The organism is Silvimonas amylolytica, from assembly GCF_014645555.1.
Classification (GTDB): Bacteria; Pseudomonadota; Gammaproteobacteria; order Burkholderiales; family Chitinibacteraceae; genus Silvimonas; species Silvimonas amylolytica.
Genome location: NZ_BMLY01000002.1, coordinates 427,109 through 483,710, shown reverse-complemented (window position 1 = coordinate 483,710; position 56,602 = coordinate 427,109). Strand labels below are relative to the sequence as shown.

Below are 56,602 nucleotides of genomic sequence, written 5' to 3'. Positions count from 1 at the left end.
AACGCGACCGTCGCCGTCCTGGATAGCCCAGCCGGCCTGCACGGCAAGAAACTGGAAGGCGCACTCAAGGCGGTCAGTCGGGTGTTAGTGCCAGTTGCGCCGTCGTCATTTGATATGTGGGCGCTCGAAGGTTTCTTTGCGCAGCTGGCCGAAGAAAAAGCCGTACGCAAAAAACAGGTGGATATCGGTATCGTCGGCATGCGGGTAGACCCGCGTACTCACGCCGCACAACAGCTTGAGCATTTCCTCGCCGGATACGGATTTCCGGTGCTCAGCTGGCTGCGCAACACGCAGCTGTATGTGCAACTTCAACCCAAAGGGCTCACGCTGTTCGACCTGCCTGGCCGGCGGTTCGAGCGTGACCTGGAACAATGGCAGGCAATCCTCAAGTGGCTTCGCAACCCCGCATCCCCGTCAATCTGATCACCGGTTTCCTGGGGGTCGGCAAAACTACGGCTATCTCTCACTTGCTGGCCAGCAAGCCAGCTAGCGAATTCTGGGCTGTTGTGGTCAATGAATTTGGCGAAGTCGGCATTGATGGCGCGACGCTGTCCTCAGCCGGCGAAGGTCTGCAAGTGGCCGAAGTACCGGGTGGCTGCATCTGCTGCACCACCAGCCCCATGCTGCGCGTAAACCTGAACAAGCTGGTGCAAGGCAAGCGGCCCGACCGCATTCTGATCGAACCTTCTGGTCTTGGGCACCCTGCCGGGATCATCGACCTGCTGCGCGATCCGTTCATGAGTGCCACCTTTGAAGTACGCGGTGTGGTCACCCTGATGGACGCTCGCCACCTGGAAGACGCCCGCTATACCCGTAACGAAACCTGGCGCGATCAGATCGAACTGGCCGACGTGCTGGTCATCAACAAAACCGACCTGGCTGACGCGGCTCAACTGGATGCGGCACTGGCTATGGCACGCGCGGCTTTCCCGCCCAAGCTGGCCATCATGCAAGTTCAAAACGGCCTGTTTGACGCTGATTTGCTGGACGCCCCACTGAACGCAGACCGGTGGCAAGAAGCCCCGCACGCCACAGGCACCCATAACCCGCTAGCGCCACGCCGCAAGCCAGAAGCTGCGCCAGCCATCGTCACCCCGCAAGGTAGCGAGCCTGTACGCAAAGCCCAATCGAGCCTGGGCTCACACGCCTGTGGCTGGATCTTCAGTCCTGAAACCTTGTTTGACAGCGGCGCAGTCGCCGATCTGTTTCAGGCATTCCAGCAACCGGAAACGCTGGGCGTGAAAGGTCTCTCACGTGCCAAGGGCGTCTTTCACACGGAACGGGATTGGTACCGCTTTGACTGGGTGGATTTTTACCCGAGCGCCAATATCTCGGCCTACCGGCGCGACAGCCGTTTTGAAATCATTGTGGAAGGGGATGCACCACCGGACTGGTCCGCGCTGGAAGCACGTTTGCTGGCCACCCGCATTGCGCCTGGCAGCCAGCAAAACTGAACATCTGGTATCAGCGCACGACCGTGCGGATCTGCGCCAGGTAGGTCTGCGCGGCACTCTCCATGCCGCGTGTCTTCATGACCTGCAGATAACGACCGATGCAGCGCTCAATATCGGCCACCGAGACGAGATGCTCCATCTCGCCGATCATGTCATCCAGCTCACCTGACAGATGATTCTGGTTGGTCATGTGCAAAATGGAGCGAATACGCGCTACTTGCCCTGCGCTGATCCGAACCACATTCAAACCCAGGGTGAACCCGCCTGGCGCTGCAACGGCAGCCGTCGCAGCCGCGGTGCTTGGTGCTGGTGCCGGCACTGCTGCATTTTTGGGTGGCAATGAGCCAGCGCGCTCAATCAAGCCATCCCATTCCAGTTCCAGCAGTTTGTGAACCAGATCTTTTTCCGGCATCGCCATGGGCAGAGCGTGTGCCGGGGTCTTGCCATCAATCATGATCAGCAATTGACGTTGCTTGAGCGAAAGACCGCTGGCGCGCGTCTGAATTTCAGTCAGCCCAGCCTGGGTCTTGCGATAAATGACATCGAGCATGGTTGCGCTCCCCCTGATTTATATGTCCACGCCATGCGAATCCGGCACTTCTTGGATGAGGCCGTAATTCATGAAACGCTGATGTAACAGCAATAGCAAACACGGTTTTTACTGCAATCAAGCTGTCACGGAAAGGCGCATGCGACATTTATGATTTGAATGAGACACGCAGCCGCTACACGGCAATCTTTCTGTTGCGGGCAGAATCCGTTAGCTGTACGCAAGCTGACCCCATAAAAAAAGGCGGATCAACTGACCCGCCCTTATGCTTTGATTTGCCTCAATTGCCCTGTTACAAGCCGCCGTAGGAGTGCAGACCAGAGAGAAACATGTTCACACCAAGAAACGCGAAGGTGGTCACGGCAAGGCCAATAACCGACCACCAGGCCAGCACTTCACCACGCCAGCCTTTGACCAGCCGCACATGCAACCAGGCCGCGTAATTCAGCCAGACGATGAGCGCCCAGGTTTCCTTCGGGTCCCAACTCCAGTACCCACCCCAGGCATCAGCAGCCCAGGCGGCCCCCAGAATGGTGGCAATGGTGAAGAACAAAAATCCGACAGACACAGCGCGGTAAGACACTTCCTCCAGGACCTGGGGTGACGGCAAGCTTTTGGCCATCACACCCGGCCAGGCCGCAATGACCAGCAGCACGGCACCGCACAGCACACCGCCCATGGTCAGTTGTGCCGCAGCGCCGGAGATGTCAAACCAGCTGGCACCATAAATACCGATAGCCAGTGCCAGTACGACGCTGGCGAGCGCCAATGCATGCAAGGTATTACGGGTTGCCGGTTTACGCTCTATGGGTGAAGCCAGCATCCAGGCCACACCCAGCATGGCAGACAGTGAAAACGCGCCATAACCAATGAAATTGGCCGGCACGTGAATCTTCATCCACCAGGATTGCAATGCTGGAATCAACGGCTGGATCTCATGCGCCTGGCGATCCAGCGAGTACCACAAGATAAAACCCACTGCCGCACTGATCACCAGCAACACAAAAGCGCCCATCGTGCGGGCCTTGAAGCGTGCCTCGTAATACAGGTACATCAGCGTGGTAATCAGGCAGAACAGAATGAACACTTCATACAGGTTGGATACCGGGATGTGCCCGACGTCCGGCCCGATCAGATAGCTTTCGTACCAGCGCACCAGCATAGCGGTCAGCGCCGCCAGCGCGGCTGTCCAGGTCAGACCAGAGGCGATCGACAATACCGTATTGGCCCGCCGCACCAGGCCCACCCAATACACCACGGTGGCAATGAAATACAGCACGCACATCCACATCACGGCGGACTGGCTGGCCAGAAAATACTTGAGGATGAACGAGTGCTGCGCAGTAGCCAGATCACCGTGGTAACTGCTGGTGCCCAACAGCGCCAGCACCGCCGCACCCGGCAAGAAGTAACGCATTGCGGGCCAGAACCAGCCAAACCAGACGAGTGCCAGTGTCGCACCCAGCAAGATACCGTGTTCGTAGTAATCCATGTACTGGCCGTAGCGGGCAAAAGCATAACCGCCGGCGGCCAGCATCAATACGGCGAAGACGAAGTCCAGCGGCGTGCGCCGGGCCAGGGGAAGCGTCATCATCATGTCGCGATCTCTTCTTTGGATGTGGCTGGCAACAATGCGGCGCGGTGCCGTTCAAATGCGGATTCCAGATCGGCGGAACGGCGGTTACCAGTCAACGCCAGCACGGTCTTGCCGTTTTCGCTACGAAGCCAGATGCGCTCTTCGCGCAGATAGAACATGCAGAATATGCCAATGACCAGCAGGATGGAACCCAGATAAACCACGCGTTTTCCCGGCGAACGGGTGAGCTGGAAGCCCGAAGACTTCACTTCGGTAAACCCACTTGGCTGAAGATACACGGGCGAACCATATTCAAAGAAACCACTCGTGGCCACGAGGCTGTCCATCAAGAAACGGTACTGTGTATCGCTCATGGCAACAGCTTGCAGACCGGCCCGTTGCTGCGCGATATCCATGGCATCAACCGTGGCTCCTTGCAGAATCTTCAGATACGTCTGCGCTACAGATGGTCGTTTGTCTTCGGGGACTTTCTCCCGGATGAAGGCATCAATCCGCGGGAAGCCGCCCTGCGCAAACTGCTTGAGGATCATCTCGGTGACAGCCGCAAACTCTGCACGTTTGGTCTCGGTAAAGCCGCCGCCCTGGAAGGCTTTGTCCGTGGTGCGTTTGGCGATCTCTGCCCAGGCCGACGAATCAAGCATGACATCGCGCAGCCGCATGAAAGTATCTACCTTCATGTCGTCATCCAGCGGAATGCGGACATACTGGAATGGCGCGTTGATCTCTTTGCGCACACCCGTCATCAAGTACAACGCGCCGTCATCCAGAAACGGCGACATATAGTTCTGGTATTCCACGGCCTGGCCAGAGGAATCACGCAGTTTGAACTGGATCATCGGGCCCAGATTGCGCATGGTGCTGGTCGATTTCACCGATTGCGACGATGCCAGCGCTTGCTCCAGCTTGTTTACTGCCACTGCAGAAGTTTGATCTGGCGTGTTTTTGCCCATGTTCTCGACGTTGGTCACGCGCAGGTCGCCGAACTCTAGCGTATACGCCTTGCCGTCCAGATCAATGCTTTGCGTGCTGCGTGAACGCGCTTCAAATTTTTGCGAAACCGGGCGATTCAGGTGCCAGCCCGTCAGTTGCAACGGCGAGCCGCCATCACCAAAGCTGGCCTGGTAAATGGCAATGCCGTCATACAGCAAAGGTTTATTGACCTCCACGACACCGCTCTTCACGACCTTGCCGGTTTGCGGATCAAGCACGTCAATGCTTGAGGCAAAGCGTTTGGGCATGCCCGTGCTGTAGTAGTCCACCTGAAACTGCTTGAGACGCAATGCGAAGGGTAAATCCTGAACGAAAAAGCCCTCTCCGGAGTTCAGAAACACCACATCTGCGACCGCGCCTTCTGGCAAGGTGACATTGCCACGGAACGAGAGGTTGTCCGGCGAAAGCCGGCTTTGCGCGGGGACTTTGCTTTGCGGCAGATCGCGGGTTTCAGGCACTTTATTGCCAACAAGCTCGCGCAGCTTGAGCGGCAAATTGCCATCCATCAAACCGCCAATACAGATCACTACAATGGCGGCATGCGCAAAGAAATAACCCAAGCGCTGGCCCACGCCTTTCTTGGCCGCCAGCGTCCACACGCCATCTTTATCAAGGATGCGCCAGCGGTAGCCCGCCTGGCGCAAATACGCTTGCGCTGCAGTGCGATCGACTTCACCGTCGGCTTCGGCGTTATGCGCCATCAAACGCAAAGAGTTGCGCGTGGCGTTTTCACGGTAACCCCGGATATCCCGCAGCATGCCTGGCGCGTGACGCCAGATGCACAACGTCGTGGAAAGGACCAGAAAACCCAGAATCAGCAAAAACCAGCTGGTGTGATAGACATCGAACAATCCAACGGGTTTGAAGATGGCAAACCAGAATTCTCCAAACTCGATCCGGTAATCGACATATTGCTCACCTTGCTTGAGCACGGTGCCGATGACGGAGGCAATGGCCAGTACCGTCAGCAGGCTGACGGCAAAGCGCATTGAGGAAAGAAGATCGTACAAAGCCCGAGTGAACGGGACGGCACGAGGCGGGCGGAGGGATATGTTCTGGTTCATAAAGCAAAAGAGGGGCGTATAGCCGCCCCCCTAGAATATGCTGCCAAGGTTAAGGTTGCATGGCACAGGCCATAAAACCGCAAAAAGCTCAGTGCAAGGACTGGATGTACTCGGCAACCGCTTTAATTTCCTGATCCGAGAGGCGGGCTGCGATGTCGTTCATCATCGGGCCATTGGCTCGTTCGCCAGAGCGGAACAGGTTCAGTTCGCCGATCACATATGCAGAATGCTGACCCGCCAAACGTGGGTACTGTACCGGAATGCCTGCGCCACTGGGGCCATGACAGGCCATACAGGCTGGCACGTTCTTGGCTGCAACGCCACCCCGGTAGATTTTCTCACCCGCTGCAATCAGCACTTTGTCTGATGCGCCGCCTTCCTTGGCCTTTTGCGAAGCGAAATAAGCCGCCACATTGTGCATATCCGCGTCTGACAAAGTCGCCGCCATGCCCAGCATCACCGGGTTTTTGCGCTTTTGCGACTTGAATTCAGTGAGCTGTTTGTAGATGTATTCGGAATGCTGGCCGGCAAGGCTGGGGTTGGCCGGAATGACGCTGTTACCGTCGGCACCATGACAGGCGGCACAGACTTTATCAACGATTTCCTTGCCTTTGGCTGGATCAGCTTTGGTGGTAGCGGCAAAGCCGCCGGTGCTCATCAACGTCAGTGCAGCAAGCAAGGCTGCGACAGGCGCTCTGCGCATAACTTGGCTCCCTTCCCTAATTGATATTTCGTTTTTGAGTATCGCCAGGCGTCAGGAACGGCTGACGTATCAAATCCTGATACTATATCAAGACTATATCTAGACCATATACCAGACCAGGCACCATGTCGCTGTTTCGCGGGCTCAAATTTCTAACCACCGTCAATGATTTGCGAACTCTTCCCCATGAAGGGCGAGAAGTCGCATTTGCCGGGCGGTCCAACGCGGGTAAATCCAGCGCGATCAATACCCTTGCCAACCACACTCGCCTGGCTTATGTCTCCAAGACGCCAGGCCGCACCCAGCATATCAATTATTTTACGTTTGGCAGCGATGAGCTCAAGCGACTGGTTGATTTGCCAGGCTATGGCTATGCCGAAGTCCCCGCTGCTGTCCGCGCGCATTGGGAAACCTTGCTGGGCCGCTATCTGAAAGAACGGGATAACCTGATTGGCCTCGTGCTGATCATGGATTCACGCCGGCCACTCACGGAGCTGGATCGTCGCATGCTTGACTGGTTTTTGCCCACCGGCAAGCCCGTGCATTGTCTGCTGACCAAGTCCGACAAACTCTCTAATCAAGAACGCACGCAAGCGCTCAGGGGCGTGCAAAAAGAGTTCGCCGATAACCCTCAAGTCACCGTTCAGTTGTTCTCCAGCCTTAAAAAACAAGGGGTTGAAGAGACAGAGAAAGTTGTCGGCGCCTGGTTTACCCAGACAGAGCCTGACGACGTCGAATTGACGAACGGCGAATAGTATTCCTTGAACTTTGCGCGAACCTTTCTACCCTGAAATCTGGGTGCGCCCCTGCACCTCCCGCTTTTCCTCCCTGAGCGGGTGCCTTGGCCAAATGCCAAGGCGTATTACACCCCGGTCATTCTCCCCTTGGGCCGGGGTTTCTTTTTTCCAGATTCCGGAGAGAGCCGGTTATGGCCCGTCTTCGCGCGATCCGCGCCGATATCACTCAGCTTGACGTCGACTGCATTGTGAATGCGGCCAACACCTCTTTGTTGGGTGGCGGCGGGGTGGATGGCGCGATCCATCGTGCCGCCGGCCCGGATTTGCTGGCAGAGTGCCGCACGTTGGGTGGATGCCATACGGGCGAGGCGCGTATCACGCAGGGTTATCGTCTACTTGCCCGATATGTGATCCATACCCCGGGCCCGGTCTGGCACGGCGGTCAGCAGAAAGAAGCCGAACTCCTGGCATCGTGCTATCGCGAGTCCATGCGCCTGGCTGCAAAACGCGGGCTACATTCGATTGCATTCCCCGCCATCAGCACGGGCGTCTATGGTTATCCGCTGGCAGAAGCAACGCGCATCGCAATCGACACTGTGCGCAAAGAAACACTGGCACACCCTGGCCCACTGCAAGAGGTGGTGTTTTGCTGTTTTTCTGAGCATGACCTCTCTGTATACGAGGCTGCACTGGCCAGTTAGTCCGGCACACCGTGCGCGGTGAGGATGTAGTCATAACGCGCTGGCAAAAGCTGTTCAGCCACATAGGGCTGCAGCCGCTCAGCGCGTGCGGCATCCAGCATGTAGGACAGCTTCATTTCAGGGTCTGGCCGATCTTGCTCATGGGCAAACAGTCCAAGCAAGAACGGCGTAGTCACGGTTGAGGCCACCGGCAAATGACCGACAAAGCGGCCATCCATGCCTTTCTCCCAAACTTCCAGTAATCGGATGATCTTCATAAGACGTTCAATCCGGCGAGCGCAGGGCCAGGCCGGGTAACCATTCAACAAGAATTAGACACATGGCAGCGGGCGTTTTTACACGGCGCCGACCGCCTTGCCGCCAGCAATGACCTGCAACTCTGGCCGGTTCTTGCGGTTACGGCTCGCTACCAGATCGGCATCGGCCGCCAGCATCAAGTCTTCAATGGTGTCGGCCTCGCTGCGCAATTGTGCCAGACCCCATTCCAGCGAGAAATTGATCACGTGGGCATCCGGTAACGTCACCATTTGTGCCGGCTTGCGGTTCACCAGCCGGTTCGCCACCACGTGCGCGCCAGGCAGGTCGATGTCCATGAGTACAAGTGCGACTTCGCTGGGAGAAAACCGTCCCACAATATCGAAGTCACGCACATTGGTGCGACACAGTGTTGCCAGTTGCCGCAACACCAGGTCCCGCGCCAGCGGGCCGTGACTTTGTTCGATGGTTTCCAGTTTCTCAACGCAGACCAGCAAAACACAGATCGAGGCGTGTGTACGTTGCGCGCGGTTGATGGACGCACCGGCTTCGGTGAGAAAGCGATCGCGGGAGCTCAGGCCGGTCTGCACATCCAGCCCCGCGCGGCGTGCCTGTTTAACAATGAGGGTCTTGTGGCGCAAGCGCTCCAGGTTCCAGGCAGCAATAGCCAGTACGGCCACCACCCAGCCTGAAGCGGCGAGAAACCAGACAAATGAAACGGGCACAGTTGGCATGGGCTGCTTCCCCAATATCCATTATGAATAACTCTAACCAGTGTAGCCTGCGCCCGGCCATACGCCAGTGCCGACAGCCTGCTAGAATGCCGCCCATGTCGAAAATTCTGCTTGTACGCCTGTCTTCCATGGGCGACATCATCAACGCCATGCCGGCTGTGACCGATATGGCGCAGGCCATGCCTGGCTTGAAGCTGGACTGGGTGGTGGAAGACAGCTTCCAGACCCTGCCACGGCTGCATCCGGCCGTAGACCGCATCATTCCGGTCGCATTGCGTCGCTGGCGCAAATCGCCTTTGTCGGGCACAAGCTGGCGAGAATTCGGCGCCGCTCGCAACGCACTGGCACAAGAACCCTATGACCTGATCCTGGATGTCCAGGGGCTGCTCAAAAGCGTGTTCTTTGCGCGGATGGCCCGTGGCCCCATTGCCGGGCCGGATCGCCACAGCGCACGCGAAGGTCTGGCCGCGCTGGCCTACCAGAAAAGCTACCCCATCGTCTGGCATCAACATGCGATCCAGCGTGTACGCAAACTGGCTGCACAAGCTTTTGATTACCCACTGCCGGTCAATATCAATTATGGTCTTGCCCGGCCAGATATCACCCTGTCATGGCTGCCAGCTTCGTCCTATGCTGTGCTGCTCACCGCGACCAGCCGTCCGGAAAAAGAATGGCCAGAAGCGCGCTGGATCAGTCTGGGTCAACACTTTGCCGCACAGGGTCTGGCGTGCGTGCTGCCTTGGGGCAACGCGCAGGAACAAGCGCGTGCCGAGCGGGTGGCCAAGGGTATTCCAAACGCAGTCGTTGCCCCGAAAATGGCGCTTGATGCCGCAGCCACCTTGTTGGCAGACGCTCGCATCGTGGTCGGCGTAGACACGGGTCTGGCGCATCTGGCGGCGGCCATGGCCACACCGGTTGTAGCTGTATTTCTCGCCTCTGACCCCGTCGAGAACGGGGTACTGGCCTCGACTTACGCCGTCAACGTGGGCCACAACGGGGCTTCACCGGAAGTCCACGAGGTCTGGCAAGCCGTTGTCGCGGGCATGCGCGCATGATCCGCGCTCTTTACTCCGTGCTGTTATGGTTAATGACGCCGCTGGTCATGCTCTATTTGTGGCGTCGTTCGCTCAAGCAACCGGACTATCGCAAACACTGGAACGAACGCTGGGGTTTCTACGGCAAGCGCACGCGCAGCGACCAACGCACGATCTGGCTCCACGCTGTATCGGTGGGTGAGGTCCGTGCTGCCGCACCACTGATCAAATCACTGAAAGACGCGTGGCCCGACCACCGCATCCTCTTGACCTGCATGACGCCAACAGGTCGTGCCACCGCGCAAGAGTTGCTGGGTGACGCGGTGATGATCGCCTATCTGCCTTATGACTATGCAGGTGCCACCCGCCGCTTTATCCGCCAGTTCAAGCCGGTGTTCGGCTTGCTGATGGAAACCGAAATCTGGCCAAACCTGGTCGCTGTGTGCCGTGCCCGCGGCGTACCACTGTTTCTGGTCAACGCCCGGCTGTCGGCCAAATCTGCTGCGGGTTACCAGCGCTGGCATTGGCTGGCCAACCCAGCTTTTGCCGGTTTAACCACGACGTTTGCCCAAAGCGATGCCGACGCCGCTCGCATTGCCGCGCTGGGTGCGCAATCCGTTCTGGTCACCGGCAACGTCAAATTCGATTTTGATCCGCCCACCGCCAAGGTGAGTCTGGGTAAAGAGTGGCGCAACGCACTCGGCCCGCGCCCCGTATTACTGTTTGCATCCAGTCGTGAAGGTGAAGAAACCCTGTTGCTGGATGCACTCTCGCACAACACCTTACCCGCCGATACCCTGCTGGTCATCGTGCCCCGTCACCCCCAGCGGTTTGACGAAGTCGCCGCACTGATCAGCGCTCGCGGTATGCGTTGTTTGCGTCGTAGCGAATGGAATGGCCAGGACGCAGGCGATGCGCAGGTGCTGCTGGGTGACAGTATGGGTGAACTGACGGCCTGGTACACATTGGCCGATGTTGCCATCATTGGCGGCTCGTTACTGCCTTTTGGTAGCCAGAATCTCATTGAGTCCTGCGCAGTCGGCACACCCGTGGTAATGGGCCCATCTACCTTCAATTTTGCGGAAGCCGCGCGCATGGCGGTTGAAGCCGGAGCCGCGCTACAGGGTGCGGATACTGCGCAAGTGGCACAACTTGCGATTGGGCTTTTGCAAAACGATGCGGCTCGCCACACAGCCAGTGTGGCCGCCCTGCACTTTGCCAGCGCACACCGCGGCGCAACCGAGCGGGTACTGAGTGAACTGGCGCAGCAACTGGCCCGTACCGCGCCACCGACAGGCAGCACACCACCAGCGCACTGAGCGGCGTACAATAGGCGCATTTCATATGCAAGTTATGGGTATGCGCATGCTCAATCGATTCTCTGACCGGCATGCCGGGTTTGACGACCCGGTGTCACTGCTGCTGGCTTGTCACGAACGGGTGCGCCACTATCTCAGCCTGCTGCAAAAGCTCACCACCCACCACGCCAGTCATGGCAGCGACGAACAAGCGCAAGACGCGGCACGCGCGGTGCTACGGTATTTCGACGTGGCCGCGCCATTGCACCATCAGGACGAAGACGATCATTTATTCGCCCTGTTAAAAACGCGTGCTGACGCCACCTTGAGTGCAGAAATCAACGCTCTGGCCGCAGAACATCCACATCTACACGCCCAATGGGCACAGTTGCGTGTAACGCTGATGGCCATCGGCCAGGGGGAGTCTGCGATATTGAACGAAGCAGAAGTCGACGGCTTTGTAGCGCTCTACACGCAACACGCAGCACGCGAAGAAAATGCGGTTTATCCCTATGCACAAACTTTACTAAGCGATGCTGAGCGTGAGGATATGGGCCGGCAGATGGCGGCCCGGCGCGGCGTGAGTGCCGGCACGCCTTAAGCCGGAAGATCAGCCCTGCCCGGTAGGAGCAAACTGCCACGGATGAGCGGCCAGAAATTCCCCGGCCAACCCGCTGGCGCCATCCCAGAGGATCTGGGCGCCCAGGCAGAGCAAAATAAATGCGGACAAGCGCAGGAACACTACCGTACCTGTCGAACCAATCAGCCTCAGCATGCGATCGCCATAGCGATAACACACATAGATGATGCCAGAGAGCGCTGCGGCACCGAAGGCGCTGCCCAGCGGGATCGCCAGTTGGTGGGCATCCTGGCCGTGAATACCCACACCCAGCGTAATGGCCACGGTAATCGAGCCGGGCCCAACGGTGAACGGGAATGCCAACGGGTAAAACGCCCGCTGCCGCAATTCCGCCGCACGCCGGGCGTGATCCGCCGCACTACCAATAGGTTCGCTGGCCCCACCCGTGTTCTCAGGGCTATTGAGCAGTTTCCAGCCCGCCGCTGCCACCAGCAAACCGCCACATACCCGCACAATCGGGATGGATACCCCGAAAAACGCCAACACGTAGGTGCCAATGAACATGCTGAATAACAGCAAACAAAAACTGTAGACCGACACGCGCCGCGCCAGCAGCGCACGCTCTTCCGAGCTATAGCTGGTCGTCAGCGACAAAAAGATCGGTGTGGCACCCAGCGGGTTCAGAATGGGGATCAGACCGGCAATCGCCACAAGGAACTTGCTGAAAAAGAGGGCGAAAAAATCCTGCATGACGTGAGAGTAAAGCACCTGAAATCAATGTCCGGATTGTAGTGGACAGATCGGCATTGCGCGTAGCTACCATGCGGCCCGACGGTGGGAATACGTCACGTTTTACCGGATTGGCCCAAAAAATAACGCGCCAAAGCTCTTGCATCGGCAAGTATCGGCACCAATTGCAAGGCGAAGGCTGCCGATATGCGGCTACAATCATCAGATAGCCACCCCGATCCGGTGGCTCTCACTTTTTATGGACCAGGAGTAACCAACATGGCGATCACCGTCAACGGCGTAGAAATTACCGACGCCATGATCCAGGCAGAACTGCCGCACCACGACGACGCACCGCACGCGGTCGATGGCGCTGTGCAAGAACTGATTCTGCGCGAACTCTTGCTGCAGGCCGCCAAGGCCAAGGGCCTGGATGCTTCCAAGCCGGAAGAAGCCATCGGCACCCTGCTGCAAAACGAAGTCCAGTCCGAAGACGCCACTGAAGAAGAATGCCAGGCTTTCTACGCTGAAAACCCGCAAGCCTTCGTGCGTGGCGAACAAGCTGAAGCTAGCCATATTCTGTTCACCGCAGACAACCCGACCGAAGCCGCGCTGGTTCGCGCCAAGGCCGAAGGCATCCTGAACGAGCTCAAAGAACAGCCGTTCAAGTTTGAAGCCCTGGCCCGTGAACACTCGGCATGCCCGTCGGGCAAGCAAGGCGGCGCGCTGGGCCAGTTTGGCCGCGGCCAGATGGTGCCGGAATTCGATCAAGCCGTGTTCAGCATGGGCGAAAACGAACTTCTGCCAACCCTGGTAGAAACCCAGTTTGGCCTGCATATCATCCGCACTGGCAAGAAGACCTCGGGCGACACCGTCTCTTATGACGAAGTCAAAGACCGCCTGGGCGAGTTCCTGACAGAGACCAAGTCTCGTCGTGCAATGCATGAATACCTGCAAACGCTGGTCCAAGCTGCCGACATTCAGGGCTACGAACTCAAGCCTGCGGCCTGATTCGCCGCGCAAGCCAGATCAAACGCCGCACCTTCGGGATGCGGCGTTTTTTATTGCCAGCGCCATCTATGACTGGCACAGGCTGGAATCGACAGCAATACCCACAATGGTTGCCTTTTTCCGGTCTGGCCGGGCGCGTATTATGGATGTTATCCAAACGACATGACCGAACACGCATGCTCTCTGTAGACCAGGCTCTCGACCAGTTACTGTCGCTGGCCCGCCCGCTGACTGAAACCCGCACTCTGCCCCTGACCGCAGCCCACGGCCACTACCTTGCCACTGATGTGATCTCGCCCGTGGCAGTTCCCGGGTTTGATAATAGCGCCATGGATGGCTACGCACTGAATGTGGCGGACTTTGCCAATGTGCCAGCCGCCTTCGCGCTCACCCAGCGCATCGCGGCTGGCGAAACCGGCGTGGCACTTGAAGCCGGGGAAGCGGCGCGTATCTTCACCGGTGCACCAGTCCCGCCGGGCGCCAATGCGGTTGCCATGCAGGAAGACTGCAGCGTGACCCCTGACGGGGTCAGCGTCACGAGCCAGATTAACGCAGGCCAGAACATCCGCCGGACTGGCGACGACATACAACTGAATGCCGTTGCCGTCACCCAGGGAACACGCCTGGGCGCGGCCCAATTGGGCCTGCTGGCCTCAATTGGTGTGGCGGAAGTTGATATCACCCGCCCGCTGCGTGTGGCATTGCTGAGCACTGGCAGCGAACTGGTCGAACCCGGCCAACCGCTCGGAGCCGGCCAGATTTACAACAGCAACCGCTATCTGCTGGCGGCCATGCTGAGAGAGGCGGGTTGCGAAGTCACAGACGCCGGCATCGTCGCCGACCGGCTCGATGCCACGCAATTGGCGCTGCAGAATGCCGCGAACGAACACGATATTGTCATCACCACGGGTGGCGTCTCGGTCGGCGAGGAAGACCATGTAAAAGCTGCGGTCGAATCGCTGGGTACGCTCAATCTTTGGAAGATGGCAATCAAGCCGGGCAAACCGTTTGCACAGGGCCGCATTACCCGCACAGATGGCACAGAAGCCGATTTCATCGGTCTTCCGGGCAACCCGGTTTCCAGCTTTGTCACTTTCTTTGTGCTGGTGCGACCGTTCCTTGCGCGCCGCCAAGGTCAGACCGACGCCCGCATGCCGCCACAAATCCTGATTCCGGCCGGGTTCACGCGTAATGCGGGCAACCGCCGCGAGTTCTTGCGTGTGCGCATTGTGGACGGCCAACTGGTGCCATTCGGCAATCAGGGCTCGGGTGTGCTGACTTCTGTCGCAGCTTCGGACGGACTAGCCGTCGTGCCAGAGAACCAACCCGTCCAGGTCGGCGACAAGCTGGTCTTCCTGCCTTACGAATTGCGTGGATGAACACCATGAAACAACTCGAACTCAGATATTTTGCGCGTCTGCGAGATGCGCTAGGGCTGGATGCCGAAACCGTGAGCGTGCCGGCGCAGGTCAATACCGTGCGCGATCTTGTCGCTTGGTTGCGCCAGCGTGGCGGTGAATGGGACGCACAATTTAGCGGTACACGGCCATTCCGTGCCGCCATCAATCAAGATATCGTCTCGCTGGATGAAACCCTCCCCGATCGCGCCGAAGTCGCGCTGTTCCCGCCTGTCACTGGCGGCTGAGCAATCACCATGAGCCAGCCGCATATCCATATCCGCGTGGGCGAAGCCGACTTCGACCTCGCTGCCGAGTACACCGCGGCGCAAAACGTGCCTGGTTCTGGTGCCATTGTCGCCTTTGTCGGCCTGGTGCGTGATTGGCATGGCGGTAAAGCCATGCGGCTGGAACACTACCCAGGCATGACGGAAAAAGCCTTGGCGCGCATTGCCGATCAGGCATGCCAGCGCTGGCCACTGAACGCGGTACGCGTCATCCACCGTGTTGGTACGCTGCACCCGGCCGACCAGATTGTGCTGGTGGTAACAGCCAGTGCACACCGGCTTGCAGCGTACGATGCAAATGCATTTATCATGGACTATCTGAAAACCGAGGCCCCTTTCTGGAAACAGGAAGTCAGTGAACAAGGGGCCCACTGGGTTGATGCGCGCGCCAGCGACGAAGCAGCCCGCCAACGTTGGGAGCAAACAGGTGACGATTGATGCAGTGATCCTTGCTGGGGGCGAGGGCCGGCGCATGGGCGGCCAGGACAAGGGCCTTGTGGTGCTGAACGGGCACGCGCTGGTCTCCTGGGTAGCCGAAGCACTCCGCCACCAGACCCGCCCCATCGGGCAGATTATGGTCTCTGCCAACCGCAACCTGGCCGACTATGCCCGCTTTGGTTTCCCGGTACTGCACGACGTCTACACCGGTTTTTCTGGCCCGCTGGCCGGCATCCACGCCGCCATGCTGGCGTCGCCCGCCAACACGCTGCTGGTTGTCCCGTGCGATGTGCCCGAATTGCCCCCCAACCTGCTGCGCGACCTCGCCACTGCACTGGATGATCACCCCAATGCCCAGGTTGCCGCCGTCAAAACCACGGACGGCCGCACCCATCCTGCGCTATGTCTACTTCGCCGCAGTGTGTTGGCATCGCTGGTTGATCATATCGAACACAAGCAATTCAAACTGGGTGACTGGCTGAATACACTCTCGCCGGTGTGGGTCAGCTTTGATACGGCGTTTGCCAACCTCAACTCCCCCGACGAACTCGCCGCCGCCGCGACTCGCCTGGGCGATGCCAACATGCTCGAGTCCGCCAACAACAGCGCCAGCCCCAACGGCGGCCTGACCCACTTTGACGCCGCCGGCCAGGCCCATATGGTCGGCGTCGGCGCCAAAGAAGAAACGCACCGCGTCGCCCGCGCCTGCGGTCAGATCAGCATGAAGCCAGAAACCCTGGCGCTCATCGCCGGGGGCAATCATAAAAAGGGCGATGTACTGGGCATTGCCCGCATTGCCGGCATCATGGCGGCCAAGAAAACGCCGGACCTGATCCCGCTCTGCCACGCCATTGCGCTGACCCGCGTGACGGTCGACTTCAGCATCGACCACGCCTCAAACCGCGTGCATTGCGAAGCCAGCGCCGAAACCGTCGGCCGTACCGGCGTGGAAATCGAGGCACTGACCGCCGTGCAGATTGCATTGTTGACCATCTACGACATGTGCAAAGCGGTGGATCGCGGGATGGTGATCGGGGATGTGAAATTGCTGGAGAAGAAGGGTGGCAAGTCGGGGCATTGGGTGGCTTGATTCTGACGGCCACTCCGCAATCAATATAGCGAGACTTGCGTTGCACTTGTCCCGCGTACTGCCGCTTGCCCGAGCTGCATTGCCAAAGCCGGAAACAAAACGATCCGGTGCAAGGGCTAAGCAGCTGGTTTTTGTCTGTTTTGAATGGTGTCCCAAGCAAACCCGATCAACATGGCCAATGACAGGGGGATGCCGCCGAAAATGAACCAGATGCCAAGGAACATTCCGTCCTCAACCAGACGGCTCACATCACTTCCCCACAAGATGCAGTCGTGAATGTCTTTCAGACCGCCCGCGCAATGATTGGCGACCAATGAAGCAAGCCCGTAACCCACACCGGTAAAGGTCACTGGAATGATAGCGATCAGAATCCGGCCAGCCGTTCTGATCCGGATACTGCTCTGAATAAAAAGGATGGGCGAGCCCAACATCACGAGCAGGAACAGGAATAGAAACACCGGGACATCCCCCGAAAAAAACTGGCCGCCATTTTAGCAGCGCAAATGGGCTACTACGTATTTAGCAAACAAATGCCAGCCTCAAACCAAGGTCTGTTCAAAGGCGTAACTGGCGCGAGAACACCTGAACCCAAGACGTTCGTAAAAGGCATGTGCTTGCACACGGTGCACTCCTGAACGCAGACGCAAGCGGGCAAAGCCCCGGCACTGCGCCCAGTCTTTTGCCGCATGAATCAGTGCAGTCCCGACCCCTTGCCCCTGACAATCTTCACGCACCGCCAGTTCCATGATTTCTGCATAGCCCGTGGTTGAGAGGTTCCGAACGCCGGCGATATGACACACACCAACCACGCCTTGCTCCGGCAACTCAACAACCAGAACGGCGGCCCCCTCCGTTTGCAACTGCGCCAGGCGCTGGGCCACGTCTTCGGCCAGAACGGTATACCGATCATGCCCCAGGGCCAGCAAGCATTGGGCAATCGCAGGCGCGTCCGCCATCAGGGCGAGGCGAATAGCAGGGGTCATGTGAGGGACAAAGAGAGGAGATGCCGCATTCTATCGTTCAACTGCAAACACCACCGCATCGACGGTGTGGGGTATCGGCGCAGAGGGACACAGGAATATTCGCATCGTCAATAACGCCAACCCCCACCACAGCGGGAAAGGGAGAAGACAATGCCCGAAAAACAATCATTCCACCCGGCCTTGAAGCGATTGCGAAGGGTCAGGACTCGCTGACGACCGAAGAAGCCGGGCCGGTTATCAACCGCCGCCCGAAGACATTGCGCAAATGGGCCAGCGAGGAACACGGCCCTATCCGCCCGGTCCGCATTCATGGCTGTCTGTCCTGGCGTGTCGCCGATCTGGCCGCGCTGCTGACGGGCAAGGCGGTGAAATAATGAAAAGCACCCGCCCCCAAACCACGAAGACGAGCGCCGACACTCACACTGGCATTGTCTCACAAGCTGCTACGTTGCTGGCTGACCTGCCATCCGCCCACATGTGCGTCGCCCCTACTCCGCGCATGAAACGCTTGCTAGCCACATTGGTCGCACACTCATCCCTGATGCGTGAACAGATTGATGCTCTGGTGGGGTGCTCAAACGCACCGGGGTTGGTATTTACACTACGCAATGCGGGGCTGGAACTGCCCTGTACGCCCAAATGCCACCATGACCGCGATGGTCTCCTGTGTCGCCCTGGTCGCTATTGCCTGACCGAAGGTGACCGGTTTTTAGCGCAGCAGTGGCTTGCTGAGCACACCGATGCACCTGACGTGTCGTGAGGTTGTCATGAGTGCTGGCGACCGAGTAGTGCGGCGCAAGAAAGCCCCACAATGAACGATGAGCGGCCCACGATACTGGATAGCGCTGCGTATTGCAGTCTGTCGTTCAGCGCGCGGGCATTACTGTTTGAACTGGTTTCGCAATTACGCACCAATGCGCATACGGGCGACATCCGTAACAATGGTGACCTGACAACCGCACCAGGCCGGGTTCAGCCGCGTGGCCTTGGCGACCGGGCAACCGTCAGAAAAGCAGCCAAAGAACTGGAGTGGGCTGGCTTGATACAGCAAACCCATATTGGCGGGATGCACCACGACCCCAACCTGTACGCCCTCACCTGGCGGCCTTTGAACGGGTCGCCCAAACTGGACTTTGGCCTGGCAGGTTTTCAGATGTATGCATACCGGAATGCAGGCATTACCAAGCCGCTGAAAAAACAAAAACAGCAGGTGAAATTGTCATCGCCGCACCCAGCCAATTAGGCGATATTTTCGCCCCCAGACCCATAAAACTGCGTTCTGGGGATGAAAAACTCTCCTAATGCGGCGGTTTTTAGCTTGCCGCTGGGAGTGAAAATATCCTCACCTTCTATTGTAGCCATACAGGTGGTTCAAAAGCAGGCTGTGCCAAGTATATGAAGAGCCGCAGCGTGTGGACCGACTTGTACCAAGAAGTCATGTAAAGCTCCGGCCAAGCCCAGGACAATACCATTAATGCGTGGACGCCGCTTTCATGTGTCAGGGATGGGCTGCTTCTACCCCCGATGCCTGAGCATTGGCTGGAGCCCCGATAAACTCAATGCTTTCCAACAACTGGACAGTTTGCGGCAAGACGCTTTCTTTCAGTTTTCGGAGATACGCAACGTGCCGGGCGACACCGCAAAGCGCAACGGTGCCATGGGGGATGCAGAAAGCAAAAACCCTGCGACGGTTTGCTTCATCACCGTTGATATCATCCTGGGTCACACCGCCCCCTTTCCACCCCTTGCCATTTAATGGCTGAAATGTGGTGTGCTGAGTTTTGGGGCCGATATTGTCAGGTGACCTGTCCAGCGCCCAGCCATGGCTGGTCATGATTATCCCCGCCCTGTCAGACAGGGCTTCAGGCGTGACAGGGTTCATGCAGCTAAACTGGATAGAAGTCTCAAAGGGACGCTTTGCCTTCGGGTGGAAGTTTGCAGAGTAGTTCGCCTGCGCAGGCGTGCTGTATTTGGTCGCCGACAGGTCGCCGCCGTAAGCATCTTTGAGTCTGAAGTGACAGGCATCAAACTGGACTTCGCGCATAACGGGCACTGATGCCAGGTTTTCTTTGGCGCATGCTATCGCTGATAGTGATGCGAGCATAATCAAAACAGGCAGGCATTTCATTTCTCTCTCCGGGGCGGTCATGGCGCAGCGGCGGTTGCCGAGGCCTTGTCAGTCACCGGAACGTCAATGAACTCAATGCTCTGGAGCAGCTTGATAACCTGGGGAATAACCCATTCGTGAGGGCGTTTGGCATACCCGACGACTTCACTATACCCACACAGCGTTTGTGGCCCATTGGTCAGGCAAAACGCAAAGCTACGGGTCCGGTCTTTGGGTTCTCCCCACGTCTGGTCTAACCCGTAGCCACCGCCATTCCAGCCTGTGCTTTGCAAGGTATAAAAAACCGCATGCTCCTCCGCAAGTGGCTTGTCGTCGCCATCTTTCAGTGCCCACTTGCCAGTAGTGCGCTGCATACCCATGTCAAAAAAAGCCTTGTCCATGCCTTTGTTGCTATCGCAATAAAACTGGATAGAAGTCTCAAAGGGGCGCTTTGCCTTCGGGTTGAGGTTGGCGATATAGCTAAATGTGTGCGTAGACCCTTCGGTGTTCAGGTCAATCCACCCATTAAAGGTATCGGTTACACGGTAATGGCAGGCATCAAACCGGACTTCGTGCACAACCGGTCCCAATACCGGCTTTCCTTTGGCACAAACAAATGCTGATGGCAACGCAAGCGTTATCAGAATAAGTAGGTATTTCATTTTTCTCTCCGGGGTGTAAAGCCTTCCGGGGTATCTTGCTTTTCGCCCTTGGCATCCGGAAAAACGACGCCTTCGGCCAGTACCGTGAGCGCGTGGGTATACGCTTGGTAACGAGCAACAAGCCCATTAACCCCATTGATCTGTTTGCCATCCGTGGTCGGCTGTCCAATATTGACTGTGGCGGCAACCTGACCAAATGGCAGGCTTTCATAAAAAAGCATGGATTTGTCTTTGACCAGGCAAGTGCGACGCTTCATGACGGGTTGCCTGTCGGCATACATTGCTGCGCCGCTCCAGGCCCAATAGGCCCCGGCGCTGTTTGCCGCATCAATATCCCGCGTTTCAATTTGATTGCGCCAGCCAATTATCTCCGCCGTCAGGCCTGGATGCTGGGCGTCCTGCATGCCAGCAGGGTTGGTCTTGGAGGCGTTCTGCGCAGCCTTGAGTTCAGCTTCCAGCTTTTCCGGTACCTGCCGCCCCCGGAAACGCCAGTATTTGATGTAGTTGAACGGCCAGGTCAGTTGCAAAAAGCCGCGTCCACCCCACGGGAAATAGCGCTGATTTGGATTATTTTCATGCAACTTGCTGAACCACTGCGTTTCCTGGGTGGCATTGCCAAAAAAAGCGGCCAGACGCAGCGGCGCACTGCTTATGCCGAACTTGCGTAAAGCCCTGTTTAGCTCTATTCGCTGGCCCTCTATTCGCAGTTTGACCCCATCAGGAAACTGGACGACTTCAGCCACCCATTCACCCTTTGAGGCCCGTATTGCCGACATGGGCAGAACCTGCTTAAGCTCGCCTTCACTCAGCCAGCCACATTTTCTGAAGTGCGCGATAAACTCCAGCGGGTGGAAGTGCCAGACCTTGCTGGACATGCCACCCAGCACTTGCCAGAACTGGAACTTGAGGATGAAGTCGTTCCGTTTCTTGAACCTGGCCGGGTCGTCCGCCATCGGTGCGCCTTGCTCCAACAAATAGTTGTACCGGCCATTGTTGGCGGTATCCCATTCGCTGGGCGCGCGGCATATCATCCGGCGCAGTTTCTTGCGGATATGGTCCTGGCGGGCCCATTGTTCCAGTTCTTCTGCCGTGGTGGTGCCGTCGTGATTGGTGTCGGCATCCTTGATCATCTGCGACAAGGCGGTGACATTGACTTGTGGGCCATCCATCGCGCCGTTGACCTTGGCCCACCCGGTTGCTCCCGCAAAGTCGGCATCAGACAGTTTGACGATGTTGCTGGCGCTGAAGTCCGCATAACCTCTCTGGCCGTGGGCAAACTCCACGGGCTGCCAGTTTTCCAGGGCAGTTGCAGGTGTGTTGAGCGGAAAGCGGTCCGGTCCAAGAATGCGGCCATAGCGCAGCAACTCGTAGCCGGCACTTGGGCAGGTGGGATAAAGCGCCACGGCCCGCGCATACAGCCCGTACTCGTAGCCTGGTTCTTTGTCGCCGTCTTCCGTACCGGAAATACGCTGCCCGGTCTCTGCATTCCAGACGGTCGTTTTTCGGTCGCCCCGGTCATACCTGACCTGTACCAGCAACTTGCAAGGGGTATGTTCGATACCAGCCAGCATCGGGAACAGATATCCGGCGACCTTATGGCCCGCATCCTGACGGGGATGGACCGCTCGCAACGGTACGCCCTTGGGTATCAGGTAATAACTGTTACCCCAATAATCGGTCTGCGCATCGGTGCGGGCGGCTGGCTCTGCCACACCAAGGCTGGTATGCGGCGCATCAAACCAGGCGCTGAAGTCTGCATCTTCCATGAATATTTCAAAATGCAGATAACCCTCGCCATACATGCCGCCGGGATAACCCAGGATGTCTTTACGGTAAACCTTGGTGTGGCCGTCGGCAATTGCGTCCGGGCCGGTCGGCGTGCGCAGGGGCGCGATGATAGCCTGTCTTTGGGGGAACGAAATATCCTGGTTGATGCAATGCAGATGCATGTACAGCGAGTAGAACGTAAGTGTGCGGCCCGCACCGGTTTCCGTGGTGTGCTTGAGTAACGCAAAACTGGTGTGGCACTTCTGCTTTTCGTCACCCCACAACACCATGTCAGGGGCAACGCGGTAGACAACCAGCACACCATCGGCAATGGCGCGAACAGGCTCTGTCGTATACGAACCCAGCAAATGGCAACCTCCATGCCAGCGCAGGTCATAGGAAACCGGGTACATGCCATGCGGGCGCTCGTAACTGTTGTTACGGGCTTCGGTCGTGTTTTCCGGGTCTTCGGGAGTGAACAGGAAAGGCCAGGAAATAATCATGACGCAACACCGCCCACGGTGGCCTGAAGGGGTCGCCATGTTGCGTCAAACTGGCGAGGAATGGGTGTGCCTCCGCACTCGACTCCCTCCGTATCTGCATGCTCAAGTGGACTGTTCTTGGCAATCACGTCTGGCGGGAGCGTATCGTTCATGGCGATATATCGAGCTGGGTTTAAAGCCACCAAGATAGCCAAGTGCTGCACACTTTGGACGTGGCATAGTCACACCACAAACAGTTGCCATATGCCGTTGGCAACAAGTAACCATTTTTGAGAAAGAAAATATATCCGAGCCGCTGGCGCTGCTGCCTGCCCTACGGTTTGCCATAATCAAACCAGGTAACCGTTGGGTGCAACCACATGGGGAGAAAAACCGGCACAAACCCGCCTGACGTTCCAGCACAGGCAGCTACAACACTGAACCCGACCGACAACGCACCTGAAACGTCACGTTCCGGGACGCTGCAGGTTGTCCGCCAGACAGGTGAAAACGATGCCACGGCAATGGTCCGAACGGCCACCAGCGCCCTTGTGCGCGGCACGGCGACAGGCCGCGAGTTCGGTAAAACCGTCTTTGGTACGGACATCGACCCGACCGCCTACATGGAAACGCTTCAGCACCAGGCCGACGCCATGAAAGCGGGCAACATGGCGGAGATTGAAACCATGCTGCTGACTCAGGCAAACACGCTGGACATGGCATTCAACCGGCTGGCCACGCAAGCCATCCAGAACCCTCTCATGCAACAAATGGACACGCTGCTGCGGCTGGCGCTCAAGGCGCAGGCACAATGCCGTGCCAGCCTGGAAGCCCTGGCCGACATCAAGAACCCGCGCCCGGTCGCCTTCGTGAAACAGGCCAACATCGCACACGGCCCGCAGCAGGTGAACAACGCACCACCCACCACGTATAAGCCAGCCCCTGCTGGCGACGATACGCTCGCGCACGGGAAAACCGGAAAAAGTCTCAAACGAACTATCAGGAGGCAGACGTGAGCTACCTCAGAACTCCGGAACATCGAGCCGCGGGCTACGCTAATACGTCAATGGAAGCCATGGCAGCACGCCACCGGGCCGCAAACCACGCGCGGCAAGATGGCCTGCGCCCGTAATGCGTGGAAACACGAGATGTATTCGAGGGCGATGCAGGATGAGTTACGCAGCTTGCGGGGCTTTTGCGAACGTGTGCCGACCGGATAGGGTGAAAACTACCCCGAAAGAAATGGCGAAACCGCAAGGCATCTTTCACGGTAGGCAGGGCCTGCGCTTTGTAGCCTCTGGAAAAGCCTATACAGTGCCTACACACGCGCTGAAAGCAAAAGGCCACTCTTTGCAGAGTGGCCTTTTGCTTGTATTCGCTGGTGGGCTGTGAGTGGCTCGAACACTCGACCTACGGATTAAGAGTCCGCTGCTCTACCAACTGAGCTAACAGCCCAACGAGCCCGCAATACTATATAGGCATTCCCGACCTGTCAAGCGCATTGACGCACTTTTTTACAGTTTGATGTTGGGCATGGCCTGTGTAGCAATAATGGCACCCCGGTGCTGGATCACCGTTCCGGCCAGTGTATTGCCCGTGGCTGCGGCTTCAGCGGGGTTGTGGCCGGTAAGGCGGGCAGCGAGGTAACCGGCGCCGAAAGAATCACCTGCAGCCGTGGTATCGACGACCTTGTCAACCCGAGTCGGTTTGACAGACTGGGGGGGCTGACCCGCCAGGCGTACGACCGTGTCACTACCGCCCTGTTTGACCACGACCTCTGCCACCGGTAGCGCCAGCGCGTTGATCAATGCTTGTTCAGCACTCACGGCCTGCGCCGCCATGGCGATATCGTCATCCAGCGTGATCAGGGCGATGTCGCAACAGGCGTAGGCACGCTCATACCATTGGCGCGCTTCAGCCGCATCGCGCCACAGTCGGGGGCGGTAGTTGTTGTCGAAGATGACTTTGCCGCCGCGCGTGCGCAGTGCGGCGGCGGCATGCAGTAGCCGCTCCCTGCCAGCGGCGGGCAGGATGGCCAGGCTGATGCCGCTGAAATACAGTACGTCGATCTCGGCAAGTGCGGCTTCCAGCGGCGTGACGTTCGTTTCGAAGTACGCTTTGGCAGCGCTGGTATCGCGCCAGTAGCTGAAATGGCGCTCCCCAGTGTCATCGACCTGAATCATGTACAGGCCTGGTACGCGCCCCTGGAGTTGCTGGACCAGATCGGTTTTGATGCCTTCAGCTTGCCAGGCAGCCAACATGGCGGCGCTGTGCGGATCATCGCCCAATGCGGTCACGTAATTGACGTCCACCGCGTGCCCTTGAAGCAGGCGGGAGAGATAAACCGCGGTATTGAGCGTGTCGCCCCCGAAGGTTCGGCGCAAAAGCCCGCCGCTTTCTTCTTGTAGTTCGATCATGCATTCGCCAATCAGCGCGACACGTTGCGGGGAACTCATGGAGATCTTCCTTGTTTATTGAATCGGCACCAGCCAGATTGTGATTGGTTATCAATTTACGTGGCCCGGTACGCGCTGGCCTGTTATCGTCCGGGCAAGCCCGTTTGGGCGGTTTATATACATTGATAGACACGGAGTTATTATCCATGCGTTTGCTGCACACCATGCTGCGCGTCGGCAACCTTGATCGTTCCATTGCCTTTTATACCGAAGTTCTGGGCATGCGCCTTTTGCGCAAGCATGACTACCCGGATGGCAAATTCACGCTGGCCTTTGTCGGCTATGGCGATGAAAGCGACACCAGCGTTATTGAATTGACCCACAACTGGGATACCGATCATTACGACCTGGGTACCGGTTACGGCCATATTGCACTGGAAACCGACGATATTTTTGCGACCTGTGAAGCAGTTCGTCAAAAGGGTGGCACTGTGACCCGCGAACCCGGCCCGATGAAGCATGGTACGACCGTGATCGCATTCGTGGCTGACCCGGATGGTTACAAAATCGAATTCATTCAGAAAAAGACCTGATCGGATTCACTTGTTATCCAGTCGAGCCGGGCACCCGCCCGGCCTTGCTATCTTCTAGATGGATTGAATCCAGACCCCCACTCATGCCGCTTCTTTATAAACGCCTTGTTCCGCTGTTGATGATGTTGCCTGCGCTGGCCTTTGGCGCAGAGCCTGCGGCTGCCAGTCTTTCACTGGCCTGGACCATTCCGTTTGCCGGCATGTTGTTGTCGATTGCGATCTTTCCGTTGGTCGCACCGCACCTGTGGCATGACCATTTCGGCAAGATCGCCGCATTTTGGGTGGCGTTGTTTCTGGTCCCCTTTGCCGGTGTGTTTGGTGTTGATGCCGCATTGCATAACGTCGTGCACGCGCTGGTAGGCGAGTACATTCCGTTCATGCTGCTGCTGTTTGCGCTGTACACCATCTCAGGCGGGATTCTGGTGTGGGGCACGCTACGCGGTTCACCTGCGCTCAACACCGGACTGTTAGCGCTGGGGACGCTCCTCGCTTCAATCATGGGTACTACAGGCGCAGCCATGCTGCTGATCCGCCCTTTACTTAAAGCCAATGCGCATCGGCAGCACAATGTGCACGTGGTGGTGTTCTTTATTTTCCTGGTTGCCAATATTGGTGGTGGGCTTACCCCGTTGGGCGATCCGCCGCTGTTCCTGGGTTTTTTGCATGGCGTATCGTTTATGTGGACGGTGCAGCATATGCTGCCCTCCGTTGCGTTTTGCGCCGCGGTTTTGCTTACCTTGTTCTATTTCCTCGACCGGCATTTCTGGCAACGCGATCCCGCCCCGGTCGCCACCGAAAAACCGCAGCCGCTCAAGCTCTATGGCACCTGGAACATCTTGCTGATTGCTGGCGTCGTCGGCGCGGTATTGTTGTCAGGGCTGTGGAACAGCGGTGTACAGGTTGATATCTATGGCACGACAGTGAGTCTGCAAAGCCTGGTGCGCGATGCTCTCTTGCTGGCGCTTGGTCTGGTTTCGCTGTGGCTGACACCCAAGCAGATCCGCGCTGGCAACGAATTCAACTGGTTTCCCATTCTGGAAGTGGCCAAGCTCTTTGCGGCCATCTTCATTACCATTGCACCCGCCATTGCCATTTTGCGCGCCGGGCCCGAGGGGCATCTGGCCGGGCTGGTGAATCTCGTCAGTAACGAGATGGGCGAGCCCATTGATGGTATGTATTTCTGGATGACCGGGTTGTTGTCGAGCTTTCTGGATAACGCACCGACCTACCTGGTGTTTTTCAATCTGGCGCATGGCGACGCGGCCCACATGATGGGCCCGATGGCCTCGACCCTGCTGGCCATTTCGATGGGCGCCGTGTTCATGGGTGCGAATACCTACATTGGCAATGCGCCCAACTTCATGGTCAAAGCCATTGCCGAACAAAGCAAAGTGAACATGCCAGGATTCTTTGGCTACATGCTTTGGTCGGGCGCGATTTTGCTGCCACTCTTCCTGCTGGTTACGCTGATCTTCTTTCACTTCTGATCTGGCGGATCGCGCCGCAATCTGCCCGCGATCCGGTCTACCGCTGCCTTCTGCCTGCCAGGCATATTTCTCAAAATATGCCATGATAATTTTCACGGCACTTTCTTTTGATCCGTGAATTTGGCCGTTGAACCTATCTGGTAACTTTCTCTCTATTTCTCAAAGTTTGTTCTAAGGTTACCCAGTAACTTTGTCACAGCGATCAAAAGCCAATCCTGACGTGTTGATCCAGGTCAGAAACCGTTCATGTAAACGGCATAAACTGACTACAACCCGGCAAAAGCTTTGCAGCGCAAAGAAAGTCCGCCAGACCAGTTTTGCAATCACAACCAGAACGAGGTGAACCGTGGCTCAAAAAGCTCTTCCCAAGGACCTCATCGACAAGATGCACGCCTACTGGCGCGCCGCTAACTACCTGTCAGTTGGCCAGATTTACTTGCTCGATAACCCCCTCCTGAAAAAACCACTCAAGCGCGAACATGTGAAGCCGCGCCTCCTGGGTCACTGGGGAACCACACCGGGCCTGAACTTTGTTTATGTACATTTGAACCGGGTCATCAAGGATCGCAGCCTGTCTGTAGCCTACATTGCCGGTCCTGGCCATGGCGGCCCGGGCCTCGTGGCCAATACCTGGCTGGAAGGCACGTACGGCGAGGTCTACCCGAGCATTGGCCAGACTGCCGATGGCATGCAGCGCCTGTTCAAACAGTTCTCGTTCCCGGGTGGCATTCCGTCCCACGTGGCGCCAGAAACCCCGGGCTCCATGCACGAAGGCGGTGAACTGGGGTATTCGGTTTCCCACGCGTTTGGCGCGGCATTCGATAACCCGAACCTGCTCGTTGCTTGCGTCGTGGGCGATGGTGAAGCCGAAACCGGCCCGCTAGCCACCAGCTGGCACTCAAACAAATACCTGCACCCGATCGACGACGGCTTTGTCCTGCCGATTCTGCATCTGAACGGCTACAAGATCGCCAACCCGACGCTGCTCTCGCGCATTCCGCATGATGAACTGCAAAAGTTGTTCGAAGGTTATGGCTACAAGCCGCACTTTGTAGAAGTGGGTAAAGATGTCCATGACTATGCCGACATGCACCAGCGCTTTGCCGCCACGCTCGACACCGTACTTGATGAGCTGGAGGCCATCCGCAAAAACGCGCTCAAGGAACAAAAAGCTGGCAAGCCGCTGACCCGTCCGAAATGGCCAATGATCATTTTGCGCAGCCCCAAAGGCTGGACGGGCCCGGAATCCATTGACGGCAAGAAAGTTGAAGATTACTGGCGCAGCCACCAGGTGCCGTTCTCCGATATGACACCGGAGCACGTGAAGAATCTGGAAGACTGGCTCAAGAGCTACAAGCCCAAAGAACTGTTTACTGATGACGGCGCGCTCAAGCCTGAACTGCAGGAACTGGCACCGAAGGGTGAACTGCGCATGGGCGCCAATCCGCACGTACATGGCCAGGTCTCGCGCGATCTGAAAATGCCGGACTTCCGTAAATACGCAGTTGACGTCAAAAAGCCAGGCACGACCAATGCCGAAGCCACCCGCGTGATGGGCAAGTTCCTGCGCGACGTGATGAAGGACAATCTGGACGCAAAGAATTTCCGTATCTTCGGCCCGGACGAAACCGCATCCAACCGCTGGCAAGATGTGTATGAAGTCACCGGCAAACAGTGGCAAGCCGATTACAAAGCCGAAGACGCTGATAACGACTTCCTGGCGCAGAACGGCCGCGTGATGGAAATCCTGTCAGAACATACTTGCCAGGGTTGGCTGGAAGGCTATCTGCTGACTGGCCGTCACGGCTTCTTCAGCTGCTACGAAGCCTTTATCCACGTCATTGACTCCATGTTCAACCAGCACGCCAAGTGGCTGAAAACCACGCGTGACATTCACTGGCGCAAGCAAGTACCGTCGCTGAACTACCTGTTGACCAGCCATGTCTGGCGTCAGGATCACAATGGCTTCTCGCACCAGGATCCGGGCTTCCTGGATCACGTGGTCAACAAGAAGTCCGAAGTAATCCGCGTTTATCTGCCAGCCGATGCCAACACGCTGTTGTCGGTGACCGACCACTGCCTGCGCTCACGTCACTATGTGAACGTGGTGGTCGCAGGTAAACAGCCCGCGCTGCAATACCTGACCATGGATCAGGCCATCAAGCACTGCACGAAGGGTGTGGGCATCTGGGATTGGGCATCGAACGATCAAGGCGCTGAACCGGATGTCGTCGTCGCTTGCGCGGGCGATGTGCCAACCATGGAAGCACTGGCCGCAACCGATCTCTTGCGCCAGCACTTCCCGGACCTGAAGATCCGCTTCGTGAACGTGGTTGACCTGATGACCCTGCAACCGAAGGTGGAGCATCCGCACGGGCTGGATGATCACGAGTTCGACTCGGTCTTCACCACTGACAAGCCGATCGTGTTCGCCTTCCATGGCTACCCGTGGCTGATCCACCGCATTACCTATCGCCGCAACGGTCACGACAACCTGCACGTACGCGGCTATGTGGAAAACGGCACGACGTCCACGCCGTTTGATATGGTGGTGATGAACCAGGTAGACCGTTACTCGCTGGCCATCGATGTGATCGACCGCGTGCCGGAATTGGCCGTTAAGGGTGCGCACGTGCGTCAGAAGTTTGAAGACAAACTCATTGAACACAAGCACTACATCAATGAGCACGGCGATGACATGCCGGAAGTGCGCGACTGGAAGTGGCCTTACTAAGCTGTTTCTCTTGTTTCACAACACAAACGACCCGCTCAGGCGGGTCGTTTTTTATTGGGTCTTGTCAGCATTTGCCATGACAAAACGCAGGCCGCCTGGAAAACCAGTATTGCGGTGCGGCAAATTCCGACAGTACATTCTCTGGAGCTCGCATACAATCGAGCACTGAGCCACCAAGCCGGAGTGCCCTGTGTCTGACCTGGAACTACTGACCCGAATCTGTGACCTTGCCCGCGACGTTGCCGCGCGCGAAGTCATGCCTCGTTTCCTGAAAGTAGCCGGCGGGCGCAAACACGATGGCAGCACGTTTACCGAAGCTGATCTGGCTAGCCAGGTTGCGTTGGTCAAAGGCCTGCCGGAGATCGTCAATTGCCCGGTCCTGGGCGAGGAAATGACCACGGCGGAGCAACTGGAACTGCTGGAAGAGAACCCGGATGGCCTGTGGATCGTCGACCCTATCGATGGCACCACCAACTTTATCCATGGGCTACCGTACTTCGCGATCTCCATTGCCTTGATGCGGCAAGGCCGCTCTGCGCTGGGGGTGGTGTATTTGCCAGTGCTTGACGAGTGTTATTACGCGGCGGCCGGCCAGGGTGCGTGGTGCAACGGTGAACCGCTGCCGCTGATTGCGCCGGACATCCAGACTGGTGACGGCGTGGCCATTGTCGAGACCAAACACCTCACCGGCCGCCTGCCCAACCGCGTGGTGACCGTCGCTCCGTTTGCCAGCCTGCGCAACTTTGGCGCTTCTACCATCGACTGGTGTTTTCTGGCGGCCGGTCGCGTCGACATCATGCTGCATGGCTCGCAAAAACTATGGGATTACGCCGCCGGCGCACTGATCGCCGAAGAAGCCGGCTGCCAGTTGGCAACGCTTAACCTGGATGATTACTGGGCCGACCGGGTGATGGCACGCTCAGCCATTGCCGCGCGCACCGCTGCCCTGTTCGGCCCTTGGCGGGACTGGGTCAGATTGAACCGATAAGCCCGCGTTCAAACGGGTAAACCACACCCAGATCCGCCCGCGCATGATCCAGTAAACGGATCATGGCGCGTGAGGTCTCATGCGACAAAATCGGGCTCTGCCGCTTGCCCTCACGCAGCAACTCGCAAAAGTGGGCAGCTTCGTAGTTCAGACCGCCACCTTCTGCCGGTTCATGCAGTTCTACCTTGCGACCATCGGCGTACACAATTGTGGCGCGTTCCGGATGCCACCATTTCTCGTGAATCACAATGTGGCCACCGGTTGCGCCGATCATGGCATCGCCTGACCCACCAACGCCCAACCCGCAATACACCTGTGAGAACCCGTTGCGATGACGGCTGTTGATGGCGGCAAAGGTGTCTACCCCACCTTCAACCTTGCCTTGCACCTGCACGTCATCTGCTGCGCCTAGCCAGTCCACAGCCAGAAACACGCCGTAAACGCCAATATCCAGCAAGCCCCCACCTGCCAGTTGCGGATCATACAAACGACCGCCTGACTGGGCTTCCGGAATTGCAAAACCGGCACGGGTGAACCGGATCTGGCCGATGGGGTCTTTTTGCAGTGTCTCGCGCAGTTTGCGATACAACGGGTAGAACGGCGGCTTCATGGCTTCCATGAAGAGTTTGCCGCTGACGGCGGCCTGCGCCAGCACGGCTTCCAGCTCACCCAGGCTGATTGCGGCCGGCTTTTCACACAACACGGCCTTGCCGGCACCGAGTGCCACCAGGCAATACTGGGCGTGGCTGTTGTGTGGCGTGGCAATGTAAACGGCGTCGATATCACTGGCCAGCAGTGATTCGAGCGAAGGCGCCGCCGTCGCACCAAAGTCTTTGGCAAAGGCTGCGGCCTTGTCGGCAGTGTGATTCCAGACCTGAGCCAGAGTGGCATCAGGCACGAGTTGCAGGCCGTCGGCAAAACGACGGGCAATCCCGCCGGTTCCGATCACGCCAAAGCGTATGGTTTGGGAGGACATGGCACATTCCGTTTACTGGATTTTGTCCGGCCATGATAACCCGCCCGGTGTGATGGGCGAACCGGGTAAACACTGGACAGCCGGCAAGGATCAAATCCTGTGCTCGGCAAACTTGCTTTGCGGACATGAAAAAGGGCTGCACCAGGCAGCCCTTATACATCCAGACACTAGCCAGATCAGGCTTTGTCGAAGCGGACCAGTGCCAGACTGCCACGCAAGTTAGGCAAGAACGATACCTTCTGGCCTTGGTGCATCACGACCTGACCAGTGGCCTTCATCCCCAGTTTCTTCAAGAGCAGACCAAAATCATAGATGGTGCAAAGGTGGATGTTGGGCGTGTTGTACCACTCGTAGGGGATGGTCTCTGAGACGGGCATACGGCCCAGCGCCAGTTGCCAGCGGTTTTCCCAATAGCCAAAGTTGGGGAAGGTAACGATGCCGGTACGGCCCACGCGCAGCATTTCCACCAGAATGTTCTCGATGTTATGCATGGCCTGAATCGTCAGCGACAACACCACATAGTCAAACGTATTGTCCTGGAACGTGCCCAGACCGCTTTCCAGGTCAGTCTGGATCACGTCGACATTCTTCTCGACACAAGCGGTCACGCCCTCAACGTCGATCTCGACCCCATAGCCCTGGACGCGTTTGTTGGCTGACAACCAGGCCAGCAGCGAGCCATCGCCACAACCCAAATCCAGCACGCTGCCGTTCGGAGTGATCCAGTCCGCCACATTACGCAAGTCGGGACGCAGGTTCAGGTTGTTCATGCGTTCACCTCCGCGGCAATGCGGTTCAGATACGCCCGCATGATGTTGAAATACGGCGCGTCCTCCATCAGGAAGGCATCGTGGCCGTGAGCCGACTCGATCTCGGCATAACTGACGTGTTTGCGTGCGTCCAGCAAGGCTTTGACGATCTCGCGTGAGCGCTCCGGCGCAAAGCGCCAGTCGCTGGTAAACGAAACCACCAGGAATTTGGCCAGCGCCTCTTTGAGTGCCGTCGCCAGGTCACCGCCGTAATGACGGGCCGGATCAAAATAATCCAGTGCCTTGGTCATCAAGAGATACGTATTGGCATCGAAGATGTCAGAGAATTTGTCGCCCTGATAGCGCAGGTAAGATTCGATCTCGAACTCGACATCGTAGCTGTAGCGGTACTCGCCGCTGCGCAAAAGACGGCCGAATTTCTCGCCCATGCCATCATCAGACAGATAGGTGATGTGGCCCAGCATGCGTGCCAGGCGCAAGCCGCGACGTGGCACGGTGTTATGGGCGTAGAAGTCGCCACCGTGGAAATCCGGGTCAGTCAGGATGGCCTGGCGGGCAACATCGTTAAAAGCAATGTTCTGCGCGGTAAGTCTGGGCGCAGAGGCGATCACCAGTGCATGTCGCACACGTTGCGGGTAGGTGATGGTCCAGCGCAGCGCCTGCATGCCACCAAGACTGCCGCCAATGATGGCCGCAAACTGGTGAATACCCAGCATGTCGGCAAGGCGCGCCTGGGTTTCAACCCAGTCACGCACCAGCACCAGCGGGAACCGCGAGCCATAGGGCGTACCAGTTTCCGGGTCAATGGACGACGGACCCGTCGAGCCATGACAACCACCCAGATTGTTAAGGCCAATGACAAAGAACCGGTTGGTATCGATAGGTTTGCCCGGCCCGACCATGTTGTCCCACCAACCTGGATTTTTGTCGGTTTCCTCATAGCGGCCGGCCACGTGATGATGGCCCGACAGCGCATGGCAAATCAGGATGGCATTGGTGCGGTTTTCGTTGAGCGTGCCGTAGGTTTCATACATCAGCTCGTAGCGCGGCAAGGTCACGCCGCTCGACAAGGCGATGGGCTGGTCGAACACAGCCTTCTGGGCTGAGACGATCCCTACGCTTGACGGGTTGGTCATGGTCGGTCCTGTTGGCTAAATGCAGGTTTGTTCTTGTGGTAATGCAGGCGTCGTCAGGCTTTAGCGGCTGATGACGAATCATCACCGGCAAATTGCGCCGCATGCATATGGGCGTATTGACCGCCCTTGGTGATCAGCTCGCTGTGGTGGCCAGATTCAATAATCTTGCCGTGCTGCATGACGATGATCCGATCCACGTTCTCAATGGTGGAAAGCCGGTGCGCGATCACAATGGTCGTGCGATTCTTCATCAGGTTTTCCAGCGCGGCCTGGACCTTGCGTTCAGACTCGGTATCCAGCGCACTGGTGGCTTCATCCAGAATCAGGATGGGCGCATCTTTGTAGATGGCGCGGGCAATGGCCAGCCGCTGACGCTGACCGCCAGATAGACGCACGCCGTTCTCACCCAGAATACTGTCAAACCCTTCCGGCATGGCCTCTACAAAATCACGCGCAAAGGCGGCTTGTGCTGCAGCCAGCACGCGCTCACGCGAGGGATTGGGGTCACCGTATGCGATGTTGGCAGCCACCGTGTCGTTGAACAGCACGACATCCTGACTCACCATGGCAAATTGCCGGCGCAGATCCAGCAGCTTGTAATCAGACAGCTTCACGCCATCCAGCTTGATACTGCCACCCGTAGGGTCATAAAAGCGGGGCAGCAGATTGGCCAGTGTGGTCTTGCCGCTGCCCGAGCTACCGACCAGCGCCACCGATTCACCCGGCGAAACGGTCAACGAGACATGATCCAGTGCGGCGCGGTCCTCGTCGTTGTAGCTGAACTGCAGATCTTCAACCTTGAGTTCACCCTGGGCACGCTCCAGCGTTTGCGTCCCCTGATCGTGTTCGGTTTCTTCATCAAGCACCGCAAACACAGACTCTGCCGCAGCCAGACCACGATGCAGACTTTCATTGATCTTGGTGATGTTCTTGATTGGTGTTTGCAATGCCATCATGGCCACCATGAACGACACAAACGAACCCGCGGTGAGTACACCGGCCTGCGCGCGCAAGCTGGCATAGTAGATGATGGCCGCCAGCGTGATCCCGATCAGGAACATGATCAAGCCTGAGTTGGTGCTGGATGTCGCGGCACGTTTCACGGCGAGCGAACGCACACGGTTGTTCACGGTGAAAAAACGTCTGGTCTCATATTGGCCACCGCCAAATACCTTGACGATGCGCTGGCCAGAGATCGACTCATCCAGAATGCTGGTCATTTCACCCATGGAAGACTGCGTCGCGCGCGAGAGTTTGCGCTGCCGCTTGCCTACAATGCGGATCGACAACGCAACGCCAGGCAACAACACCACGCACAGCAGTGTGAGCTTCCAGTCGGTGTAGATCATCACGCCCAGGAGGAATACGGCCAGCATGGAGTCGCGCACAAGTACCGTCAGCACCTGCACACCGGCGTCCATGATCTGGTTCACGTCATACGTGACCCGCGAGACCAGCACGCCAACGGAGGATTTGTCGAAGTACTTCACCGGCAGCTGCATGAAACGGCCGAACATCCGTTCACGCAGATCATGCATCACGCGGGAAGACAACCACGCGCTGGCGTAATCGCTGGAGAAATTGGACACCAGCCGCAGCACGGCCATGCCCAGAATCACGGCAGGCAAAATCCAGGCATCCTTGCGGGCGAGCGAATCGGCACGCAGGTTGTGATCAACCAGTGGCTGCAAAAGACGCGTCAGTGCGGCATCCACGCCGGCAGAAACGGCAAGGCCCACCATGGACATCACGACCATGCCCCAATAAGGCTTGATCTGTTGCAGGATGCGGAAATAGAGGTTACGGCTGGTGGTGCGGTTGCTCATGCAGGCGGCTTGTCTGGCGCAAAACGCTGATTATAAACGGCCTGGATGTTTAGCGGGCAGGATCGTTCTATCGATCACCCTTCTTGCCGTTTCAGATATATCGTCGCCATATCCGGTTCATCCAGCGTTCTGACCACGCTCGCCGGGTTGCCGGCCACCAGCGTGCAGCGCGGGACGTCTTGCGTGACCACCGCGCCAGCACCGATAACCGCATGATCGCCAATCGTGACGCCGGGGCAAATAATGGCACCGGCACCGATCCAGACGTTCTCGCCAATCGTCACGGGCTTGGCGGTGAACGCCACCTGCTGACGTTCCCACGGATCGACCGGGTGCGTGGTGCTGTGGATTTGAACCCAGGGCGCAATGAGGGTGTAGTCACCGATGATGACCGGCGCGCTGCCAGAAATGGTCAGGCCCAGATTGACGAACACCTTCTTGCCCAGCCGCACATTGTGACCACTGGCAAGGAACAACGGCGGCGTCACACTGGCGCCTTCGGCCTGACCAAATAATTGCGGCAGCAGCGCGGCGCGATCGGCATCAGACGTTGCCGGATTATTGAAGCGTTGCAGGTGCTCGCGCGCAGTTTGTCGGGCGTCCCGGTTTTGCCCGATGTCTGCAAACTCGTACTTCACCGATTCCCTGGCCATGGTCCCGCCCCGTGTTACGAATAAGCAAAGCTTAACTGCGCACACAACGGCGCTGTGCCAAATGCGGCAATCCTGGCTAACTGGCGCGACTGGCCAGTGCGTCGCGCATGCGGCGCAGGGCTTCTTGCAATGTGCTCAACGCACAACCAAAGTTCAGTCGCACAAAACCTTTGAGACCAAAATCTGCCCCGTTGGACAAACCCACACCCGCCGCTTCAAAGAACGCAGCCGGGTCTTCAATACCGGTGCTGCGGCAATCCACCCAGGCCAGATAAGTCGCTTCTGGCCGGGTCACCCGCAATCCCTCATAGCCATCCAGTTCTTGCATGACCAGATCGCGATTACGGCGCAGCACGTCCAGTAACTCGGCACGCCAGGCCACGCCATCACGGTAGGCCGCTTCGCAGGCCACATAACCAAAGATGTTCACGTGCGGCACGATCCCGCGCATGACATCGGCAAATTTCTTGCGAAGTACCGGGTTGGGAATGATGGCAAACGAACAGCCCAGCCCCGGCACGTTATATGTTTTGGACGGCGCCATCAGCGTGATGCTGCGCTGAGCGGCATCTTCAGAGATCGCGGCAAACGGTACGTGTTTGTGTTCGGCATCCAGAATCAGATCGCAGTGGATTTCATCGCTGACCACGATCATGTCGTGGCGCTGCGCCACCGCCGCCAGTTGCAGCAGTTCTTCTGTACGCCAGACGCGGCCCACCGGGTTGTGCGGGTGGCACAGCATCAGCGTGTTGTTGCCAGGTCCAAGGCTACCGGCAAGCTGGTCGATATCCCACGCCCAATGTGTGCCATCGCTGCCTTCTGCTTCGAGCATGGGGACGCGCACCAACCGGCGTTGCGACAAAATGGGCGCACTCATAAACGGCGGATAAACCGGCGTGGCGGTGAGCACCGGATCATCATGCCCACCCGTGGCGCGGCAAGCCACGTTCAAGCCAACGACAAGGCCCGGCAGCGGCACCAGCCAGTCTGGCTGGATGCGCCAGTTGTAATCGCGCTGCATGGCCAGGACCAGCGTTTGAACCAGTGAGGCTTGCGGGTCCGGATAGCCAAACACGCCGTGCGCGACGCGCTCTTGCAGCGCGGCGGTGATGGCAGGTGGCGAAGCAAAGTCCATATCCGCGACCCACAGCGGCAGGATGTCCTCGTCGTACTTGCGCCACTTGGTGCTGTCACTGTCACGACGGTTGATCACCGTATCAAAATCAAACATCCGCAATCCTTGTCATTTCTTGTGGCTGATGCGCCAGACCCCGGCCATAACAACCACAGTGCCCAGCCATTGTAACGGCGTGAGGTGCTCATTCAGTATCAGCACGCCAAGAAAGATGGTCAGAATCGGCCCCATGCTACCGATAATGGCCGTCCGTGGTGCCCCGATGCGGGCCATGGCGGCAGCGAGCGCGTAGATCGGGAAGACCGTCGCGACCAACGCAATGACCGCAGCATAGGCCCACACTGGCCATGGCAATACCAGCGCCGACAAGGGTCGGGTCAGCGCAAAGTGCGTGAGCATGGCCGCCGCTGAAACCGTAAGGGCATTTTCGGTAAAGCGCATGGCGCCTACGCGGGCAATGACGCGCGGGCTGAACGTCAGAAAAACGGCGTAGCACAAGGTGCTGAGAAACACCTGACCGATTCCCAGCCAGGTACCCTGGGCGGCCGAGAGTTCCGGCCACAACACCAGCAACATGCCAGTGTACGAAATCACCAACGCACCGGCCACGCGCCGGGTGATGGGATGGTGCGCAAAGACGGCCGATAACAACACGGTGAAGGTCGGGTACAAAAAGAGAATCAGCCGTTCCAGGCTGGCGCTGACGGTCACCAGCCCCAGAAAGTCGAACAAGCTGGAGAGGTAATAACCGGCCAGCCCCAGGCCGATCAGGTGCCAGCGGTCGGCACGCGTCATGGGCGGGCCATCTTCACGCCGCGTCAGTTTCACCAGCCAGAACAAGGGCAAGGCCAGCGCCAGCCGCAGCGTCAGCAAGGTGATGGCATCAACGTGATAACGGTACGCCAGCTTCACAAAAATGGCTTTGGAGGCAAAACCGGTCGCGGCGCATAGCGCCAGGATCACGCCAAAGCGAAAACCAGCGTCATGCGTGTCTTTTGTGATGGCGATAGTGCGGTCATTCATCGCGCAGGATCTGGCCCAAAGCGTTTACTGGTCGGTTGCCGCGTCGTTTTTCATGCGGGTTATGGTCGCTTCAATCAAGTGCCGCGCAATGCTGGCCCCCATGGGCAAATCGGGCAAGGCATCCAGCGTGAACCACTGTGCATCTTCGATCTCTTCCGGCTGGCAGACAATGTCTCCACCATCGTAATCGGCATTGAAAGCCAGCATCAAAGAATGCGGAAACGGCCAACTCTGGCTGTCGAACCACTGCAGATTTTTCACCCGCAAGCCAACTTCTTCCATCACCTCGCGGTGGATAGTGTCTTCGCATGATTCGCCGGCCTCAACAAAACCGGCCAGTGCGCTGTACATGCCGGGTTTGAAATGGGGCGATCGCGCCAGCAGCAAGCGGTCACCATCGCGGATCAACACCATGATCGCCGGCGATACACGCGGGTAATGGCGGTGACCACACGCCGGGCAAGCGCGCGCGGGTTCTCGTTCTGCAACTTCGGTTTTCGTGCCGCAAACCCCGCAGAAACGGTGTTCCCGATCCCATGTCGCCATTTGCTTGGCGCGGGTGGCGATCCAGAAATCGGCTTCATCCATGTGGCCGTAAATGGCACGCAGGTTGTGGTTCATCCAGCCGGCGGGTGCTTGTGTGGTTTGCGGCCAGAACAACAAGCGGCACGGTTGGCCGGCACGATGACCGATCAGATAGTCCAGCTCGGGTGGCCCCAGGTGTTCTATCAGGACAGACGCACGCGGCAGGCCACGGCGGTCATCAAGCAACAACTCGTCGCCGACAAAGGCGTAACAACGCGCTTCGTCATCGGCGCAGCGGGAGGCAAAGGCGGGAATAAAGCTGGAGAGCGGCATGGATTCATCATACGCGCTGTGATGGCAAAAGTTCATGACACAGTGTTTGCGTCCGGCAAACATATGCACTGTTTTGGGGCTCGGACCGTTCTATAGAGGTTTTTGAAGATTTTTTGCGAAATGTGTCAACCAGCCGGAAAAACACCCCGTTATTACCGTGCGGGCGGCGAGAGCTGCTCGTGTGCGGTTGACAACGCTCTGTCGCCTTAACTGGCACGAGCTTTAGGGCACCTGCTTGATGCAGGTGCCTTTTTTCTTTTCTGCGCCGCATGTTTGCCATGGCAAACATGCCTCTGACATCAGAGTTTTTTGCTGATGGCTTCCCACTCGGCGCGGCTCACCGGCGTAATCGACAACCGGTTTCCCCGCTGCAGCACTTGCATGTCGGCCAGCTCTGGCATCGCGCGCATTTCCGGCAAACCCATCAGCCGGGTTTTCTTCACAAACTTCACATCGACCTGCATCCAGCGCGGGTTTTCACGACTGGACTTCGGATCAAAGTATTTGGACTCTGACTCAAACTGGGTTGGGTCTGGATACGCGCTGCTACTCACTTCGGCAATGCCGGCGATACCCGGCTCCGGGCAACTGGAGTGATAAAACAGCACTACATCACCCACCTGCATTTGATCCCGCATGAAATTGCGCGCCTGATAATTGCGCACGCCAAACCAGCCCAGCTTGCCATCCCTTGCCAGATGGTCAATGCCCGCTTCATCGGGTTCGGATTTCATCAGCCAATAGTGAACAGGGCGAGTACTCATGCGTGCAAGGTATCCCAGATCAATTTGGCCAACAGCACAATAGCCAGGGTCAGAAACAGACGGCGTATCCACGTATTGCCGCCTTTGAGTGCCATGCGGCTACCCACCTGCGCGCCGGCCACATTGGCCGCGGCCATGGGTATGGCATAACCATAGATCACCGCGCCGACTGGGATAAAGGAAACCAGCGCAGCGAGATTCGTCGCCAGGTTCACCACCTTGGCGGATGCGGAGGCGCGCAGAAAATCAAAGTGAAAGAACCGCACAAACAAAAAGATCAGGAATGATCCGGTACCCGGCCCGAAGAAGCCATCGTAAAACCCGATGCACGCGCCAATCACCAGGCCCACGTACAGATCACGCCGGGTTAGCGGCCGGCCGGCGTCTTCGGTGCCAAACGTGGGTTTGATCCACGTGTAAACCAGCATGACCGCCAGCAAAACGATCACCAGCGGCCGCACCCAGTGCTTGTCCAGCAGCTGGATCATGCTGGCACCGCCATAAGAACCCAGAAAAGCTGCCACCGCACAGGGGAGCAGAATGTGCCAGTCCAGCTTCACCTGCCGCGCATAGCGCCATGTGGCTGACGCCGTGCCCATGATGCTGGCAAATTTGTTGGTGCCCATCAGCGTGGCCGGCGCAACATTAGGCAGGATGGCAAACAAGCCGGGCACTTGAATCAACCCGCCTCCGCCCACTGCAGCATCAATCATGCCGGCGACAAAAGACAAGGGGATCAGCAGGGCGATAGTACTGGGGTCGATCATGGCGAGTACTGGGGTGGGGATCAGGCTGACAGCTTGCCATTAGCTGTGTTGCGTGAATATTGTGCGCAACCCGAACGGGGCGTGAACGCGCTGAGACGCACATTGCAATGGTGAGTTGCCGCTACCGCTTCGAATCCACCCTGCGGCTGGCTGCCTCGCCAACCCTCATCCCATGTCTACATACCCCGGCTGGCTGGCCACGCGGTCTAACCAGGCTCGGATCGCCGGAAACGGCGCCAGATCAATCAGCCCCTCATGCGCTTTGTGCGTATAGGCATACAGCGCGATGTCTGCGATGGAATAACGCTCACCCACAAAGAAACGACGGGTTGATAGATGTTGCTCCATCACCGCCAGCACGTCGCCGCTTGCTTTGATCTTCTGTTGCAACTGGGCTTCACGCTCAGCCGGACGGCCCGCAAACAGCACAATGAAGCGGGCCACGGCGACATTGGGCTCGTGTTTGTATTGCTCAAAAAACAGCCATTGCATCACCTGCGCTTGTTCCAGCCGATCTTGCGGGAACAAGTCTGTGCCCTGGGCGAGGTAATACAGGATGGCATTGGATTCTGGCAGGAAAGTGCTGGCAGAAATCTGCAGGACCGGTACTTGCCCGGTGGGGTTCATGGCCAGGAATCCGGGGCTGTGCGTGGCGCCGCCCATCATGTCCACTTCGTTCCAGGTGAACGGTTTATCCAGCTGGCTAAGGGCGAGTTTGACCTTGTAACAGTTGCCGGACTGGGCAACGCCATGAACCGTGTACATGCAGTGCTCCTGCGATCAGAAAACCCCTATCCAACCAGACCGGACCAGCCTTGCGCAAGCCCGGTCTGGTACAGCAGGTCAGCCGAATTTGCGGCGGGCGTCGATCGCCAGACCCGCGCCAATGCTACCGAAGAGATCGCCTTCCACATGTTTTGCGGCCGGCAACAACGCGGCCACACGCTGACGCAACAAAGGCACGCCACTGGAACCACCCGTAAAGAACACGGTATCGACCTGATCGGCACGCAGGCCGGCACTGGTCAGGATCTGTTGTACGGTTTCTTCAATGCGGGTGATCTGACCGTCAATGGCGCCTTCAAAATCCTGGCGGCCGATATCGTGATACAGGCCGTCTTCAATGCGTTCCAGCGCAAGGCGGTGGGTGGGGCTATCGGACAGGGCAATCTTGGTTTCTTCAGCCCGCATGGCCAGCCAGTGACCAGTGCGACGCTGGATCAGGTTCAACAGACGATCCAGCACGGCGCGGGTTTCGGTGCCGGAATCACGGAAGACATCCTGCAATTCGGTCCAGATTTTGCGGGTATAGACAAAGTTGATGGTGTGCCAGGTCGCCAGGTTGAAGTAATAGCTGGATGGCACTTCCGAGTTGTTCATCAGGCGGCTGCGATAACCCAGCAGCGGCATGATGCTCGACAGGCTCAGCGCCTTGTCGAAGTCGGTCCCGCCGATGTGCACGCCGCCATTGGCCAGAATGTCATCCAGCCGCTCGGTCTTGCGCGCGCGCTCAGGCGAGAGGCGCAGCAAAGAAAAGTCAGACGTACCACCGCCGATATCAACAATCAGCGTCAGTTCTTCGCGCGACAGGGTACTTTCATAGTCAAACGCGGCGGCAATCGGCTCGTACTGGAATTCAACATGCTTGAGGCCGTGGGCGCGGGCGATCTCGGCCAGTACGTCTTGTGCCAATTGATCGGCGGCGGCGTTGTCATCGACAAAATGCACTGGCCGGCCCAGCACAGCGCAATCAAAACCACGTCCGGCAGAGGCTTCGGCGCGGCGTTTCAGTTCGGCAACAAAGTGGCCCAGAATATGTTTGAACGAGAGTGATCGACCCTGGACTTCGGTCTGCAAATCCATCAAACCCGTGCCCAGAATGCTCTTGAGCGAGCGCATCAAGCGCCCTTCATAGCCTTCCAGGTATTCACCCAGCGCAGCGCGGCCATAACTGACTGTGTCTTCTTCCATATTGAAAAACAGCATGGAAGGCAGCGTGTTCTTGCCATCTTCCAGCGCCAGCAGCAGCGGCGCACCGGGGCGGACCCAGCCGACAGTGGAGTTGGAAGTGCCAAAGTCGATACCGCAGGCGCGGGCGGCTTCAGTGGCGACGGGGTGGGCTAACTGCGAAACTGCGGGATGATTCAAAGCGTGTCCTGACTTGGTACAAGGTTGCAACGGGGGTGTAGCCCCGCCCGGACACCTCATCATGCCAGTGTTATGGCATTTTGCGAATATGTCCGGCCAATATGGGCCTGCAACCAGGGTTGAACCAGCAGCACGCGCATGGGGCGTGGCACCAGTAAACACGCTATTTTGCCTGAAGGATTTGGCATTTTCGTGGCAGTCCGTCGGGTGAAGTCACAAACAAGGGGTAAATGGCCACATCGCGTTAGTGCGGCTGGCCAATGACGTCCTGTTCACGACTCACCCTCTGGATCAATCAGGTCAGACGGGCGCGATCTGCGGGCGCGGAATCAAGCCACAACCGGCCGGGCCGGGTCGGCCAGCGCCAGAGCAGCAGCGCGGTCAGCTTCGGGCGGGTAAATCCAGACACTGTTGATCTGCTGTTTGAGGGTTTTAGCCTCAGCACCGCGCAAGACCACCTGACGATCCCAGCCTTCGGTGTAGACCGCGCCCCAAGGGCCCAGATCAAGGCAGGTCACATACTTGGGCTGACGATAGGCTGCAGGGGCTACGCTCAGCAGATCAGCTGCGGCGTTGTTCCCGGCCGAACGGCCCAGCGCCATGGCGTGCTGGCAGGACATCATGGCGTGATTGCCGATGTCGTCCGTTGCAGCGTGGGCGCAATCGCCCGTGGCGTAGACGTCGGCCACGCCTGGCACCTTGAGATTGTCATCGACGAACAAGCGACCAAATGGGTCACGTTGTGCCGGAATCTGTTCGGTCAGTGTGCTGGCGCGCGCACCGGCGGTCCAGATCACCGTTGCAGCTTCAATGCGTTCACCATTATCAAGCGTCACGCCGTGGCGATCGACGGCAGCCACTGCCGTACTGAGCCGCCAGGTCACGCCGAGCGAGCCCAGGGCTTCTTCAATCACCGGGCGGGGGCCGGGGCCCAGATCGGGGCCAATGTCCGCATTGCGCTCCACCATGATGACCCGAACCGGCGTCTCCTGGCCCAACGCCTCACGCAAGCGGGCCGGCATTTCTGCGGCCGTTTCGATCCCTGTAAATCCACCACCCGCAATCACAACGGTATTGCGTGCCAGCGAGGACGGCTGCTGCGCCAGCGCCTTGATATGGTCATCCAGGCGGACGGCCTCCGCCAGTTGGTCCACATTGAAGGCGTGTTCCGCCAGGCCTTCAATCTGCGGCCGGAACAAGCGGCTACCGGCAGCCAGTACCAGGCGGTCATAACCCAATGTTGATGCCTGGCCCGTGGCATCGGTCAATGTCACTTCGTGGCGATCGGTATCAATCTGGCCAACCATACCCTGGACAAATCTCACGCCGACGGCATCAAACAGTGCCTGCAGCGGTGCCTTCATGGCACCCGGATTTTGTTCATACAAACGCGGTCGCACATGCAGTTCAGCCTGCGGCGCAATCAGCGCGACTTCCACATTCTGGCGATCTTGTTGATCCAGCAGGCGCAAGGCAGACAGTGCAGCCCACATGCCGGCAAAGCCGGCGCCAATCACGAGAATCCGTTGTTTCATCTTGCAACTCCTTTGGTGCAGTAACGTCTGGTTTCACGAACTAGACGGGAACAACGCAGAAGTTGTGACAACGTGGATCAATAGAATTGAAAAAAGCAGCCCGCAGGCTGCCTTTTTTCAGGTTGAGGCACAACGAAAGCCGGTTTATTTGCCAATACAAAAACGGCTAAAGATCACACCCAGCAAGTCATCAGATGAAAACTCGCCGGTGATCTCGTTGAGGGTGACCTGTGCCAGGCGCAGTTCTTCAGCAAACAGTTCCAGCGCATGAAAAGCATGACCTGCGTTGATCAAGTGTTCCGCTGCACGGCGGATAGCATCCAGATGGCGTTCACGCGCAATGAACACGCCTTCGTTGGCACCGTGCCAGCCCGCCATGTGCAACAGGCGGGTACGCAGTTCATCCAGCCCGCTGCCAGACTGCGCGGAAACGTGGACTTCGGTCTCACCCACCACGCCGGCCGTTTCACCGGTCAGGTCGATCTTGTTGAACACGCGCAGCACCGGCAGGGCGGGCGGCAGGCGTTCCAGAATGGCTTCGTCATGCGGTGTGACACCCTCACGCGAGTCCAGCAGCAACAGCGCCAGATCGGCTTTATCCACCGCGCGCCAGGTGCGCTCAATGCCAATCTGCTCGACCGTATCGGTGGTCTCGCGCAGGCCGGCAGTGTCGATAATGTGCAGCGGCACGCCATCAAGCTGAATCAGCTCGCGCACGGTATCGCGCGTGGTGCCGGCTATGTCGGTCACGATGGCGATTTCTTCACCGGCCAGTGCATTCATCAAGCTGGATTTGCCCACGTTGGGTTGGCCAATCAGCACCACATGCATCCCTTCGCGCAGCAGACGGCCCTGACTGGCGGTGGCCAGCACGCGTGCGAGTTGCGCTTGCAGCTCATTCAAGCGGCCACGGGCGTTGGCGGCCTCCAGAAAGTCGATGTCTTCCTCGGGGAAATCGATGGTGGCTTCAACCAGCATGCGCAGGTTGATCAGTTCTTCCACCAGCGTGTTGATCTCACGGCTGAAAGCGCCATCAAGTGATTTAAGTGCCGAACGCGCGGCGGCTTCTGATTGGGCATCGATCAGATCCGCCACAGCCTCTGCTTGCGCCAGATCGAGCTTGCTGTTCAGAAACGCGCGCTTGGTGAATTCGCCGGGCTCGGCATGACGGGCACCCAAAGCGACACACCGCGCCAGCAACATGCGCATGACCACCGGGCCGCCATGGCCTTGCAGTTCCAGCACGTGCTCGCCGGTGAATGAGTTAGGGCCAGGGAAATACAGCGCCAGGCCTTCGTCGATCACCGAACCATCTTCATCTTTGAACTTGGCAAAGTGCGCATGGCGCGGGGTCAGTGCGCGGCCAATCAGCCCGGCCACGATGGCAGACAGATCCTGGCCGGAAACGCGGATCACACCCACGCCGCCGCGTCCGGGGGCGGTGGCAATGGCGGCGATGGTATCGGGGTGGTAGAGCAGGGTCACGGTGTGGCTCGGTCCAAAGTGGTTTCAGTGCATCGGACGGCGGAATTCTTCCCGCTCGCGCAGCGTTTGCATGGCGTTGCTGATGGCTTCAGTGCGGGCTGCCGCCACGCGCTGCGGGATCTGCGCTTTGTCTTCGGTTGCACCGGCAATGGCGCCGGCATCCACACCCCGCGCGGCGGCCAGCAACTCTCGCAGGTAATCCGCTTGCGGGTAGGCGCGGTCGGCAAAACCCAACCGGCCGCGTGCATCGGCAGCGCAAGCATCCAGCATGGCGGCAAAGCGATCTGGCTTGCGCAGGCCGTCACAGCGGCCAAACAACTCAAGCACGGTCGCGGCGCGAAGTTCCAGCGCGCGATGCACGTTGGTGTGGTCTCGGCAGACCATGATGGCCAGGTCGCGGCACTCAGCCGGAGCGCGAATGCGTTCGCAGAATTTCTCTACCAGCGGCACGCCCTTACCTTCGTGGCCGTGATGCGATGGGAGCAGTTCTGCCGGCGTGCGTGCTTTGCCCAGATCATGGCACAGCGCGGCAAAACGCGTGGGTAGCGGTAGCTGCTGGCTGGCGGCGTAATCAACCACCATCATCACGTGCACGCCCGTGTCGATTTCCGGGTGGTGCTTTTCCGGTTGAGGAACACCAAACAAAGCATCGATTTCTGGCATAACCCGCGCCAGGGCACCACATTCCCGCAAGATGTTGAACATCCGCGAGGGTGTGTCTTCCATCAGGCCCTTGGCGACTTCCTGCCACACGCGCTCTGGCACGAGGTGATCGACCTCGCCGGTGTTCACCATCTCTTGCATGAGCGCCATGGTTTCCGGCGCGACTTCAAAATTAAACCGCGCTGCAAAGCGCGCCAGCCGCAGTACGCGCACCGGGTCTTCGACAAACGCTTCAGACACATGCCGCAGCACGCGCGCCTTCACATCCGCAGCGCCGTTGAACGGGTCGACAATCTGGCCGTCCTCACCTTGCGCCATGGCGTTGATGGTCAGGTCACGGCGCAGCAAGTCTTCTTCAAGCGTGACATCTGGCGCAGCGTAAACCTGAAAGCCTTTGTAGCCATGGCCAGATTTGCGCTCGGTACGGGCCAGCGCGTATTCCTCATGTGTTTTGGGGTGCAGGAATACCGGGAAATCCTTGCCGACGGCTTTGTAACCCTGGGCGACCATATCATCCGGCGTCGCGCCAACGACGACCCAGTCCACATCCTTGACCGGCAGGCCCAGCATTTCATCGCGGACTGCGCCGCCAACCCGGTAAATCTTCATGACCTGACCCAAATGATTGCAACGTAGTGATGGGCCTGATTGTAGCTTCAGGCCAGCAGTAAATAAAAAAGCGAGGGTTTGCCCCTCGCTTTTTCGAGTGCGTGCGAAACCGGCTTAACCCAGGAAGAGCTGGTACGCCTTGTTGTCGGTTTCCAGCCAGTGCGGGTAGCCCAGCTTTTCCAGGAACTCGGCAAACGCGGCATCCTCCTCTGGGGGCACCTGAATGCCCACCAGCGTACGAGCATAGTCAGCACCATGGTTACGATAGTGGAACAACGAGATATTCCAGCTGCCCACCATGCTGTTCAAGAAGTTGAGCAACGCGCCCGGCCGCTCCGGGAACTCAAAGCGCAGCACGCGTTCGTTATCCACTTGCGGCGCATGGCCCCCCACCAGATGGCGGATGTGCAGCTTGGCCAGTTCGTTATCGGTCAGATCTACTGCCGCCAGTTTTTCAGCGGCCAGTTTCTCGATCAGATCCGTTACTTCAGCGCGGTTCTGAATCTGCAGGCCCACAAATACGTGGGCCTGATCCTTGTCCCCATAACGGTAGTTGAACTCAGTGATATTGCGGGCACCGATCGCACTGCAAAGTGCACGGAATGCGCCCGGGCGCTCCGGCAGCGTCACCGCAATGATGGCTTCGCGCTCTTCACCCAGCTCGGCTTGTTCGGCCACGTAACGCAGACGATCGAAGTTCATGTTGGCGCCAGAGGTGATCGCCACCAGGGTTTTGTCTTGCGCCTTTTCACGCGCCACCCAGGCTTTCATGCCGGCCAGGGCCAATGCACCGGACGGCTCCAGAATCGAACGCGTCTCTTCGAACATGTCTTTGATGGCCGCACACATGGCATCGGTATCGACCAGGATCACTTCATCCACCAGTTCCTGACACAGGCGGAAGGTCTCTTCGCCAACCTGTTTCACCGCCACGCCGTCGGCAAAGATACCCACTTGCGGCAGCACGACGCGCTCGCCCAGTTTGAGCGAAAGATACATGGCGTTGGCATCGGTCGGCTCGACCCCGATGATCTTGACCTCTGGCCGCAGGCGCTTGATATACGCCGCCACGCCAGCGATCAAACCACCGCCGCCCACCGGAATAAAGATGGCATCAAGCTTGCCCGAATGCTGGCGCAGCAACTCCATACCGATCGTGCCCTGCCCGGCAATCACATCCGGGTGGTCGTACGGGTGGATAAACGCAGCGCCGGTTTCCTGCGCCAGGTTCACCGCGCTTTGATAGCAATCACTGAACGAATCGCCCACCAGCACGGCCTCTGCACCGCGGCGGGTGACGGAATCCACCTTGATATTCGGCGTGGTGGTCGGCATGAAGATCGTGGCGCGGCACTTCAGAATTTGCGCCGAATACGCCACGCCCTGGGCATGATTACCGGCCGAAGCCGTCACCACGCCGCGTTCCAGCTCAGCCGAAGTCAGTTGCGCCATGCGGTTGTATGCGCCACGAATCTTGAACGAAAACACCGGTTGCATATCTTCGCGCTTGATGAACACGTGGTTGCCAATTCGGCGCGAAATATTCGGCGCGGCTTCCAGCGGTGTTTCAATCGCAGCGTCGTAAACGCGGGCGGTGAGGATTCGTTCCAGATAGTCGTTCGTGGCTTCAGACATGGTGTTATCCGGCAGTTGTAAATGGACCCGGCCAATAATGCACCGGGTCTTGCATTGTAGCCACAAGCTTGGGTTTGAGTCATGAAGCAATCTGACTACCAAGGAACCGCTGAACAAGTCCCTTCCGGCCGGAGCGTGTCCGCTTCAGGCGATCTGCGGCGTTATAAATCCTCGCTGTAGCCATGCTACGACTGCGGTTTATGCCTTGCAGCTCATCCTGAATCAGACCCACCCGGCTCCGGACAGGCTTGTTCAGAGGTTCCCTGATCCCCAGAACAGTCGCTATCTGGCGATCAACCCGCACGATCTGCCAGAATAGATGTTTTACCGCCCGCTGGACCCGCCGCAATGCCGCGCTTTTTTGTCGACCACACATTATCTGTAGACAACGCCTTCAACCTGCCCGAAGGCCCGGCCCGCCATGTCCAGGTCTTGCGCATGCAACCAGGCGAAACCATCACCTTGTTTAATGGCGAAGGCGGCGAATACGAAGCGCGCATTACCCTGATGGGCAAGCGCGACGTCGCGGTGATCGTCATTGGCTTTGCGCCGGAAAACCGCGAATCGGCGTTGCGGACCATCCTGATTCAGGCCGTCTCCGCGGCCGAGCGCATGGATTACACCATCCAGAAGGCCACCGAGTTGGGTGTGACGGAAATCTGGCCTGTACATGGTGCCTACAGCCAGCAGCGACTGTCTGGTGAGCGCGCACAAAAGCGCCTGGCCCACTGGCAAGGCGTGGCGCAATCTGCATGCGAGCAAAGCGGGCGGACGCGCATTCCGCAGATTTTGCCGGTGACATCGCTGGATGAAGCGCTGGCCAGGGCGCCCAAAGACGCCACCCGCTTGCTGCTGGCGCCCGGCGCAGCGACCAGGCTGGCGGCTTTACCCGCACCGCAGACCCAAGTGGTGCTGTTGGTCGGGCCAGAAGGTGGTTTGTCTGATGGCGAAGAGAGCGCAGCGCGGGCTAGCGGGTTTGAGGGTGTGGTGCTGGGGCCACGGATCTTGCGGACGGAAACTGCCGGGCCAGCCGTGTTGTCAGTGTTGCAAGCGTTGTTTGGAGATGGCTAACCCAGGCCAGAAGGCGGAAGAAGAAAGCGTTAGGCTCTGAATCCACCCACTCCTCAAACAATCACACGGACAACAGCTCCCTTACGCCGTCTGCATCCATCTCAGACCCCTTCCCCGCCCGGATAATCTCCCCCCGCTCCATCACCAGGTATTGATCCGCCAGCGAGCGGGCAAAATCGTAATACTGCTCCACCACCAGAATCGCCATCTCACCCGTCTCTGCCAATGCGCGGATCGCCCGTTCAATATCCTTGATGATGGAGGGCTGAATCCCTTCCGTCGGCTCATCCAGAATCAGCAACTTCGGCCCCATGGCCAACGCCCGGCCAATCGCCAGTTGTTGTTGCTGACCGCCAGATAAATCCCCACCACGCCGCCGCATCATCTGCTGCAGCACGGGGAACATTTCAAAAATCCGGGGGGGAATGGTTGAACTGGCCGGGCGCGTGGCCAGGCCCATCCGCAAGTTTTCTTCCACCGAGAGCCGGCTGAAAATCTCCCGCCCTTGCGGTACATAGCCAATGCCGGCTTTGACCCGGTCATAAGACGCCATTTTGGTGATATCTGCGCCACCAAACTGGATGCTCCCCGTTTTGGCCGGCACCAGGCCCATCAAGGTTTTGAGCAGCGTGGTCTTGCCGACGCCATTACGACCCAGCAGCGTGGTCACTTGCCCCGGTTGGGCAGTGAATGAGAGGCCGCGCAGAATATGGCTGCCGCCGTAATACTGGTTCAGGTTTTCAACTTGCAGCATGGTGGCTTGTCCTTGTTGTCTTAGCGGCCCAGATAGACTTCGATCACGCGCGGGTCGGCCTGCACAGTGGCCAGGTCTCCTTCGGCCAGCACGCTGCCTTCATGCAATACGGTGACCTTGCCACCCAGTTTTTCCACAAACGCCATGTCGTGCTCGACCACCACCAGCGAATGCTGGCCAGCCAGTGACAAGAACAGCTCGGCAGTACGCATGGTTTCGTCATCTGTCATGCCGGCGACGGGTTCATCCAGCAGCAGCAGCTTGGGTTCTTGCATTAGCAGCATGCCGATCTCCAGCCACTGCTTCTGGCCGTGCGACAACAACCCGGCGAGCCGGTTGGCGTGGGCGTCAAGGCGGATTTGCTTCATCACGGCCTCGATACGACCGTGCGCTTCGCTATCGAGTTTGAAGAACAGGCTTTTGAAAACGCGTTTGTCCGTCTTCATGGCCAGTTCCAGGTTTTCGAATACCGTGTGGTTCTCGAACACCGTGGGTTTCTGGAACTTGCGACCAATGCCAGCGTGGGCGATTTCCGGTTCTTTCAAACGCGTGAGATCCAGCGTCTGGCCAAAAAACGCCTTGCCGCTGTCAGGGCGGGTTTTACCCGTGATGACGTCCATCATGGTGGTTTTGCCCGCACCGTTGGGGCCGATGATGCAGCGCAGTTCGCCCACGTCGATATTCAAGCTCAAGTTGTTGAGCGCCTTGAAGCCATCAAAACTGACCGTGATGTCTTCCAGATACAGAATGACACCATGCGCGGTATCCAACTGGCCGGGCTGTACTGCACGTGCCTGGCCAGCGGTGGGGTCAGCCCATTGCGGGCGGGCTTCGTAATCGGTGCCACTGGCAACGGTGATCATGCGCTCTCTCCGGTCAGGTGACGTGGTGATGGGGCGACGCTGGCTTTGGCCGCGGCCGGGCTCACGGTTTCTGGATCAGGGGTGAAAGCGGGTTCAGACGCATCAACCTTGTTGCCACGCAGCTTGTGATAAAGCCCCACCAACCCTTCTGGCAAAAACAGTGTGACCAGAATGAACAGAAAGCCCAGGAAAAACAGCCAGTACTGCGGGAATGACACGGTGAACCAGCTCTTGGCCAGACTCACCGCCACCGCGCCAATCACGGCACCAATCAAGGTGCCGCGACCGCCCACTGCCACCCAGATGGCAATTTCAATGGAAGACGCTGGCGACATTTCTGACGGGTTAATGATGCCCACCTGCGGCACGTACAGTGCGCCAGCCACACCGCACAGCGCGGCAGAAAGCGTCCAGATAAACAGCTTGTACCAGAGCGGGTTGTAGCCGATGAACATGACACGGGATTCCGCATCACGCGTTGCGGCCAGCACGCGGCCAAAGCGGGAGGTCACCAGCCAGCGGCCCAGCACCAGCGTACCGGCCAGCGCCAGCGCGGTGAGCCCAAGCAGCACCACACGGGTTTCTGGGGCAGTCACCGAGTAACCCAGAATGCGTTTGAAGTCGGTGAAACCATTGTTGCCGCCAAAACCGGTCTCGTTCCGGAAGAACAACAGCATGGCGGCGTAGGTCAGCGCCTGCGTGATGATCGAGAAATACACGCCCTTGATCCGCGACTGGAAGGCGAAAAAACCGAAGATAAACGCAATCACCGTCGGCACGGCTATGGTCAGGATCGCCGCCCAGATGAAGTGATCAGTACCTTGCCAGTACCAGGGCAGGGTTTTCCAGTCCAGGAAGACCATGAAATCCGGCAAGGGGCTGTGGTAATTGCCATCCAGCCCGATCTGCCGCATCAGGTACATGCCAAAAGCGTAACCACCCAGCGCAAAAAACAGGCCATGACCCAGTGAGAGAATGCCGGCGTAGCCCCAGATCAGATCCATCGCCACCGCCACCAGCGCGTAGCAAAGAATCTTGCCCATCAGCGTGATGGCGTAATTGGACACATGCAACGGACTGCCTGGCGGCACCATGAGATGCAGCACCGGCATGGCGATCAGCATGATGGCCAGGAACACGCCTAGCGCGGTCCAGCCTTTGGGGCCAAGGAGCCTGGCAGTGCGTTCGGTGTAGGAAGTACGCATAGGGGTTGGTTCCTGTTGGGATTACATTGCAGCTTTAAATCAAACAATCATTGTTAGCGCCAGACGGCGCGGTGTTTTGATACCGGGGGTGCCCGGAGCACGGTACTTTCTTTTGGATCGCCAAAAGAAAGTACCCAAAGAAAAGGCGACCCCGGCGGAGCGCCCGCTTCGCGGGTCCCCTACGCTTCTCGTGAAGTCCGGCTGGCTCCCCCACTGCAACCGCCATCTGGTTCACTAATGGCTTTGTGGGGGCACCCACCAAGGGGCGCAGGAACTCGGGCTAAAGCCCTCAAACACCCTTACGCCGAAACCCCGGACTTCCCTGTGATGCTCGGCACTCCTTAAGGGGCCCAACTGCAACCCCAACCCCGCAAACCGTCTGTTTGCAGGTGCCCCAGACTTCTCCTGCTATTGCTGTTGCCGTTGTTTTTGACTTTCTCCCCCGTTAAAGCCAAGCGCCGAGGGCGTGGAGGGAGACCTTAGGCTCCCGACCAACCGAGGGAAGCCCGGAGGGCCGCCAGGCTAGGGTCGCCTTTCTTTGGTTACTTTCTTTGGGGCCGCCGAGGTGGCGAAGCAAAGAAAGTAACGTGCTCCGGCCACCGCCGGTGTGTAAACAAGCGCGCCGAAGGCGCTAACAGCAGTTCAAGGTTTTAGGCCAACAAAGGTGGATTGTCGCTACCGCTCCGAATCCACCCTACGAAATTTGGTCGCAGATCAATCAACAACCCGCCCCTTCAGCGCAAACAACCCCTGCGGCCGTCGCTGGATGAACACAATGATGATCGCCAGCACAATGATCTTGGCGATCACCGCCCCAGCCCAGCCTTCCAGCAGCTTGGTCACGATGCCCAGCCCCAGCGCAGCCCAGACAGCGCCGGCCAGTTGCCCGACACCACCCAGCACCACCACAAGGAACGAGTCAACAATGTAGCCCTGGCCCATATCCGGCCCGACGTTGGCGATCTGCGACAACGCCAGCCCGCCCAGTCCGGCAATACCGGCGCCAAGGCCAAATGCCAGGGTATCAATCCGCCGCGTCGGCACGCCCACGCAACCGGCCATGGCGCGGTTTTGCGTCACCGCACGCACAAACAATCCGAGGCGTGTTTTTTGCATGATGGCCCACATCAACGCCAGCACAGACAGCGCAAAGCCGATGATGATCACGCGGTTCCACGGCAAGGTCAGGCTGGGCAAGAGTTCAATACCGCCAGACATCCAGGACGGGTTGGAGACTTCCACGTTCTGCGCACCAAACAGCGCGCGGGCGGCCTGGATCAGGACGAGTGAGATCCCCCAGGTGGCCAGCAGGGTTTCCAGCGGGCGGCCGTACAGCCAGCGGATCACGGTGCGCTCCATGAGCATGCCGACCGCTGCGGCGGCGCAGAACGCGACCGGTACAGCAGCCACCAGATACCAGTCCTGCGCGCCGGGAAAATGCGCGCGGAACACACCCTGCACGACGTAGGCAGAGTACGCGCCCACCATCAAGAGTTCGCCGTGGGCCATGTTGATCACGCCCATCACGCCGTAGGTGATTGCCAGCCCCAGCGCCGCCAGCAGCAAGATGCTGCCAAGGCTTAGACCAGAGAACACGTTCGCCAGCGCGCTGATCCAGGCGAGGCGTGAATCAATGGCGGCAATAGAGGATTGCGCGGCGGCGCGCACTTTGGCGTCGGGTTCGTTAGCCGGGTCCAGCCGCGTCAGCAGCAAGCCACGCGCGTTGGGCGAGTTGCTATGGCTCAGGTCTTCCACCGCTGCCAGCCGGGCTTTCACGTCCGGGTTCTTCAGGTTAGCTTGCGCCAGCAGTTGTTCCAGGACCGGCTTGACCTTGCTGTCGGTCTCTTTCTTGAGTGCGGCAGTCAGGGCCGGGATCATGACCGCGCTGACGTCGCCCTGCAGCGATTGTGCCGCAGCCAGGCGCGCGGCCGGATCGGGGTCGGTCAGCTTGAAACCGCTCAGGGCAGAATCCAGAGCGCCGCGCACGCGGTTGTTGATCGATACGGTGTCGACGTCATCCGGCGCGGGGTTGATTTCGGCCCCGGTGGTGGCGTCATACACCTTGTCATCGGCCTTGAGCCAGACGCGCTGGTCCGTGGCGTACAGAGCGTCATTGCTCAGCGCCTGCAATACGCGCGCGGCTTCGGGCGTGCCGACCTGCACCAGCGCGGCAATGGCGGCCAGTTTCTGGTCAGAGTCATCATCCACCAACTGGCGGACGACCTTGGCATCCAGCGCGGCCTGGGCGGGCAATATGATCAGACAGCCCAGCAGCAGCGCCAGCAGATGACGCATCCATGTATTCATTGGGGTATCCCCGTGTTCGGTGTTGCGGTGACTGCAGTTGATTCAGGTAGCTGTAGGGTGGATTCGGAGCAGCGCGACAATCCACCCTACAAACTCACCTCACAGCCAGATCAATTCGCTTCCGGCTCGTCTTTCTTCTTGTCGTTACCGGCAATGAACGGGCTCCATGGCTGGGCCTTGACCGGTTCTTTGGTCTTCCACACCACATTGAACTGACCGTTAGCCTTCACTTCGCCAATCATCACCGGCTTGTGCAGGTGATGGTTTTTCGGGTCCATTTCCAGCGTAAAGCCGCTCGGGGCCTTGAAGGTCTGACCACCCATGGCGGCGATCACCTTGTCCACGTCGGTGGAGTGCGCCTTCTCGACCGCTTGCTTCCACATATGGATACCCACGTACGTGGCTTCCATCGGGTCGTTGGTCACGGCGGTATCGGCATTAGGCAGCTTTTGCTTCTTGGCCCAATCGCGATACATCTTGGTGAACTTGGTGTTTTCCGGGTTCTTCACAGACATGAAGTAGTTCCACGCGGCCAGTTCGCCCACCAGCGGTTTGGTATCCACACCGCGCAGTTCTTCTTCGCCCACGCTGAATGCCACCACCGGCACATCGGTTGCCTTCAGGCCAGCGTTACCCAGTTCCTTGTAGAACGGCACGTTAGAGTCGCCATTGATGGTGGAGACCACGGCCGTTTTCTTGCCCTGGGCAGAGAAGTCCTTGATCTTGGCGATGATGGTTTGATAGTCGGAGTAACCAAACGGGGTGTACTCCTCCATGATGTCGGCGTCCTGAATACCCTTGGAATGCAGGTAAGCGCGCAGGATCTTGTTGGTGGTACGCGGGTAAACGTAGTCGGTACCCAGCAGCACAAAGCGCTTGGCTTCACCGCCATCTTTGGACAACAGGTAGTCCACGGCCGGAATGGCCTGCTGGTTAGGCGCAGCACCGGTGTAGAACACGTTCTTTTCCAGCTCTTCGCCTTCGTACTGCACCGGGTAGAACAACAGGCCGTTCAGTTCACGGAACACCGGCAAGACCGACTTGCGGGAGACAGAAGTCCAGCAGCCAAACACCACAGCGACTTTGTCTTTAGAGAGCAACTGGCGGGCCTTTTCGGCAAACAACGGCCAGTTGGAGGCAGGATCAACCACCACCGGCTCCAGCTGCTTGCCCATCACGCCGCCCTGGGCGTTGATTTCGGCAATGGTCATCAGCGCGGTTTGTTCCAGCGCCGATTCAGAAATCGCCATCGTGCCCGACAGCGAATGCAGGATGCCGACCTTGATGGTATCGGCGGCAAACGCGCCACCAGACAAACCGCTGGCAGCAGCGAGAGTACAAACAGTGACAAGTTTCAGTGCGGTACGACGGTTCATGACTGCATCTCCTGATAACTGATAACGAAAGTGTGAGAACGGGTTGTTTCCTTCCTGCTTTTTGCTTTTCTTGCTTTCTGGTAATGCGGTGTTATCGAGTTGTCGTACAGGTGTTCTTTTTTGGTGGTGCTGTTTTTGTTAGCGCCTTCGGCGCGAGTAAAAGCTTTTACAAACCCGGGGTGCCGGGCCCACGTC

The 56,602-nt window shown here is 58.3% G+C and carries 56 protein-coding genes and 1 tRNA gene (1 of these 57 only partly in view); 21 read left to right on the top strand and 36 right to left on the bottom strand.

Translation table 11 applies throughout. From position 1 onward, the window contains the following. Nucleotides 1-423: the 3' portion of a nucleotide-binding protein gene (locus IEX44_RS08540; RefSeq protein ID WP_188691822.1), read on the top strand. 228 nt of this gene lie to the left of the window's left edge; only the last 423 of its 651 coding nucleotides appear in the window; its start codon lies off the left edge, out of view; its stop codon occupies nucleotides 421-423. Then, nucleotides 390-1,454 carry a CobW family GTP-binding protein gene (locus tag IEX44_RS08535; protein WP_188691819.1) on the top strand — a complete coding sequence of 355 codons (1,065 nt, stop codon included), beginning with the start codon at nucleotides 390-392 and terminating at the stop codon, nucleotides 1,452-1,454. The genes IEX44_RS08540 and IEX44_RS08535 overlap by 34 nt, the downstream gene beginning before the upstream one ends. A 10-nt stretch (nucleotides 1,455-1,464) precedes the next feature. Here IEX44_RS08535 and IEX44_RS08530 read toward each other — a convergent pair whose 3' ends face one another. The 4 genes from IEX44_RS08530 to IEX44_RS08515 form a co-directional block, all read right to left on the bottom strand. Further along, entirely contained in the window at nucleotides 1,465-2,004 is a 540-nt protein-coding gene (locus tag IEX44_RS08530) for a hypothetical protein (protein ID WP_188691816.1), read from the bottom strand. Nucleotides 2,005-2,296: 292 nt separating this feature from the next. Continuing rightward, entirely contained in the window at nucleotides 2,297-3,598 is a 1,302-nt protein-coding gene (gene ccsB / locus IEX44_RS08525; protein ID WP_229678839.1) for a c-type cytochrome biogenesis protein CcsB, read from the bottom strand. After that, entirely contained in the window at nucleotides 3,598-5,580 is a 1,983-nt protein-coding gene (locus IEX44_RS08520) for a cytochrome c biogenesis protein ResB (protein ID WP_229678837.1), read from the bottom strand. Before IEX44_RS08520 ends, ccsB begins: the two co-directional genes overlap by 1 nt. A gap of 163 nt (nucleotides 5,581-5,743) precedes the next feature. Further along, entirely contained in the window at nucleotides 5,744-6,358 is a 615-nt protein-coding gene (locus IEX44_RS08515) for a c-type cytochrome (RefSeq protein ID WP_188691805.1), read from the bottom strand. Nucleotides 6,359-6,483: 125 nt separating this feature from the next. Between IEX44_RS08515 and yihA the strand changes: the two genes are divergently transcribed. After that, entirely contained in the window at nucleotides 6,484-7,113 is a 630-nt protein-coding gene (yihA, locus tag IEX44_RS08510; RefSeq protein WP_188691802.1) for a ribosome biogenesis GTP-binding protein YihA/YsxC, read from the top strand. 173 nt (nucleotides 7,114-7,286) lie between these two features. Continuing rightward, nucleotides 7,287-7,796, top strand: coding sequence for an O-acetyl-ADP-ribose deacetylase (locus IEX44_RS08505; protein ID WP_188691799.1), 510 nt, complete (start codon nucleotides 7,287-7,289; stop codon nucleotides 7,794-7,796). Here the strand turns inward: IEX44_RS08505 and IEX44_RS08500 are convergent. Both IEX44_RS08500 and IEX44_RS08495 read right to left on the bottom strand, forming a co-directional pair. Beyond that, on the bottom strand, nucleotides 7,793-8,053 hold the full coding sequence (locus IEX44_RS08500) for a hypothetical protein (protein WP_188691795.1): 261 nt from the start codon (nucleotides 8,051-8,053) through the stop codon (nucleotides 7,793-7,795). The genes IEX44_RS08505 and IEX44_RS08500 overlap by 4 nt on opposite strands. Before the next feature lie 78 nt (nucleotides 8,054-8,131). Then, nucleotides 8,132-8,785: a GGDEF domain-containing protein gene (locus IEX44_RS08495; RefSeq protein WP_188691792.1), complete on the bottom strand. Its 654-nt coding sequence runs from the start codon at nucleotides 8,783-8,785 to the stop codon at nucleotides 8,132-8,134. Between the two features lie 95 nt (nucleotides 8,786-8,880). Here IEX44_RS08495 and waaC point away from each other — a divergent pair, with 95 nt between their 5' ends. The 3 genes from waaC to IEX44_RS08480 are packed head-to-tail and all read left to right on the top strand — an operon-like array spanning nucleotide 8,881 to nucleotide 11,718. Next, nucleotides 8,881-9,840, top strand: a complete 960-nt coding sequence (gene waaC, locus IEX44_RS08490) for a lipopolysaccharide heptosyltransferase I (RefSeq protein ID WP_188691787.1) — start codon at nucleotides 8,881-8,883, stop codon at nucleotides 9,838-9,840. Then, nucleotides 9,837-11,138 (top strand): lipid IV(A) 3-deoxy-D-manno-octulosonic acid transferase, encoded by a 1,302-nt coding sequence (waaA, locus tag IEX44_RS08485; RefSeq protein ID WP_188691785.1) that lies wholly within the window; start codon nucleotides 9,837-9,839, stop codon nucleotides 11,136-11,138. Before waaC ends, waaA begins: the two co-directional genes overlap by 4 nt. A gap of 46 nt (nucleotides 11,139-11,184) precedes the next feature. After that, complete coding sequence (locus IEX44_RS08480) at nucleotides 11,185-11,718, top strand: hemerythrin domain-containing protein (RefSeq protein WP_188691783.1); 534 nt, start codon at nucleotides 11,185-11,187, stop codon at nucleotides 11,716-11,718. A gap of 9 nt (nucleotides 11,719-11,727) precedes the next feature. On the opposite strand, the gene IEX44_RS08475 is transcribed toward IEX44_RS08480, so the two are convergent. After that, nucleotides 11,728-12,447, bottom strand: coding sequence for a MarC family protein (locus IEX44_RS08475; protein ID WP_188692513.1), 720 nt, complete (start codon nucleotides 12,445-12,447; stop codon nucleotides 11,728-11,730). 258 nt (nucleotides 12,448-12,705) lie between these two features. Between IEX44_RS08475 and IEX44_RS08470 the strand changes: the two genes are divergently transcribed. The 5 genes from IEX44_RS08470 to moaC all read left to right on the top strand — a co-directional run bounded on the left by IEX44_RS08470 (nucleotide 12,706) and on the right by moaC (nucleotide 16,649). Next, nucleotides 12,706-13,437 (top strand): peptidylprolyl isomerase, encoded by a 732-nt coding sequence (locus IEX44_RS08470; protein ID WP_188691778.1) that lies wholly within the window; start codon nucleotides 12,706-12,708, stop codon nucleotides 13,435-13,437. Between the two features lie 176 nt (nucleotides 13,438-13,613). Further along, nucleotides 13,614-14,816 carry a molybdopterin molybdotransferase MoeA gene (locus IEX44_RS08465; protein WP_188691774.1) on the top strand — a complete coding sequence of 401 codons (1,203 nt, stop codon included), beginning with the start codon at nucleotides 13,614-13,616 and terminating at the stop codon, nucleotides 14,814-14,816. A gap of 5 nt (nucleotides 14,817-14,821) precedes the next feature. Beyond that, nucleotides 14,822-15,082, top strand: a complete 261-nt coding sequence (moaD, locus tag IEX44_RS08460; RefSeq protein ID WP_188691769.1) for a molybdopterin converting factor subunit 1 — start codon at nucleotides 14,822-14,824, stop codon at nucleotides 15,080-15,082. A gap of 9 nt (nucleotides 15,083-15,091) precedes the next feature. Beyond that, the gene (gene moaE / locus IEX44_RS08455) at nucleotides 15,092-15,559 is read left to right on the top strand and encodes a molybdopterin synthase catalytic subunit MoaE (RefSeq protein ID WP_229678835.1); all 468 of its coding nucleotides are present in this window, start codon (nucleotides 15,092-15,094) and stop codon (nucleotides 15,557-15,559) included. Next, the gene (moaC, locus tag IEX44_RS21365) at nucleotides 15,549-16,649 is read left to right on the top strand and encodes a cyclic pyranopterin monophosphate synthase MoaC (RefSeq protein WP_188691766.1); all 1,101 of its coding nucleotides are present in this window, start codon (nucleotides 15,549-15,551) and stop codon (nucleotides 16,647-16,649) included. Before moaE ends, moaC begins: the two co-directional genes overlap by 11 nt. 116 nt (nucleotides 16,650-16,765) lie before the next feature. On the opposite strand, the gene IEX44_RS08445 is transcribed toward moaC, so the two are convergent. Beyond that, the gene (locus IEX44_RS08445) at nucleotides 16,766-17,107 is read right to left on the bottom strand and encodes a hypothetical protein (protein WP_188691763.1); all 342 of its coding nucleotides are present in this window, start codon (nucleotides 17,105-17,107) and stop codon (nucleotides 16,766-16,768) included. 81 nt (nucleotides 17,108-17,188) lie between these two features. After that, the gene (locus IEX44_RS08440) at nucleotides 17,189-17,632 is read right to left on the bottom strand and encodes a GNAT family N-acetyltransferase (RefSeq protein WP_188691760.1); all 444 of its coding nucleotides are present in this window, start codon (nucleotides 17,630-17,632) and stop codon (nucleotides 17,189-17,191) included. Nucleotides 17,633-17,652: 20 nt separating this feature from the next. Between IEX44_RS08440 and IEX44_RS20970 the strand changes: the two genes are divergently transcribed. From IEX44_RS20970 to IEX44_RS08425, 3 genes are read left to right on the top strand one after another with little or no spacing between them, the layout of a single operon-like run. Next, nucleotides 17,653-18,006: a hypothetical protein gene (locus IEX44_RS20970; RefSeq protein WP_229678834.1), complete on the top strand. Its 354-nt coding sequence runs from the start codon at nucleotides 17,653-17,655 to the stop codon at nucleotides 18,004-18,006. Then, nucleotides 18,006-18,392 carry a hypothetical protein gene (locus tag IEX44_RS08430; protein ID WP_188691757.1) on the top strand — a complete coding sequence of 129 codons (387 nt, stop codon included), beginning with the start codon at nucleotides 18,006-18,008 and terminating at the stop codon, nucleotides 18,390-18,392. Before IEX44_RS20970 ends, IEX44_RS08430 begins: the two co-directional genes overlap by 1 nt. Nucleotides 18,393-18,443: 51 nt before the next feature. Further along, complete coding sequence (locus IEX44_RS08425) at nucleotides 18,444-18,875, top strand: hypothetical protein (protein WP_188691754.1); 432 nt, start codon at nucleotides 18,444-18,446, stop codon at nucleotides 18,873-18,875. Nucleotides 18,876-19,130: 255 nt separating this feature from the next. On the opposite strand, the gene IEX44_RS08420 is transcribed toward IEX44_RS08425, so the two are convergent. From IEX44_RS08420 to IEX44_RS08410, 3 genes are read right to left on the bottom strand one after another with little or no spacing between them, the layout of a single operon-like run. Continuing rightward, the gene (locus tag IEX44_RS08420; protein WP_188691750.1) at nucleotides 19,131-19,760 is read right to left on the bottom strand and encodes a hypothetical protein; all 630 of its coding nucleotides are present in this window, start codon (nucleotides 19,758-19,760) and stop codon (nucleotides 19,131-19,133) included. Between the two features lie 17 nt (nucleotides 19,761-19,777). Beyond that, on the bottom strand, nucleotides 19,778-20,401 hold the full coding sequence (locus tag IEX44_RS08415; protein ID WP_188691747.1) for a hypothetical protein: 624 nt from the start codon (nucleotides 20,399-20,401) through the stop codon (nucleotides 19,778-19,780). After that, nucleotides 20,398-22,671 (bottom strand): lysozyme family protein, encoded by a 2,274-nt coding sequence (locus IEX44_RS08410; RefSeq protein WP_188691744.1) that lies wholly within the window; start codon nucleotides 22,669-22,671, stop codon nucleotides 20,398-20,400. Before IEX44_RS08410 ends, IEX44_RS08415 begins: the two co-directional genes overlap by 4 nt. Before the next feature lie 530 nt (nucleotides 22,672-23,201). On the opposite strand from IEX44_RS08410, the gene IEX44_RS08405 reads away from it, so the two are divergent. After that, on the top strand, nucleotides 23,202-23,666 hold the full coding sequence (locus IEX44_RS08405) for a hypothetical protein (RefSeq protein ID WP_194468905.1): 465 nt from the start codon (nucleotides 23,202-23,204) through the stop codon (nucleotides 23,664-23,666). 363 nt (nucleotides 23,667-24,029) lie between these two features. On the opposite strand, the gene IEX44_RS08400 is transcribed toward IEX44_RS08405, so the two are convergent. Together IEX44_RS08400 and IEX44_RS08395 are read right to left on the bottom strand one after the other, a co-directional pair. Then, nucleotides 24,030-24,105 (bottom strand) — tRNA-Lys (locus tag IEX44_RS08400). A 59-nt stretch (nucleotides 24,106-24,164) separates the two neighbouring features. Beyond that, nucleotides 24,165-25,106 (bottom strand): sugar kinase, encoded by a 942-nt coding sequence (locus IEX44_RS08395; protein WP_188691737.1) that lies wholly within the window; start codon nucleotides 25,104-25,106, stop codon nucleotides 24,165-24,167. A 146-nt stretch (nucleotides 25,107-25,252) separates the two neighbouring features. On the opposite strand from IEX44_RS08395, the gene gloA reads away from it, so the two are divergent. The 4 genes from gloA to IEX44_RS08375 all read left to right on the top strand — a co-directional run bounded on the left by gloA (nucleotide 25,253) and on the right by IEX44_RS08375 (nucleotide 30,848). After that, nucleotides 25,253-25,639, top strand: a complete 387-nt coding sequence (gene gloA / locus IEX44_RS08390; RefSeq protein WP_188691733.1) for a lactoylglutathione lyase — start codon at nucleotides 25,253-25,255, stop codon at nucleotides 25,637-25,639. 83 nt (nucleotides 25,640-25,722) lie between these two features. Continuing rightward, a complete protein-coding gene (locus IEX44_RS08385) occupies nucleotides 25,723-27,126 on the top strand; it encodes a sodium:proton antiporter (protein ID WP_188691729.1) in 1,404 nt (467 codons plus the stop codon). 346 nt (nucleotides 27,127-27,472) lie between these two features. Continuing rightward, on the top strand, nucleotides 27,473-29,860 hold the full coding sequence (locus tag IEX44_RS08380; RefSeq protein WP_229678833.1) for a phosphoketolase family protein: 2,388 nt from the start codon (nucleotides 27,473-27,475) through the stop codon (nucleotides 29,858-29,860). Nucleotides 29,861-30,059: 199 nt separating this feature from the next. Further along, nucleotides 30,060-30,848: an inositol monophosphatase family protein gene (locus tag IEX44_RS08375; RefSeq protein ID WP_229678913.1), complete on the top strand. Its 789-nt coding sequence runs from the start codon at nucleotides 30,060-30,062 to the stop codon at nucleotides 30,846-30,848. On the opposite strand, the gene IEX44_RS08370 is transcribed toward IEX44_RS08375, so the two are convergent. The 16 genes from IEX44_RS08370 to ilvA all read right to left on the bottom strand — a co-directional run bounded on the left by IEX44_RS08370 (nucleotide 30,832) and on the right by ilvA (nucleotide 48,831). Further along, entirely contained in the window at nucleotides 30,832-31,824 is a 993-nt protein-coding gene (locus IEX44_RS08370; protein WP_188691726.1) for a Gfo/Idh/MocA family protein, read from the bottom strand. The two genes, IEX44_RS08375 and IEX44_RS08370, sit on opposite strands and share 17 nt — an antisense overlap. Before the next feature lie 176 nt (nucleotides 31,825-32,000). After that, complete coding sequence (gene metW, locus IEX44_RS08365) at nucleotides 32,001-32,594, bottom strand: methionine biosynthesis protein MetW (RefSeq protein WP_188691723.1); 594 nt, start codon at nucleotides 32,592-32,594, stop codon at nucleotides 32,001-32,003. Next, nucleotides 32,591-33,730, bottom strand: coding sequence for a homoserine O-succinyltransferase MetX (gene metX / locus IEX44_RS08360; protein ID WP_188691721.1), 1,140 nt, complete (start codon nucleotides 33,728-33,730; stop codon nucleotides 32,591-32,593). The genes metW and metX overlap by 4 nt, the downstream gene beginning before the upstream one ends. A 53-nt stretch (nucleotides 33,731-33,783) precedes the next feature. Continuing rightward, nucleotides 33,784-35,556, bottom strand: coding sequence for a lipid A export permease/ATP-binding protein MsbA (gene msbA, locus IEX44_RS08355; protein ID WP_188691718.1), 1,773 nt, complete (start codon nucleotides 35,554-35,556; stop codon nucleotides 33,784-33,786). A 74-nt stretch (nucleotides 35,557-35,630) separates the two neighbouring features. Continuing rightward, entirely contained in the window at nucleotides 35,631-36,209 is a 579-nt protein-coding gene (locus IEX44_RS21240; RefSeq protein ID WP_188691715.1) for a sugar O-acetyltransferase, read from the bottom strand. A gap of 76 nt (nucleotides 36,210-36,285) precedes the next feature. Then, nucleotides 36,286-37,440 (bottom strand): MalY/PatB family protein, encoded by a 1,155-nt coding sequence (locus IEX44_RS08345; RefSeq protein WP_188691712.1) that lies wholly within the window; start codon nucleotides 37,438-37,440, stop codon nucleotides 36,286-36,288. A gap of 12 nt (nucleotides 37,441-37,452) precedes the next feature. After that, nucleotides 37,453-38,367 (bottom strand): DMT family transporter, encoded by a 915-nt coding sequence (locus IEX44_RS08340; RefSeq protein WP_188691708.1) that lies wholly within the window; start codon nucleotides 38,365-38,367, stop codon nucleotides 37,453-37,455. Nucleotides 38,368-38,391: 24 nt separating this feature from the next. Next, nucleotides 38,392-39,261, bottom strand: coding sequence for an NAD(+) diphosphatase (gene nudC, locus IEX44_RS08335; protein ID WP_229678832.1), 870 nt, complete (start codon nucleotides 39,259-39,261; stop codon nucleotides 38,392-38,394). A gap of 263 nt (nucleotides 39,262-39,524) precedes the next feature. Next, the gene (locus tag IEX44_RS08330; protein ID WP_188691704.1) at nucleotides 39,525-39,989 is read right to left on the bottom strand and encodes an EVE domain-containing protein; all 465 of its coding nucleotides are present in this window, start codon (nucleotides 39,987-39,989) and stop codon (nucleotides 39,525-39,527) included. Next, nucleotides 39,986-40,756 carry a sulfite exporter TauE/SafE family protein gene (locus IEX44_RS08325; RefSeq protein WP_188691701.1) on the bottom strand — a complete coding sequence of 257 codons (771 nt, stop codon included), beginning with the start codon at nucleotides 40,754-40,756 and terminating at the stop codon, nucleotides 39,986-39,988. The genes IEX44_RS08330 and IEX44_RS08325 overlap by 4 nt, the downstream gene beginning before the upstream one ends. A 165-nt stretch (nucleotides 40,757-40,921) precedes the next feature. Beyond that, nucleotides 40,922-41,521: a glutathione S-transferase family protein gene (locus tag IEX44_RS08320; protein ID WP_188691697.1), complete on the bottom strand. Its 600-nt coding sequence runs from the start codon at nucleotides 41,519-41,521 to the stop codon at nucleotides 40,922-40,924. Nucleotides 41,522-41,599: 78 nt separating this feature from the next. Further along, complete coding sequence (locus IEX44_RS08315; RefSeq protein ID WP_229678831.1) at nucleotides 41,600-42,904, bottom strand: Hsp70 family protein; 1,305 nt, start codon at nucleotides 42,902-42,904, stop codon at nucleotides 41,600-41,602. Nucleotides 42,905-43,233: 329 nt separating this feature from the next. Next, nucleotides 43,234-44,439 (bottom strand): NAD(P)/FAD-dependent oxidoreductase, encoded by a 1,206-nt coding sequence (locus IEX44_RS08310; RefSeq protein ID WP_188691693.1) that lies wholly within the window; start codon nucleotides 44,437-44,439, stop codon nucleotides 43,234-43,236. A gap of 144 nt (nucleotides 44,440-44,583) precedes the next feature. Beyond that, nucleotides 44,584-45,918, bottom strand: coding sequence for a tRNA uridine-5-carboxymethylaminomethyl(34) synthesis GTPase MnmE (gene mnmE / locus IEX44_RS08305; protein WP_229678912.1), 1,335 nt, complete (start codon nucleotides 45,916-45,918; stop codon nucleotides 44,584-44,586). A 30-nt stretch (nucleotides 45,919-45,948) separates the two neighbouring features. Continuing rightward, nucleotides 45,949-47,196: a multifunctional CCA addition/repair protein gene (locus IEX44_RS08300; RefSeq protein ID WP_188691686.1), complete on the bottom strand. Its 1,248-nt coding sequence runs from the start codon at nucleotides 47,194-47,196 to the stop codon at nucleotides 45,949-45,951. A gap of 114 nt (nucleotides 47,197-47,310) precedes the next feature. Continuing rightward, nucleotides 47,311-48,831 carry a threonine ammonia-lyase, biosynthetic gene (ilvA, locus tag IEX44_RS08295; RefSeq protein ID WP_188691683.1) on the bottom strand — a complete coding sequence of 507 codons (1,521 nt, stop codon included), beginning with the start codon at nucleotides 48,829-48,831 and terminating at the stop codon, nucleotides 47,311-47,313. 348 nt (nucleotides 48,832-49,179) lie between these two features. Here ilvA and IEX44_RS08290 point away from each other — a divergent pair, with 348 nt between their 5' ends. After that, entirely contained in the window at nucleotides 49,180-49,902 is a 723-nt protein-coding gene (locus tag IEX44_RS08290) for a 16S rRNA (uracil(1498)-N(3))-methyltransferase (RefSeq protein WP_188691681.1), read from the top strand. 61 nt (nucleotides 49,903-49,963) lie between these two features. Here IEX44_RS08290 and urtE read toward each other — a convergent pair whose 3' ends face one another. From urtE to IEX44_RS20960, 6 genes are all read right to left on the bottom strand, one after another. After that, nucleotides 49,964-50,656, bottom strand: coding sequence for an urea ABC transporter ATP-binding subunit UrtE (gene urtE, locus IEX44_RS08285; RefSeq protein ID WP_188691675.1), 693 nt, complete (start codon nucleotides 50,654-50,656; stop codon nucleotides 49,964-49,966). 20 nt (nucleotides 50,657-50,676) lie between these two features. Further along, entirely contained in the window at nucleotides 50,677-51,519 is an 843-nt protein-coding gene (urtD, locus tag IEX44_RS08280; protein ID WP_188691670.1) for an urea ABC transporter ATP-binding protein UrtD, read from the bottom strand. After that, the gene (urtC, locus tag IEX44_RS08275; RefSeq protein WP_188691667.1) at nucleotides 51,516-52,724 is read right to left on the bottom strand and encodes an urea ABC transporter permease subunit UrtC; all 1,209 of its coding nucleotides are present in this window, start codon (nucleotides 52,722-52,724) and stop codon (nucleotides 51,516-51,518) included. The genes urtD and urtC overlap by 4 nt, the downstream gene beginning before the upstream one ends. Before the next feature lie 714 nt (nucleotides 52,725-53,438). Next, entirely contained in the window at nucleotides 53,439-55,031 is a 1,593-nt protein-coding gene (gene urtB / locus IEX44_RS08270) for an urea ABC transporter permease subunit UrtB (RefSeq protein WP_229678830.1), read from the bottom strand. Nucleotides 55,032-55,141: 110 nt separating this feature from the next. Next, nucleotides 55,142-56,407: an urea ABC transporter substrate-binding protein gene (gene urtA / locus IEX44_RS08265; RefSeq protein ID WP_188691663.1), complete on the bottom strand. Its 1,266-nt coding sequence runs from the start codon at nucleotides 56,405-56,407 to the stop codon at nucleotides 55,142-55,144. Beyond that, nucleotides 56,404-56,602 (bottom strand): hypothetical protein (locus IEX44_RS20960; RefSeq protein WP_229678829.1); only part of this gene is annotated, 199 nt, incomplete at its 5' end. The genes urtA and IEX44_RS20960, both read right to left, overlap by 4 nt.

Coding starts and splice junctions, on each gene's coding strand:
- IEX44_RS08345 (WP_188691712.1), bottom strand. CDS start 37,440: ATGTTTGATTTTGATACGGTGATCAACCGTCGTGACAGTGACAGCACC.
- IEX44_RS08480 (WP_188691783.1), top strand. CDS start 11,185: ATGCTCAATCGATTCTCTGACCGGCATGCCGGGTTTGACGACCCGGTG.
- IEX44_RS08330 (WP_188691704.1), bottom strand. CDS start 39,989: ATGAGTACTCGCCCTGTTCACTATTGGCTGATGAAATCCGAACCCGAT.
- IEX44_RS08290 (WP_188691681.1), top strand. CDS start 49,180: ATGCCGCGCTTTTTTGTCGACCACACATTATCTGTAGACAACGCCTTC.
- IEX44_RS20970 (WP_229678834.1), top strand. CDS start 17,653: ATGCCGCATTCTATCGTTCAACTGCAAACACCACCGCATCGACGGTGT.
- IEX44_RS08520 (WP_229678837.1), bottom strand. CDS start 5,580: ATGCGCTTTGCCGTCAGCCTGCTGACGGTACTGGCCATTGCCTCCGTC.
- IEX44_RS08340 (WP_188691708.1), bottom strand. CDS start 38,367: ATGAATGACCGCACTATCGCCATCACAAAAGACACGCATGACGCTGGT.
- IEX44_RS08470 (WP_188691778.1), top strand. CDS start 12,706: ATGGCGATCACCGTCAACGGCGTAGAAATTACCGACGCCATGATCCAG.
- IEX44_RS08495 (WP_188691792.1), bottom strand. CDS start 8,785: ATGCCAACTGTGCCCGTTTCATTTGTCTGGTTTCTCGCCGCTTCAGGC.
- IEX44_RS08465 (WP_188691774.1), top strand. CDS start 13,614: ATGCTCTCTGTAGACCAGGCTCTCGACCAGTTACTGTCGCTGGCCCGC.
- IEX44_RS21240 (WP_188691715.1), bottom strand. CDS start 36,209: ATGGCCAGGGAATCGGTGAAGTACGAGTTTGCAGACATCGGGCAAAAC.
- IEX44_RS08420 (WP_188691750.1), bottom strand. CDS start 19,760: ATGAAATGCCTGCCTGTTTTGATTATGCTCGCATCACTATCAGCGATA.
- gloA (WP_188691733.1), top strand. CDS start 25,253: ATGCGTTTGCTGCACACCATGCTGCGCGTCGGCAACCTTGATCGTTCC.
- nudC (WP_229678832.1), bottom strand. CDS start 39,261: ATGAACTTTTGCCATCACAGCGCGTATGATGAATCCATGCCGCTCTCC.
- ccsB (WP_229678839.1), bottom strand. CDS start 3,598: ATGATGACGCTTCCCCTGGCCCGGCGCACGCCGCTGGACTTCGTCTTC.
- IEX44_RS08310 (WP_188691693.1), bottom strand. CDS start 44,439: ATGAAACAACGGATTCTCGTGATTGGCGCCGGCTTTGCCGGCATGTGG.
- metX (WP_188691721.1), bottom strand. CDS start 33,730: ATGACCAACCCGTCAAGCGTAGGGATCGTCTCAGCCCAGAAGGCTGTG.
- urtE (WP_188691675.1), bottom strand. CDS start 50,656: ATGCTGCAAGTTGAAAACCTGAACCAGTATTACGGCGGCAGCCATATT.
- urtC (WP_188691667.1), bottom strand. CDS start 52,724: ATGCGTACTTCCTACACCGAACGCACTGCCAGGCTCCTTGGCCCCAAA.
- urtB (WP_229678830.1), bottom strand. CDS start 55,031: ATGAATACATGGATGCGTCATCTGCTGGCGCTGCTGCTGGGCTGTCTG.
- IEX44_RS08500 (WP_188691795.1), bottom strand. CDS start 8,053: ATGAAGATCATCCGATTACTGGAAGTTTGGGAGAAAGGCATGGATGGC.
- waaA (WP_188691785.1), top strand. CDS start 9,837: ATGATCCGCGCTCTTTACTCCGTGCTGTTATGGTTAATGACGCCGCTG.
- msbA (WP_188691718.1), bottom strand. CDS start 35,556: ATGAGCAACCGCACCACCAGCCGTAACCTCTATTTCCGCATCCTGCAA.
- yihA (WP_188691802.1), top strand. CDS start 6,484: ATGTCGCTGTTTCGCGGGCTCAAATTTCTAACCACCGTCAATGATTTG.
- IEX44_RS08475 (WP_188692513.1), bottom strand. CDS start 12,447: ATGCAGGATTTTTTCGCCCTCTTTTTCAGCAAGTTCCTTGTGGCGATT.
- IEX44_RS08370 (WP_188691726.1), bottom strand. CDS start 31,824: ATGTCCTCCCAAACCATACGCTTTGGCGTGATCGGAACCGGCGGGATT.
- urtA (WP_188691663.1), bottom strand. CDS start 56,407: ATGAACCGTCGTACCGCACTGAAACTTGTCACTGTTTGTACTCTCGCT.
- IEX44_RS08505 (WP_188691799.1), top strand. CDS start 7,287: ATGGCCCGTCTTCGCGCGATCCGCGCCGATATCACTCAGCTTGACGTC.
- IEX44_RS08395 (WP_188691737.1), bottom strand. CDS start 25,106: ATGAGTTCCCCGCAACGTGTCGCGCTGATTGGCGAATGCATGATCGAA.
- moaD (WP_188691769.1), top strand. CDS start 14,822: ATGAAACAACTCGAACTCAGATATTTTGCGCGTCTGCGAGATGCGCTA.
- IEX44_RS08410 (WP_188691744.1), bottom strand. CDS start 22,671: ATGATTATTTCCTGGCCTTTCCTGTTCACTCCCGAAGACCCGGAAAAC.
- IEX44_RS08430 (WP_188691757.1), top strand. CDS start 18,006: ATGAAAAGCACCCGCCCCCAAACCACGAAGACGAGCGCCGACACTCAC.
- IEX44_RS08325 (WP_188691701.1), bottom strand. CDS start 40,756: ATGATCGACCCCAGTACTATCGCCCTGCTGATCCCCTTGTCTTTTGTC.
- IEX44_RS08530 (WP_188691816.1), bottom strand. CDS start 2,004: ATGCTCGATGTCATTTATCGCAAGACCCAGGCTGGGCTGACTGAAATT.
- IEX44_RS08425 (WP_188691754.1), top strand. CDS start 18,444: ATGAACGATGAGCGGCCCACGATACTGGATAGCGCTGCGTATTGCAGT.
- metW (WP_188691723.1), bottom strand. CDS start 32,594: ATGAACAACCTGAACCTGCGTCCCGACTTGCGTAATGTGGCGGACTGG.
- IEX44_RS08515 (WP_188691805.1), bottom strand. CDS start 6,358: ATGCGCAGAGCGCCTGTCGCAGCCTTGCTTGCTGCACTGACGTTGATG.
- ilvA (WP_188691683.1), bottom strand. CDS start 48,831: ATGTCTGAAGCCACGAACGACTATCTGGAACGAATCCTCACCGCCCGC.
- IEX44_RS08415 (WP_188691747.1), bottom strand. CDS start 20,401: ATGAAATACCTACTTATTCTGATAACGCTTGCGTTGCCATCAGCATTT.
- IEX44_RS08300 (WP_188691686.1), bottom strand. CDS start 47,196: ATGAAGATTTACCGGGTTGGCGGCGCAGTCCGCGATGAAATGCTGGGC.
- IEX44_RS08440 (WP_188691760.1), bottom strand. CDS start 17,632: ATGACCCCTGCTATTCGCCTCGCCCTGATGGCGGACGCGCCTGCGATT.
- IEX44_RS08385 (WP_188691729.1), top strand. CDS start 25,723: ATGCCGCTTCTTTATAAACGCCTTGTTCCGCTGTTGATGATGTTGCCT.
- urtD (WP_188691670.1), bottom strand. CDS start 51,519: ATGATCACCGTTGCCAGTGGCACCGATTACGAAGCCCGCCCGCAATGG.
- waaC (WP_188691787.1), top strand. CDS start 8,881: ATGTCGAAAATTCTGCTTGTACGCCTGTCTTCCATGGGCGACATCATC.
- moaE (WP_229678835.1), top strand. CDS start 15,092: ATGAGCCAGCCGCATATCCATATCCGCGTGGGCGAAGCCGACTTCGAC.
- IEX44_RS08320 (WP_188691697.1), bottom strand. CDS start 41,521: ATGTACACGGTTCATGGCGTTGCCCAGTCCGGCAACTGTTACAAGGTC.